We start from the raw sequence: 57671 nt of genomic DNA, 5'->3' as shown, positions 1-57671 counted from the left end.
GCGATCCGCAGACCAACCTGAAGTCGCCCACCATGATGTTCGATTTCTGGAGCCAGACCCCGGAAAGCCTGCACCAGGTCACCACGCTGTTCTCCAGCCGCGGCACGCCGGACGGCTACCGCCACATGCACGGCTTCGGCAGCCACACCTACAGCATGATCAACGACGCCGGCCGGCGCGTGTACGTGAAATGGCATTTCCTGACCCAGCAGGGCATCAAGAACCTGTCAGCGGCCGACGCGGTGCGCATCGCCGGCGAAGATCCGGACTACTCGCAGCGCGACCTGTTCAACGCCATCGCCCGGGGCGAGTTCCCGCGCTGGACCGTGTCGGTTCAAGTGGCGACCGAGGCCGAACTGGCGGCCTGGGAGCAGCGCACCGGCTGGAATCCGTTCGACCTGACCAAGGTCTGGCCGCATGCCGACTTCCCGCTGCAGCAGGTAGGCGTGCTGGAGCTGAACCGCAACCCGGTCAACTACCATGCCGAGGTGGAGCAGGCTGCACTCTCGCCGTCCAACATCGTGCCGGGCCTGGGCTATTCGCCGGACAAGATGCTGCAGGCGCGCCTGTTCGCCTACCACGACGCGCAGCTGTACCGCGTTGGCACCAACCACCAGCACTTGCCCGTGAACGCGCCGCGCTGCCCCTTCCACAACCAGCAGCGCGACGGTTATATGGCCATCGCCAACGGCGGCTCCGGGCAGAACTACCAGCCGGTGCAGGCCGAGGGCAGCAGCCCGCAGGGCCTGGGCCACGGCGAACCGGCCCTGTCGCTGGACGGCCCGGCCGGCCGCTACGACGGCCGTGGCAAGGAAGATGACTACACCCAGGCCGGCAACCTGTTCCGCCTGTTCAGCGCCGAGGAAAAGCAGAACCTGTGCGCCAACCTGGCCGGTCCCCTGAGCCAGGTCAGCGACCAGATCATCCAGCGCCAGCTGGGGCACTTCGACCAGGCTGATCCGGAATACGGCGCCGGCGTGCGCGCCGCGCTCAAGGCCAGGGGACGCAACGTCGATTGATGGCGGCGCGGGCAGGGGCCCCATGGCCTGCGCCCGCTCGCGAGCGGCGGCGCCGCGAACTGCACTACAATCGTAGAGTTACAGTTCCTGGAGAGCGCCGTTGAACCGAGCCACAAATCTACCGTCCCTGCCTGGCCAGTGCGTGCTGGTGCTGCAGGGAGGCGGCGCGCTGGGCGCCTACCAGGTCGGGGTCTACCAGGCCATGCACGAGGCCGGCCTGGAGCCGGACTGGGTGATCGGCACCTCGATAGGCGCCATCAACGGCGCCATCATCGCCGGCAATGCGCCCGAGGCGCGGCTGGACCGGCTGCGCCAGTTCTGGCGCCGCATGGAGCGCAATGCGCTGGGCTTCGACGCCCTGCCGCGGCCCCTGGCCAACCTGGTCACCATGGGGCAGGGCATACCGGCCTTCTTCGAGCCCAACCTGCCGGCCTGGTGGCATCCCGAGGCGCGGGTCGGCGCCGAACATGCATCCTTTTATAAAACCGCTCCGCTGCGCGCCACGCTGGACGCGCTGGTCGACTTCGATGTGCTGAACCAGGGCGCGCTGCGCTTCACGGTGGGCGCGGTCAACGCCCGCAGCGGCGCCATGCGCTATTTCGACAGCGCCCGGGAGCCGCTGTGCGCCACCCACGTGATGGCGTCCGGTGCATTGCCGCCGGCCTTTCCCGCCGTGCGCATCGATGGCGAGCCTTACTGGGATGGCGGCATTTACTCGAACACGCCGATCGAAGCGGTGTTCGACGACGAGCCACGCCGCGATTCCGTGATCTTCTCGGTGCAGGTGTGGAATCCGGACGGCGGCGAGCCGCAAAGCGTGCTCGATGTGCTGGACCGGCACAAGGAAATCCAGTACGCCAGCCGCGCCAGCCATGTCGAACAGCAGCGCAAGCTGCACCGGCTGCGCCATGTGATACGCCAGCTGGCGCTGCAGCTGCCGCGATCCGCCGCCGCCACGCCCGAGCTGCGCGAACTGGCGTCATGGGGCTGCGGCACCAGCATGCACGTGGTGTCGCTGCAGGCGCCGCGCCTGGGCGGCGAGGACCACACCAAGGATATCGATTTCAGCGCGGCCGGCATCCGCCAGCGCTGGCAGGCCGGCTACGAGCACACCCGCCGCATGATCGTGCTGCGGCCCTGGGACCAGCCGGTCGATCCCATCGAGGGCGTGGCCATCCACGCCTTGCCGGCGGACTAGCCCAGCACCTCGCGGCACACGTCCAGCCAGGCGCGCGCCGCGTGCGACAGGTAGCGTCCATTCCAGATGTGGGCCGGCTGCCAGTCCAGCGCCGGCTCCACCAGCCGCAGCACGTCCACCGGGCCGGTTTCCAGCCTGCGCACAAAGGGTTCGGGCAGCAGCGCCACCCCCATTCCGGCCGAGGCCATGGCCGCAACCCAGTCCCATTGGCCGCTGTGCGCCGCCACCAGCGGCTCGATGCCGGCCGCATCAAAGGCCGCACGCAGCTTGCGGGTAAGGGCGAAATCCTCCTTCAGCATCACCAGCGGCAGTTCGCGCAGTTCCTTGAGCCTGAGCGTGGCGCGGCCGGCGCGGAAGGTGCCGAGCGCCGCCATAGCCAGCAGCGGATGGCTGGCCAGGGGGATGGTGTGCAGCTCCAGTTCCGGATCGGCCGGCAGCACGGTGGCGCCTATGTCCACCTCGCCCGCCGCCACCAGCTTTTCGATGGCCTGGCCCGTGCCTTCCTGCAGCGTCAGCGCGATGCCGGGATGGCGGGCGCGGAAGGCTTGCAGCACGGGCGTGAACAGCAGGTTGATCATGGGCGGGATGCCCACTGTCAGGCTGCCGCGCCGCACTGATTGGGTGTCTTGCACCTCCAGCGCCAGCTGGCGCATGGAGGCCAGCATTTCCTCGCCGCGCGCGAAAACGATGCGCCCGGTGTCGGTCAACGCCAGCTTGCGGCCGCCGCGCACCAGCAGCGGCGCGCCCACTTCATCCTCCAGCTGCCTGACCATCTTGCTGATGGTGGACTGGGTCACGTGCAGGGCCTCGGCGGCCTGGGTGAAGCTGCTCAGGCGGACGGTTTCGACAAAATAGCGCAGCGATCGCAGGTCCATGAATTTAATGAATGGGCAAAAGGAATTTTAGTCATGCCAGGAATGTTTCTTGAATTCTATACTGATTCAAAAAAGCGAGGAGATTCCATGCATGACCTGACTGACCGTATCCGCAACCCGTCCCTGATGGACAAAGTCATGAGCGCCCGGCAGGCCGCCGCAATGTTTGAAGATGGCATGACCGTCGGCATGAGCGGCTTTACCCGCGCCGGCGACGCCAAGGCGCTGCCGCTGGCGCTGGCCGAACGCGCGCGGCAGGCGCCGCTGCACCTGACTTTGCTGACCGGCGCCTCGCTGGGCAACGACAGCGACGGCCTGATGGCCGCCAGCGGCGTGGTGGCGCGCCGGCTGCCATTCCAGAGCGACGCCACGCTGCGCCGCAAGATCAACGCCGGCGAGGTGATGTTCATCGACCAGCACTTGTCCGAGACGGCCGAACAGCTGCGTTCCGGCGACCTGAAGGCGGTCGATATCGCCGTGATCGAAGCGGTGGCGATCCGCGCGGATGGCTCCATCGTGCCCACCATGTCGGTTGGGAACTCGGCCAGCTTCGCGCAGCAGGCGCGCCGGGTCATCGTCGAGATCAACCTGAGCGCGCCGCTGGCGCTGGAAGGCTTGCACGACATTTACCTGCCCGAGGCGCGCGCCCATCGCGGCGCCATCCCGCTGACCGAGCCCTGGGGCCGCATCGGCGCCACCGCCATCGCGCTCGATCCGGCCCGGATCGCCGCCATCGTGCTGACCGACAGTCCGGACAGCCCTTCCAACGCGCTGCCGCCCGACCGGGAAACGGAAGCCATCGCGCGCCACGTGGTGGCCTTCCTGGAGGGCGAGGTCGAGGCCGGGCGCATGGGCGAGGAACTGCTGCCGCTGCAGGCCGGCATAGGCACCATCGCCAACGCCGTGCTGCACGGGCTGACCGGCTCACGTTTTCGCAACATGACCATGTATTCCGAGGTGCTGCAGGACAGTGCCATCGAGCTGCTCGATTCCGGCCAGCTGGCCATGGCCTCGGCGTCCTCGATCACGCTGTCGGCCGCCATGCACCGGCGCTTCATCGAGCATCTTGCCGATTACCGCGAGCGCGTGGTGCTGCGTCCGCAGGAGATCAGCAACCATCCGGAGATCGTGCGCCGGCTGGGCATCATCGCGCTCAACACGGCGCTGGAGTTCGACATCTACGGCAACGTCAACTCCACCCACGTGGGCGGCACCCACATGATGAACGGCATAGGCGGCTCGGGCGACTTCGCGCGCAATGGCCGGCTATCCATCTTCGTCAGCAAGTCGGTGGCCAAGGATGGCGCCATTTCCAGCATCGTGCCCATGGTGGCGCACGTGGACCATACCGAGCACGATGTGGACGTGGTGGCCACCGAATGGGGCCTGGCCGACTTGCGCGGCCTGGCGCCGCGCGAACGCGCCCCGCGCATCATCGAGCAGTGCGCCCATCCCGCTTACCGCCCGCAGCTACGCGCCTACTACCAGCAGGCGCTCGAGGGCGGCGGCCAGACCCCGCACGTGCTGGAGCAGGCGCTGGCCTGGCACACCCGCTACCGCGAGGCCGGCACCATGCTGGCCGCCTGACACCATCCCTGGCGCGCGGCCCAGTCCTGCAGCAGGGCCGGCCAGGCGGCCGGCGGCGTGCCGGGCTTGCCCATGCCCCAGCCATGGCCGCCGCTGCCGAACTGGTGCAGCTCGGCCGGCACCCCGGCCGCGCGCAGCGCCTGCATCAGCCGGCTGGCGTGCTGCGGCGCCGCGATGGGATCATCCAGCGCGTGCGCCAGGAAGGTGGGCGGCATGGCGTGATCGACCTGCAGCTCCACCGACCAGCGCCGGGCGCCGCCCGGATCGGCCGCCAGCAGTATCCTGCTGGCGTGGGTGGTGTCCAGCGGCGGCAGCATGGAAATCACGGGATAGAGCAGGGCGAGGGCGTCGGGGCGGGCCGACAGGCTGTCTGCCCCATCCTGCGGCGCGTACCAGCCGGCCTGCGGCTGCGCCGCCAGCATGCCGGCCAGGTGGCCTCCCGCCGAGAAGCCCAGCACGCCGATATGCGTAAAACTGCCCGCCAGGCCGGAACGCAGCAGCCGCAGGCCGCGCTGGGCATCCTGGAACGGCGCCAGCGGCGCGTTGCTCCAGCCCTCGGCCGGCAGGCGGTAAATCAATTCACAGGCGGTCACGCCCAGCGACTGCAGCCATGCAGCCGCCGCCGCGCTTTCCTTGCGCCGCTCCAGGTGGGCGTAGCCGCCGCCGCTGGCCAGCAGCACGGCAGCGCCGTTGGGACGGGCGGGGCGCCAGACCAGCAGGCGTGGCCGGGAGATCGCCGTCAGCGATCCGCGCAGCTCGCGTTCGGGCCCGCGCGGCCCCGGGCCGCCCGGGGCGCCGGATGGCCACAGCGGGATGGCGTCCGGGCCGTCCGCTACCAGGCTGGCCGAGGCCGCCTCCACGGCGGAGCCGCCCCCCGAGGTGCCGTCCGGCGGCGCGGCATCCGCTGCGGATGCACGCTGCGGCGCCAGCACCGACAGCGCCGCGGCGCCCGTGGCGGCAAGGAAGCCGCGCCGGTTCCAGTTCCGATTCCAGTCCCGCTTCCAGTCCATTCCCGCTCCCGCAAGGCCGATGTCCCATTGTAACGGCGCTGGTAAAATACGGGGATAGCAACCACCAGCAACGGAATCGCCACATGACCATCAAAATCAGCCAACATTTCGACTCCGGTGCGATCGAAGTGCTGCGCGCCGACAGCGCCGCCACCATAGAACTGAACCTGCGCAAGGACTCGCACGCCGATATCCACCAATGGTTCCACTTCCGCGTGCAGGGCGCGCGCGGCCAGCAGCTCACCATGCGTTTCCTGAACGCCGGCCAGGCCACTTACGCCAAGGGCTACGAGGATTACCAGGCCGTGGCCAGCTACGACAGCGAAAACTGGTTCCGGGTGCCGACCAGCTTTGACGGCCAGGTCATGACCATACGCCACACGCCCGACCTGGACAGTTGCTACTACGCCTATTTCGAGCCGTATTCCTACGAGCGCCATCTGCGCCTGCTGGGCGAGGTGGCGGAACATCCGCTGGCGCGCGTGCTGGACCTGGGCAGCACGGTCGATGGCCGCGACCTCAACCTGGTGGTGGTCGGCAAGCCGGAAGCGGAAAAGAAAATCTGGTTCATCGCGCGCCAGCATCCCGGTGAATCGATGGCCGAATGGTTCATCGAAGGCTTGCTCGACAGCCTGCTGGACGACGCCAACCCGGTGGCCCGCAAGCTGCTGCAGCGCTGCGTGTTCTACATCGTGCCCAACATGAATCCGGACGGTTCGGTGCGCGGCAACCTGCGCACCAACGCGGCCGGCGCCAACCTGAACCGCGAATGGATGACGCCCAGCGCCGAGCGCAGCCCGGAAGTGCTGTACGTGAAGCAGAAGATGCACGAGACCGGCATCGACATGTTCTTCGACATCCATGGCGACGAAGCGCTGCCCTACAACTTCGTGGCCGGCAATGAGATGCTGGAGAACTTCACCGAGCAGAAACGCGTGCGCCAGCAGAACTTCATCGAACGCTACAAGAACGCCAGCCCGGACTTCCAGGACAAGGTCGGCTACGCGGCCAGCAAGTACAAGGAAGACATGCTGACCCTGGCGTCCAAGTACGTGGGCCACCATTTCGGCTGCCTGTCGCTGACCCTGGAAATGCCTTTCAAGGACAACGCCGACCTGCCCGATCCGCAGGTGGGCTGGAACGGCGCCCGCAGCGCCAGGCTGGGCGCCGCCATCCTGCAGCCCATCCTGCTGTCGCTGGACGAGTGATGGGCGTCGAGATCGAGCGCAAGTTCCTGCTGCGCGGCGAGGCCTGGCGCACGCTGGGCGAACCGGTGCTGCTGCGCCAGGGCTATCTGTCCTCGCAGCGCGAACGGGTGGTGCGGGTACGCATCGAGGGCGGGCGCGGGGTGCTGACCATCAAGGGAGCCAACCAGGGCGCCAGCCGCGGCGAATGGGAATACGAGATTCCCGTGGCCGAGGCGGCCGAGCTGCTGGACCGGCTGTGCGAGCGGCCCCTGATCGAGAAGTACCGGCGCCGCATAGCGCACGGCGGCCATGTGTGGGAAGTCGACGAGTTCCTGGGCGAGAACGCCGGCCTGGCGGTGGCCGAGATCGAACTGTCGGCCGAGGACGAAGCCTTTGATAAGCCGGACTGGGCGGGAGAGGAAGTGACGGCAGATGTGCGCTACCTCAATTCCAACCTGATCAAGCACCCTTACACCGCCTGGTAGGCGGCATATGAAGAAACGCCTCGTCAGTGACGAGGCGTTTTGCTTGGGGATGCTTAGTGGAAGTGCTCGGTGCCGGTGGGCGCGTCCTCCGGCATTTCCGCATGCGCCAGCTCGCCGACCGGATCGGCAAACAGCGGCGCGCCGCAGTCGTCGCAGAATTCGACCACGTAACGCTCGCCGTGCTTCTTGATCTGGGTGATGCCGGCCTCGTTCAGGCAGGCGACGATCTCGTCCACCGGCGTGACCGGCTTCTGCAGCCCGCCACCGGGGACCGGGCCTTCCGGCGGCGTGCCTTCCTCGTCTTCCTGGCCGTACAGCGGCCATACCACGCCGTAGATCACGTCCTGCGCCTGGCGCTGGGTGAAGGAGATGCGGTATTCATCGATCTGGCCATCCGCGTTTTCCTCGCCGAAGCCGGCGATCACGGCGCGCAGGTCGGACGCTTCCACGCCCAGGGTATGGGTCAGGTAGTGCACGGCGGCGCGGATGGATACCGGACGTATCAGCTTGTCGGCCTCGCGGCAAGCCATGTAATAGGCTTCCGGCATCAGCAGCTCGATGCCGCAGCCCGGCATCAGCCGGGACAGGGTGGGCGTGACCTGGTTGCGCCATTGCTGCAGGGCGGTGGTGCGTTCCTCGACGTAGCTGGCCTGGTGGGCCGGCATCTGCCAGCGGAACAGCGGGCCGCCGGCCGGGGCCACCACGGCCGCCAGCAGGTAGCGGGTGTCGGCCAGGAAGGGCGCGGTGTCCGGAATCTTGGTGTCCGGCTTGATGGGCGCGCCCTTGAGCGCGGCCTGGGCCAGCTTGTGCACCTTGGAATAGGTTTCCACGTGGGTGCGCGGCAGCTGGTCTATCGAGTACAGCGTGGGCGACAGCGCCACCCTGGTGCCGTCGGCCAGCAGGTGGGCCGCGAAGTGGGCGGTCAGCGTGTTCAGCACGTCGGCCTGGATGGGGCCGGAGGCGATGGAAAACCGGGTCCAGGCCAGGATGGGCGCGGCCACCAGCAGCACGTCGTACTGCCGGCTTTCGCCATCCACTTCCTGCGTGATGGAACTCGATTCACTGACGGCTTCCACGCTGTCCATCAGCACGTCGTAGGCATTCAGGTCGAGCTTGAACAGGTTGTTGAGGGTGCTGTCTATGGTTTCCTGGTGGCCGGTCTTGAGGAGTTTCTGGAGGTGCGCATCGAGCGTGTGTTCCCAGGCCCGTTCCTCGATACGGCTGGCCGCCTGCCCGGCAGCCTGGGCGTAGGTGACGAGGCGCTGGCTCTCGGCAGACAATTTATGGGATGAATCTTTGGATGGACGACGCATGGCGCGGTGTAGCCTCTGTAAAGTGGTTCAAAACGGATCAGGCTAACAGATGATAACCCTGATGAACCGTATTGTAGTGGATTCGGCAAACGCGCGAAAAAAACGCCCTGTGGCGTCGCGGCGGCCTGGACCGTCGCATGCACACAGGGCGTGGTAGCCGGAAGCCGGATCAGGCGGCCAGCAGCTGGCGCAGCACGAACGGCAGGATGCCGCCATGCTTGTAGTAGTCCACTTCGATCGGGGTGTCGATGCGCAGCAGGACCGTGACGTCCTGGCTGCTGCCATCCTCGCGGTGTATCACCAGGGTGGCCAGCTGCTGGGGCTTGATCTCGCCGTCCAGGCCCTTCAGGTCGAAGGTTTCCTTGCCGGTGATGCCCAGCGACTCGACGCTGTCGTTGCCGATGAATTGCAGCGGCAGCACGCCCATGCCGACCAGGTTGGAGCGGTGGATGCGCTCGAAGGAGCGCACGATGACCGCCTTCACGCCCAGCAGCTGGGTGCCCTTGGCGGCCCAGTCGCGCGAGGAGCCGGTGCCGTATTCCTCGCCGCCGAACACCATGGTTGGGGTGCCTGCCGCCACGTACTTCATGGCGGCGTCGTAGATGGACAGCTGCTCGCCGGACGGCTGGTGGATGGTGATGCCGCCCTCGACGGCGGAACCGTCGGCCTTCGGCGGTATCATCTTGTTCTTGATGCGCACATTGGCGAAGGTGCCGCGCATCATGATCTCGTGGTTGCCGCGGCGCGAGCCGTAGGAGTTGAAATCGGCTTTCAGCACGCCGTGCTCCTTGAGCCATTTGCCGGCCGGGCCGTCTTCCTTGATCGAACCGGCAGGCGAGATGTGGTCGGTGGTGATGGAGTCGCCAAACACGCCCAGCGCGCGCGCGCCAGTGATGTTGGGATCGGTTTCCTTGGGCGTCATCTCGAAGCCGTCGAAGAAGGGAGGTTCGGCGATGTAGGTCGACTCAGGCCAGTTGTAGACCTGGCCTTCTGTGCTGGACACTTTTTCCCACAGCTTGCCCGGATTGCCCTTGACGTCGGCGTAGTTGGACTTGAACACCTTGGAATTCATGGCGAACTTCATCAGCTTGGCGATTTCCGCCGAGGTCGGCCAGATGTCGCCCAGGTAGACATCCTTGCCATCCTTGCCCTTGCCGACCGGCTCGGTCATCAGGTCGCGCGTGACGTTGCCGGCAATGGCGTAGGCCACCACCAGCGGCGGCGAGGCCAGGAAGTTGGCGCGGATATTCGGGTGGATGCGGGCTTCGAAGTTGCGGTTGCCGGACAGCACTGCGGCAGCCACGATGTCGTTGCTGGTGATGGCCGCGTTCAGCTCGGGTGTCAGGTCGCCGGCGTTGCCGATGCAGGTGGTGCAGCCGTAGGCGGTCACGCCAAAGCCCAGCTGTTCCAGGTAGGGCAGCAGGCCGGCGGCGGTCAGGTACTCGGTCACCACGCGCGATCCGGGCGCCAGCGAGGTCTTGATGTGCGGCGCCACGGTCAGGCCGGCTTCCACGGCCTTCTTGGCCAGCAGGCCGGCCGCCAGCAGCACGCTGGGGTTGCTGGTGTTGGTGCAGGAAGTGATGGCGGCGATCAGGATGTCGCCGTTCTTCACGTGCACGCCATTGGTGGTGGTGTAGCTGGCGGTCAGGTCTTCCGCCTTCTTGTTGAAGCCGTTGACGCTGGTGGGCTTGGAGAACAGCTCGGTGAAGGTGGACTTGACGTTGCCGATTTCGATGCGGTCCTGCGGACGTTTGGGGCCGGCCAGGGAAGGCGTGACCGTGCCCAGGTCCAGGTGCACTTCGCGGGTATAGTCGATCTGGCCGGCTCTCGGCACGCCGTACATGCCCTGGGCCTTGAAGTAGGCCGCGAAGGCGTCGATCTCGGCCTTGGTGCGGCCGGTGCCCTCGAAGTACTCGATGGTGGCGTCGTCTACCGGGAAGAAGCCCATGGTGGCGCCGTATTCGGGCGCCATGTTGCCTATGGTGGCGCGGTCGGTCACGGACAGCGATTCGGTGCCCTCGCCGAAGAATTCGACGAACTTGCCCACCACTTTTTCCTTGCGCAGCAGTTCGGTCACGGTCAGCACCAGGTCGGTCGCGGTGCAGCCTTCGCGCAGGGCGCCGGTCAGGTTGACGCCGATCACGTCCGGGGTCAGGAAGTACACGGGCTGGCCCAGCATGCCGGCTTCGGCCTCGATGCCGCCCACGCCCCAGCCCACCACGCCGATGCCGTTGATCATGGTGGTGTGCGAGTCGGTGCCCACCAGCGAATCCGGGTAGTACACGCCGCTATTGTCCTTGTGGACACCGCGCGCCAGGTATTCCAGGTTGACCTGGTGCACGATGCCGAAGCCGGGCGGCACCACGCCGAAGGTGTCGAAGGCTTGCATGCCCCACTTCATGAACTGGTAGCGCTCATTGTTGCGCTCGAATTCCAGCTTCATGTTCAGGTCCAGCGCCTGCGGCTCGCGGAAGTGGTCGATGGTGACCGAGTGGTCCACCACCAGGTCGACCGGCACCAGCGGCTCGATCTTCTTGGCGTTCACGCCCTGCTTGTAGGCCACGTTGCGCATGGCGGCCAGGTCGGCCAGCAGCGGCACGCCGGTGAAGTCCTGCAGCACCACGCGCGCCACCACGAAGGGGATTTCCTCGGTGCGCTCGGCGGTCGGGCCCCAGGCGGCCAGCTGCTTGATGTGTTCCTCGGTCACTTTCTTGCCGTCGCAGTTGCGCAGCACGGATTCGAGCACCACGCGGATGGACACCGGCAGGCGCGAGATGTTGAGGCCCAGGGCTTGTTCCAGGGCGGGCAGGGAGTAGAACTTACCTTTCTTGCTGCCCGAAATGGGGAATTCCTTGAGCGTGTTGAAAGTGTTGCTGGACATGACCTCTCCTTCGTTGGGTGTCGTGTAGTTTGAGGGTGGAACGTGGGTGGCGGACGCGGTAAGGTCGCCCGCCCGGGTGGGCGTTACAGCTTGCCGGCGCCGGCCTCGGCCTCGGCCGCACCCAGGTGCTGCTTCTGCTGCTCGGCGTCGCGGCATTCATTGGCCAGCTGGCGGTTCAGCTTGGAGTCCAGCAGCATGCCCTTGGCCGGGATGCCGATCCAGATCAGGCCATACAGCTTGTTCTCGAAGCGCAGCGCGCCGGTGGTGGTGCCGACCGCGGTCAGGCGGTGCAGCCGCTTTTTCCAGCGCAGGGCGATGTGCTCCAGGTCGTTGGCGTTGCGGTAGATGGTGATCTTGTTGCCCAGTTCGCAGTCGAACTCGGTGACGGTGGAATCGGTGACGACAGGCTCGTCCTCTTCCTCGTTCGGGGCCTTGGGCTCGGCGGGAGCAGCCTTCTTGGCGGCGGCCTTGGCCTTGGCGGTTTTGGTGGTCTTGGTCTTGGACTTGGTCTCGACTTCGGCGTGGGCGCCGGCGGCCAGGGTCAGGGAGGCCAGCGCGAGGCTGCAGGCCGCAATCAGTTTGGTCAGGGACGTCATAGGGCTTCCAATGGTTGGACGGTGGGGCTGGGGTGCAGCAGCGGCGCCACCGATTCCGGCAGTGGCAGGCCGGCCAGTTTGGCGCGCTGCAGAACGGTCCAATAATATCGGTAGCTGGCGCGGTCGTGCAAGCGGCCGCCGTGGGAAATCGGACCCCATTGCACGGCGGCGGCGTCGGCCAGGATGTGGGCCGCCTCGTTCACTTCCGACAGGCGCGGCGTGAAGGCCTTGATGATGGGCTTGATCTGGCTGGGGTGGATGCTCCACATGCGGGTGTAGCCGAATTCGGCGGCGGCGCGCTGGGCGTCGTTGGCGGCCACGGCCGGGTCCTTGATCTCGGTGGTCACGTTATGCGAGGGCACCTTGCCGTGCGCGTGGCAGGCGGCGGCGATCTCCAGCTTGGCGCGCACCACCAGCGGATGGCTGAACTGGCCCGGCGTGCGCATGGCGTTGCCGGGCACGGCGCCGTAGTGGGCCGAGACGAAGTCCATGATGCCGAACGACAGGCACTGCACCTGGGGCAGGGCGGCGATGGCGTAGGCGTCGCGCAGGGCGCCGTGGCTTTCGATCAGCACGTGCACCGGCAGGTCCTGGCGTCCGGCCTGTTGCGCATGCAGGTTGATGGTTTCGATGGCGCGCCGCACTTCCTCGACGGAGTCGGCCTTGGGCACCACCAGGTAGGCCAGGCGGGCGGCGGCGCCGGCGCAGATGATTTCCACATCGCGCTCGAAATGCGGGCTGTGCAGGTCGTGCACGCGGGCGCCGATGCGGTGATGGCGGTTGTCGTCGGAAGCGATCAGCCGGGCTACCAGCTGGGCGTGGGCTTGCTCATTGCCGGCGCTGGCGCCGTCCTCGCAATCGAGGGTGATGTCAAACAGGGGGCCAAGCTCTTGTTGCAAGGCGATCGATTTGCGCATCAGCTTTTCGGAGCCGGCGTAGTGGTCGCAGGCGGGCAGGAGCAGGGGCTGGCGATTGCCTTGGAATAAAACCTCGGAAGGATGCATGCTGGCGGTGGGGGCTGTTTCCGGCGTAGGAAGGTGAGAAGCCGCCGCGCTGCTCTCGGCTGCGCGGCGGCTGCGGCGGATCGGTGGCTGTACCGGTTCCACGGGGGGGGAGGAAGATTACGGCAGCAGGTGCTTGACGCCTTCGCGCTCTTCGGTCAGTTCCTTCAGGGTCAGGTTGATGCGCTCTTGCGAGAAGGCGTCGATTTCCAGGCCCTGGACGATCTTGTATTCGCCGTTTTCGGTGGTGACCGGGAAGCCGAACACGATGCCTTCAGGGATGCCGTAGGAACCGTCCGAAGGCACGCCCATGGTGGTCCACTTGCCGTTGGTGCCCAGTACCCAGTCGCGCACGTGGTCGATGGCGGCGTTGGCGGCCGAGGCTGCCGACGACAGGCCGCGCGCTTCGATGATGGCGGCGCCGCGCTTGCCCACGGTGGGCAGGAAGGTGTTGGCGTTCCATTCCTGGTCGTTGATCAGGTCCTTGACCGATTTGCCGTCCACGGTGGCGAAGCGGTAGTCGGCGTACATGGTGGGGGAGTGGTTGCCCCACACGGTCAGCTTCTCGATGTCCTTGACCTGGGTGCCGGTCTTGGCGGCCACTTGCGACAGGGCGCGGTTGTGGTCCAGGCGCAGCATGGCGGTGAAGTTCTTGGCCGGCAGTGACGGCGCCGACTTCATGGCGATGTAGGCGTTGGTGTTGGCAGGGTTGCCCACCACCAGCACTTTCACGTTGCGCGAGGCGACGGCGTCCAGCGCCTTGCCCTGCACGGTGAAGATCTGGGCGTTGGCTTCCAGCAGGTCCTTGCGCTCCATGCCGGGGCCGCGCGGACGGGCGCCGACCAACACGGCCACGTCGGCGTCCTTGAAGGCGGTCATCGGGTCGGAGTGGGCGGTCATCTCGGCCAGCAGCGGGAAGGCGCAGTCGTCGATTTCCATCATCACGCCCTTGAGCGCTTTCTGGGCCTTTTCGTCGGCGATTTCCAGCAGTTGCAGGATGACGGGCTGGTCTTTGCCGAGCATATCGCCGTTGGCGATACGGAACAGCAGAGCGTAACCGATCTGACCGGCGGCGCCGGTGACAGCAACGCGCATTGGGGTTTTAGCCATGATGAATCTCCAAATGTGGGAATAAAAACGTTCTGAAGCTGATCCTACGCTTGCTTGGTGAAACAGTAATCATACCAAACCGGCGCCGCTTGTTCACGGCCAGATGGGAGAATTGCCATCGTAGTTGACTTTGGCGCCGCGGGCACTATGCTTTTCCTCAGCATGGCGGCCATGCCGGCACCCGGGAAATCGCATGGCTGGGCAGTGTAGGTCGCCGGGTTCCGTCTGTCAATCCTATCTTATGTCTTATATAAGACAGATAAGTCATTGCATGTTTTTACTGGACGGAAAGGGTCTTTTGTGTTGAAATCGCGGTCTATGAATCCCGTCCCGCCCAACCAGACCCACCCTGTCGCAGCCCATGCGGGCGCTGCGACCGGCACTGCGGCAGGCGCGGCCAACCCGTCCCCAACCTTCTCCCCGCTGTACCAGCAGATCAAGGCCCTGATCACGCAAAGCCTGCAGTCCGGCGAGTGGAAACCGGGCGAGCTCATCCCCAGCGAGGTGGAACTGGCCAACCGCTTCAAGGTCAGCCAGGGCACGGTGCGCAAGGCCATCGATGAGCTGGCCGCCGAGAACCTGGTGCTGCGCAAGCAGGGCAAGGGAACGTTTGTCTCCACCCACCAGGAAGCGCGCGCCCAGTTCCGCTTCCTGCGCCTGATGCCGGACGAGGGCGTGCCCCACTATCCGGAAAGCCGCTTCCTGGAAGTCAAGCGCCTGCGCGCGCCGGCCGACGTGGCGCGCCTGCTGGAGCTCAAGTCCGGCGACGCCGTGGTGTTCGTCAAGCGGGTCCAGCATTTCGACGGCCGCCCCACCATCGTCGAGGAGCTATGGCTGCCCGGCGCCCTGTTCAAAGGGCTGACGGCGGAACGCCTGGTGGAATACAAGGGTCCCATGTATGCGCTGTTTGAATCCGAATTCGGCACCCGCATGATACGTGCCACGGAAAAGATACGCGCCGCCGGCGCCGACGAGGGTGCGGCCGCGCTGCTGCAGCTGGCCCCCGGCACCCCGCTGCTGGCGGCCGAACGCCTTTCGTACACCTACGGCGACAAGCCGGTCGAGCTGCGCCGCGCGCTGTACTCGACCGCGCAGCACCACTACCACAATGAGCTCAGTTGAGGAGACGGCGGCGCTGCGCCGCACAAAAGAAACCGTCATCGGGCGGTGATAATGTTGTGCCAATAATACGTTAACGATTGGCAATCAATGCCAAAAATGGTGTCGCAGAACACTATTTTGGTTATATGTAAGAATACATATTGGTTATACCTGCGGAAATCGGCGAAAATCGCAGTCTCATTTTTGTTTAGCTTAGGGAGGTCTTGTTATGTCTGAAGCCGTGCGAGGAGCACCAAAAAAAGAACGGCCTGAGTTCCGTAACATACACGTTACTGAATTGTCAAATTACCGTATGCCGCTGGCTGCCATCGTGTCCATCTTGCACCGCATCAGCGGCTTCCTGATGTTCGCCCTGCTGCCGTTCGCGCTGTACCTGCTGGAACAGAGCCTGCGCTCGGAAATCTCGTTTGAATACTATCGCGGCTTCATCACCTACCCGCTGGTCAAGCTGTTCATCCTGGCCCTTGTGTGGGGCTACTTCCAGCACTTCTGCTCCGGCGTGCGGCACCTGGTCATGGATGCCCACATCGGCCTGGACAAGGATTCCGCCCGCAAGACCTCGGCCACCGTGCTGGTCATCAGCGTTGTGCTGACCCTGCTGGTCGCCCTCAAACTGTTTGGAGTGTTCTAATGGCTAAAAATAACAACATCGGCCCCAAGCGTCTGGTGGTCGGCGCCCATTACGGTGTCAAGGACTGGCTGGCGCAGCGCGTCACCGCCGTCCTGATGGTGGCCTACACCGCCGTGCTGCTGATCGCTTTCCTCAGCGGCCAGAACTTCACCTATGAAGGCTGGGCTGGCCTGTTTGCCCAGCAATGGTTCAAGCTGTTCAGCGCCGTCACCCTGGCCGGCCTGTTCTACCACGCCTGGGTCGGCGTGCGCGACATCTGGATGGACTACGTGAAATCGGTCGGCCTGCGCCTGGCCCTGCAATTCATCACCATTCTGTGGCTGATCGGCTGCGCCGTGTGGTCGGTGCAAATACTCTGGAGTGTGTAATCGTGGCAGCTATCAAATCTGCAATCCCTACCCGCCGCTTTGACGCGGTAATCGTCGGCGCCGGCGGCTCCGGCATGCGCGCATCGCTGCAACTGGCCGAAGCCGGCCTGAACGTGGCCGTGCTGTCGAAAGTTTTCCCCACCCGCTCGCACACCGTGGCGGCGCAGGGCGGTATCGGCGCCTCGCTGGGCAACATGGCCGAGGACAACTGGTTCTGGCACATGTTCGACACCGTCAAGGGCGGCGACTACCTGGGCGACCAGGACGCCATCGAATTCATGTGCCGCGAAGCGCCGAAAGTCGTGTACGAGCTGGAGCACTTCGGCATGCCGTTCGACCGCAATCCCGACGGCACCATCTACCAGCGTCCGTTCGGCGGCCACACCGCCAACTTCGGTGAAAAAGCCGTGCAGCGCGCCTGCGCCGCGGCCGACCGCACCGGTCACGCGCTGCTGCACACCCTGTACCAGCGCAATGTACGCGCCCGCACCCACTTCTTCGTCGAGTGGATGGCCCTGGACCTGATCCGCGACGCCGAAGGCGACGTGGTCGGCGTGGTGGCCCTGGAAATGGAAACCGGCGAAACCATGATCCTGGAAGCCAAGACCACCGTGTTCGCCACCGGCGGCGCGGGACGCATCTTCGCGGCCTCGACCAACGCCTTCATCAACACCGGCGACGGCATGGGCATGGCGGCGCGCGCCGGCCTGCCGCTGCAGGACATGGAATTCTGGCAGTTCCACCCGACCGGCGTGGCCGGCGCCGGCGTGCTGATCACCGAAGGCGTGCGCGGCGAAGGCGGCATCCTGATCAACTCGGAAGGCGAGCGCTTCATGGAACGCTACGCTCCGACCCTGAAAGACCTGGCGCCGCGCGACTTCGTGTCGCGCTCGATGGACCAGGAAATCAAGGAAGGCCGCGGCTGCGGTCCGAACAAGGACCACGTGATGCTGGACCTGCGCCACATCGGCAAGGAAACCATCGAGAAGCGTTTGCCGTCGATCCTGGAAATCGGCCACAAGTTCGCCAACGTGGACGCCACCAAGGAACCCATCCCCGTGGTGCCGACCATCCACTACCAGATGGGCGGCATCCCGACCAACATCCACGGCCAGGTGGTGACCCCGAACGGCGACGGCACCCAGAAAGTGGTCAACGGCCTGTACGCGATCGGCGAATGCGCCTGCGTGTCGGTGCACGGCGCCAACCGCCTGGGCACCAACTCGCTGCTGGACCTGGTGGTGTTCGGCCGCGCGGCCGGCAACCACATCGTCGCGTCCAACCTCAAGCAGAAGGAAAACAAGGCGCTGCCGAAAGACGCCGCCGACTTCGCCCTGGACCGCCTGAACAAGCTGGAAACCTCGACCGGCAGCGAGAAAGTGCAGGGCGTGGCCAACGACATCCGCGCCACCATGCAGAAATACTGCGGCGTGTTCCGTACCGACGAGATGCTGAACCAGGGTGTCAAGGCCATCCTGGAGCTGGACGAGCGCCGCAAGCACGTCTCGTTCAAGGACAAGTCCAAGGTGTTCAACACCGCCCGCGTCGAGGCCCTGGAGCTGGACAACCTGATCGAAACCGCGAAGGCGACCATGATCTCGGCGGCGGCCCGCAAGGAATCGCGCGGCGCCCACGCCCATGACGACTACCCGCACCGCGATGACGACAACTGGATGAAGCATACCCTGTGGTATTCGGAAGGCAACCGCCTGGACTACAAGGCGGTCGTGACCAAGCCGCTGACGGTGGACACCTTCAAACCGAAACCACGTACTTTCTAAGGGCCCGAACATGGCACGCACTCTCAAATTCAAGATCTACCGCTACGATCCGGACAAGGACGCCAAGCCCTACATGCAAGACCTGACCGTCGAGCTGAAGGACACCGACAAGATGCTCCTCGATGCACTGCAGCGCATCAAGTCCGACTTCGACGACTCGCTGGCCCTGCGCCGCTCCTGCCGCGAAGGCGTGTGCGGTTCGGACGCCATGAACGTCAACGGCAAGAACCGCCTGGCCTGCACCACCAACCTGAACGAGCTGACCGAACCCATCGTGCTGCGTCCGCTACCCGGCCTGCCGGTGATACGCGACCTGATCGTCGACATGACCCAGTTCTTCAAGCAGTACGACTCGGTCAAACCGTTCCTGATCAACGAATCCATCCCGCCCGAGAAGGAGCGCCTGCAGTCGCCCGCCGAGCGCGAGGAGCTGGACGGCCTGTACGAGTGCATCCTGTGCGCCTGCTGCTCGACTTCCTGCCCCTCGTTCTGGTGGAATCCGGACAAGTTCGTCGGTCCGGCCGGCCTGCTGCAAGCCTACCGCTTCATCGCCGACTCGCGCGACGAAGCCACCGGCGCCCGCCTGGACAACCTGGAAGACCCGTACCGTCTGTTCCGCTGCCACTCCATCATGAACTGCGTGGACGTGTGCCCGAAAGGCCTGAACCCCAACAAGGCCATCGGCAAGATCAAGGAACTGATGGTGCGCCGCGCGATCTGACGCGGCTGTAACAACGCCGCTCCCGCCCGGGAGCGGCGGCTTGCTGGTAGAAGGTAGTGAGTCATGACTGAACCTAACCCTGCTGCGCATCAGGCCGACCCGGCCAACCGCGCCCGCCTGCGCTGGCGTGCGCGCCGGGGTCTCCTGGAAAACGATATCATCCTGACGCGTTTTCTCGATGCGCACGAAACCGAATTGACCGACGAGGAAGTGGACGCGTTCACGCGGCTCCTCGACTTGTCGGACAATGCCCTGATGGATCTGGTACTGGCCCGCAAGGAGCCAGAGGGCGAAACCGACCTGCCGCACGTGCATGCGTTGCTGCGCCGGTTGCGCCAGGCTTAAACGTCGCCGCGCCCCGGCCGGTTGACGGGGCCCGACGTGCAGTGCACCACGCTGTTTGCAGTCCAGAATTTTTAGCAGCTTTTTTAATCTCTCCAAAGAAGGAAGAGTCCATGAACACCTCTGATAACAAAGCCACCCTGTCGTTCTCCGATGGCAGCGCCGCGGTTGAATTCCCGATCTACAAAGGCACCGTGGGTCCTGACGTCATCGACATCCGCAAGCTGTACGGCGCCACCGGCAAGTTCACCTACGACCCCGGCTTCATGTCCACCGCCTCGTGCAACTCGTCGATCACCTACATCGACGGCGACAAGGGTGAACTGCAGTACCGCGGCTACCCGATCGAACAGCTGGCCGTGAACGCCGACTTCATGGAAACCTGCTATCTGCTGCTGAACGGCGAACTGCCCAACGCGGCCCAGAAGGCCGAGTTCGTCGACACCGTGACCAAGCACACCATGGTCCACGAGCAGATGCAATTCTTCTTCCGCGGCTTCCGCCGCGACGCCCACCCGATGTCGGTGCTGGTCGGCACGGTCGGCGCCCTGGCCTCGTTCTATCACGACTCGCTGGACATCAACGACGCCAAGCAGCGTGAAATCTCGGCCATCCGCCTGATCGCCAAGATGCCGACCCTGGTTGCCATGGCCTACAAGTACTCGATCGGCCAGCCCTTCATGTACCCGCGCAACGACCTGTCGTACAGCGCCAACTTCATGCGCATGATGTTCGGCAACCCGTGCGAGGAATACAAGGTCAACGACGTGCTGGTGCGCGCCCTGGACCGCATCCTGATCCTGCACGCCGACCACGAGCAGAACGCTTCGACCTCGACCGTCCGCCTGGCCGGCTCCTCGGGCGCCAACCCGTTTGCCTGCATCGCCGCCGGCATCGCCTGCCTGTGGGGCCCCGCCCACGGCGGCGCCAACGAAGCCGCCCTGACCATGCTGAAGGAAATCGGTTCGGTGGAAAACATCCCGGCCTTCATCGAGAAGGTCAAGGACAAGAATTCCGGCGTCAAGCTGATGGGCTTTGGCCACCGCGTGTACAAGAACTTCGACCCGCGCGCCAAGCTGATGCGCGAAACCTGCCACGAAGTGCTGAACGAGCTGGGCCTGCACGACGACCCGCTGTTCAAGCTGGCCATGGAACTGGAAAAGATCGCCCTGAACGACGAATACTTCGTGTCGCGCAAGCTGTACCCGAACGTCGACTTCTACTCGGGCATCGTGCAATCGGCGCTGGGCATCCCGGTGTCGCTGTTCACCGGTATCTTCGCCATGGCCCGCACCATAGGCTGGATCGCCCAGTGGAACGAAATGATTGCCGATCCGGAACAGAAAATCGGCCGTCCGCGCCAGCTGTTCGTCGGCGCCACCCAGCGCGACGTGCCGCCCCTGGACAAACGTTGATGCGCGTCTGACGCACATGAAAAAACGGGCTGCGGCCCGTTTTTTTTCGCCACTTGGCCTGAGCCCGGCCGCAACATGCATGGCCGGGCCGGTGTCAGGAGCCCATCTTGCGCAAGCGGCGCCGCTGTCAGTGGCGGTCGCCCTCCTGGTCCAGCAGGGCCTGGATTTCCTCCCTTTCCTTCTTGCTCACGTGGCCACCTCGCAGGGCGGCCAGTACCAGCGCCTTGCCGGAACCGGCGAACGCCTTGTGTATCAACTCCTTGAGCAGGTTGGTCTGCAGCGCATCCTGGGCCTGGGCCGGGGCGTACACATGGGCGCGCTGGCTTTCGTCGCGTGTCAGCAAGCCCTTGGCGTGCATCACCTGCAGCAGGCGCAGCACGGTGGCGTAATTCATGTCCGGCCGGGCGGCGAGGGCGGCCTGGTGCACCTGCCTGGCCGTGGCCGGGCCGCTGTCCCATAGCAGCCGCAGCATTTCCAGTTCGGACGGGGTGGGTTTGGGGGCTGAGTTGCTCATGGTGCTGGTGGCGCAGGGTAGGGTGGTGATGCATCCAGCGTAAAACATCTAGAACGATTTGTCTAGATCTGCGCTGTGTTGTGTATTTGTCAGCGATCTGGTACGGCTTGATGCAGATTAAACGCGGGGCGCCGGCCTGCCCGCATATTCAAGCGATCATCCGGACAGGAGTGCATCGTGAACAGCCTTCAACAGCAGGCCTTGCGCCTGGATCCCGGCCTGCCCTACCTGGGACGCATCGCCAGCTACCAGCCGGGCCGAGGCGTGCGCTTCGAGCGTGAACTGGACCTGGAAAACGACCTCTACCTGGCCGACCACCATGTCGTGCCGGCCCTCCCGTACAAGCCGCTGGCGGCCTGCTATCCGCTGCTGCCGATGGGCTTCAGCCTGGAAATCATGGCCGAGGCGGCGGCCTGCCTGGCGCCCGGCATGGAACTGGCCGGCCTGGCGGACGTCAGCGCCACGCGCTGGATCGCGCTGGCCGATAGCGCACGGCTGGCGCTGCGGGTCGAGGCCAGCGTGCTCGACGGCGAGCGGGTCGCGGTAGCGATCCGGGCCGGCAATGACAGCCGGCCTTCGGTGTCGGGCACGGTGTGCCTGGCGCGCCGGGCGGACCAGGGCGCGTCCGGCCTCTCCAGGCCCGGCCGCTCGCGGCCCGGCCCCTCGCGGCCCGGCCCCTCGCGGCCCGGCCCCTCGTGGCCCGCCCACTCCGCGCGTACGGTGCGCCTGGACGGCGCGGCCCTCTACGATAGCGGCGAGCTGTTCCAGGGGTCGCGCCTGCGCTGCCTGGATGGCGACATCCTGTGCGGCGCCAACGGCGCCAGCGCCAGCCTGCTGCCGGGCGGGCCGGATGGCCTGTTCCGCGACTGTCCCCGGCCCGGGCTGCTGGCGGCGCCGCTGGTGCTGGACGGCGTGGCCCAGCTGGTCGCCGTGTGGGCCCTGCGCCAGCGCCGCCGCACCACCTTTCCCATCGGCCTGGGACGGCTGGAATACCACGCTGCCGCACCGCCGCCCGGGGTCAGGCTGCCGCTGCGTATCCGCTGCAGGTCCCAGGGCCGGGTGCTGAGCACCGATGCCGAGATCGGTGACGGCGCCGGCGGACTGTGGCTGCGCATCCAGGGCTGGCGTTCCTGGCAATTCAACTGGGATGCGCGGCTGCTGGCCTTCCGCCGCCAGCCGCGGCGCCAACTGCTGAGCCGGCCGCTGGCGCCGCCGCCCGGGTTGGACGGTGCGCCGGTCCTGCAGCGACTGGACGCGGCCGACGTGGCCGATATCGACCGCAGCCTGCTGGCCCGCCACTACCTGCGCCAGGACGAGATGGCGGCCTACCAGGCGCGCGGCAGCCACCCGCTGCGCCAGCTGGACTGGCTGCTGGGGCGCATCGCCGCCAAGGACGCGGCGCGCGCACTGGCCGCGCAGGCCGACGGCCTGATGCCGCACCCGGCCGCCTTCGCGGTCGGCAACGACGAGCAGGGCCGGCCCTACCTGGCGCACTGGCCGGCCGATGGCGGCGCGCCGCCCCGGCTTAGCATTGCCCACAGCGAGGGCAGGGCGCTGGCGGCGGCCTACCAGCGCGCGGTCGGGGTCGACATCGAGCGCATAGGCGCGCGCGCCGCCCAGCCACCCGATGGCTACAGCAGCCGCGCCGAGCGCGCCCTGCTGCCGCCCGGCGCGGACGGCGGCCCTGATACTGAATGGCTGACCCGGCTGTGGGGCGCCAAGGAGGCGCTGGGCAAGCTGGCCGGCATCGCCGTGCGTCCCGACCCGCATGCCTTTACCGCCGTGCAGCGCGATGGCGGCCGCCTGCGCATGCGGCACGCGGCAAGCGGGCGGACGGCCTGGGTGGACTTCGTGCACGACGGCGACTACATCTGCGCGATCGGCCTGGCGGCGCCGCCATTGGCGTCCGAACAAGCTTGAAAGACAGGCACGGCCGGCGTGCCTTAAGCCTGCATTAACGTGATACGCAAACAAACATTTATCGTGGTTTTATGCCCATTGCGGGGTTGTTGCGCTACAATGCCGGTGCTATTCTGAATGGCCGTTTTTTGAATCCCTAAAGAAATATAGCCCTTCCCCCACAACTTGATGTGCAATCCGCTAACCGGTCAGGCCGTGTCGCGGAAGGTTAGATTAACCCGCTAATCTCGCGAAGCGCGAAGAAAGGTGAGCAATAATGATGCAGCAGCAGTCGTCCAACTCCTACCTGTTCGGTGGGAATGCTCCATACGTCGAAGAACTGTATGAAGCCTACCTGAACAACCCAGGTTCCGTACCGGAAAACTGGCGCGCCTATTTTGACCAGATGCAGCACGTGCCCGCCGTCGACGGCTCCAACCGTCCCGACGTCGCCCACGCCTCCGTGATCGCCTCGTTTGCCGAGCGCGCCAAGGCCGGCCCGATCCGCACCGTGGTCGCCTCGGCCGACGCCGAAATGGGCCGCAAGCGCGTGGCCGCCACCCAGCTGATCGCCGCCTACCGCTACCTGGGATCGCGCTGGGCCAACCTGGACCCGCTGCAGCGCCAGGAGCGTCCCGCCATTCCGGAACTGGAACCCAGCTTCTACGGCTTCACCGATGCGGACATGGACACCGTGTTCAACATCAGCAACACCTACTTTGGTCCTGAAACCGCGACCCTGCGCGACCTGACCAACTTCCTGCGCGACACCTACACCCGCTCCATCGGCGCGGAATACATGTACATCTCCGACCCGGCCGAGAAGCGCTGGCTGCAGGAGCGCCTGGAATCCATCCGCTCGACCCCGAATTTCACTGCTGAAAAGAAAAAGCACATCCTGGAGCGCCTGACCGCGGCCGAAGGCCTGGAGCGCTACCTGCACACCAAGTATGTGGGTCAAAAACGTTTTTCGCTGGAAGGCGGCGAAACCTTCATCGCTTCCATCGATGAAATCATCCAGCGCGCCGGCGAAAAAGGCGTGCAGGAAATCGTGATCGGCATGGCCCACCGCGGCCGCCTGAACGTGCTGGTCAACACCCTGGGCAAGGCCCCGCGCGACCTGTTCGAGGAATTCGAAGGCAAGCACGGCGACGACCTGCCTGCCGGCGACGTCAAATACCACCAGGGCTTCTCGTCCGACATCTCCACCGCGGGCGGCCCGGTCCACCTGTCGCTGGCGTTCAACCCCTCGCACCTGGAAATCGTCAACCCGGTGGTCGAAGGTTCGGTCAAGGCCCGCATGGACCGCCGTGGCGACCACGCCGGCCAGCAAGTGCTGCCCATCCTGGTGCACGGCGACGCCGCCTTCGCCGGCCAGGGCGTGGTGATGGAAACCCTGAACCTGGCCCAGACCCGCGGCTACGGCACCGGCGGCACGGTGCACATCGTGATCAACAACCAGATCGGCTTCACCACCTCCGACCCGCGCGACGCCCGTTCCACCATCTACTGCTCGGACGTGGTCAAGATGATCGAAGCGCCGGTGCTGCACGTGAACGCCGACGACCCGGAAGCCGTGGTGCTGGCCTCGCAGATCGCGATGGACTACCGCCAGGAGTTCAAGAAGGACATCGTGGTCGACATCATCTGCTACCGCAAGCTGGGCCACAATGAGCAGGACACCCCGGCCCTGACCCAGCCGCTGATGTACAAGAAGATCGCCCAGCACCCCGGCACCCGCCGCCTGTACGCCGACAAGCTGGCGGCCCAGGGCGTGATCCCGGCCGACGGCGGCGACACCCTGGTGGCCGAGTACCGCGCCGCCATGGACGCCGGCAAGCACACCGTGGATCCGGTGATCTCCAACTTCAAGAACAAGTTTGCGGTCGACTGGCTGCCGTTCCTGAACCGCAAATGGACCGACTCGGCCGATACCGCCGTGCCGATGACCGAACTGAAACGCCTGGCCGGCCGCATCACCACCGTGCCGGAAGGCTTCAAGGTGCACTCGCTGGTGGAAAAAGTGCTGGCCGACCGCGCCGCCATGGGCCGCGGCGAGATGAACCTGGACTGGGGCATGGGCGAGCACCTGGGCTTCGCCTCGCTGGTGGCGTCCGGCTACGCCGTGCGCCTGACCGGCCAGGACGCCGGCCGCGGCACCTTCGTGCACCGCCACGCCGTGCTGCACGACCAGAACCGCGAGCGCTGGGATGCCGGCACCTATGTGCCGCTGCAAAACATCGCCGAAGGCCAGGCCCCGTTTACCGTGATCGACTCGGTGCTGTCGGAAGAAGCGGTGCTGGGCTTTGAATACGGCTACTCGACCGCCGAACCGAACACCCTGACCATCTGGGAAGCCCAGTTCGGCGACTTCGTCAACGGCGCCCAGGTCGTGATCGACCAGTTCATCAGCTCCGGCGAAGTGAAGTGGGGCCGCGCGTCCGGCCTGGTCATGATGCTGCCGCACGGCTACGAAGGCCAGGGTCCGGAGCACTCCTCGGCCCGCCCCGAGCGCTTCCTGCAGCTGTGCGCCGACAACAACATGCAAGTGGTGCAGCCCACCACCGCGTCGCAGATCTTCCACGTGCTGCGCCGCCAGATGGTGCGCCAGTTCCGCAAGCCGCTGGTGATCCTGACGCCGAAATCGCTGCTGCGCAACAAGGACGCCGGTTCGCCGCTGTCCGAGCTGGCCAAGGGCGCGTTCCAGACCGTGATCGGCGAAGTCGACGAGAACATCGACGCCAAGAAGGTCAAGCGCGTGATCGCCTGCTCCGGCAAGGTTTACTACGACCTGGTCAACGCCCGCAAGACCCGTGGCCAGACCGATACCGCCATTGTCCGTATCGAACAGCTGTATCCGTTCCCGCACAAGGCTTTCGCTGCCGAACTGAAGAAGTTCCCCAACCTGGCGGAAGTGGTGTGGGCCCAGGATGAACCGCAGAACCAGGGCCCCTGGTTCCAGATCCAGCACAACATCTTCGAGGGCCTGGAATCCGGCCAGCGCCTGGCTTACGCCGGCCGCCCGGCTTCCGCGTCGCCTGCCGTCGGTTACTACGACAAGCACTACGCCCAGCAGAAAGAGCTGCTGGAGACGGCGTTCTCGAAGCTGAAGGGCTTCATCCTGACGAAGTAAACAACCACTGCACGGAGCGCCGCGCCGGGACCGGGAGTCACCGGCCGGCGCGGTACATACAAAAGATAACGGAGTTTTAGAATGGCACAAATCGAAGTCAAGGTCCCCCAACTGTCCGAATCGGTTGCTGAAGCAACCATGCTGACCTGGCATAAAAAAGTCGGCGAGGCAGTGGCCCGCGACGAAAACCTGATCGACATCGAAACCGACAAAGTGGTCCTGGAACTGCCGGCGCCGGCCGCCGGCACCCTGGTGCAGATCATCAAGGGCGACGGCAGCACCGTGGTCGCCGATGAAGTCATCGCCATCATCGATACCGAAGCCGGCGCCACCGCCGCCCCGGCCGCAGCCGCCCCGGCCGCGGCCCCGGCAGCAGCACCGGCCGCCGCCACCGGCGGAAGCAAAGGCGACGTGGCCATGCCGGCCGCCGCCAAGATCCTGTCGGAAAAAGGCCTGAGCGCCTCCGACGTGGCCGGTTCCGGCAAGGATGGCCGCGTGACCAAGGGCGACGCCCTGGCCGCTCCGGTGAAACCGGCAGCCCCGGCGCCGCTGGCGCCTGCCGCCGCCAAGCCGGCCCTGGCACAGGTGGCCGCACCGGCCGTCAACCTGGGCGACCGTCCGGAAGAGCGCGTGCCGATGAGCCGCCTGCGCGCCCGTATCGCCGAGCGCCTGATCCAGTCGCAATCGACCAACGCCATCCTGACCACCTTCAACGAAGTCAACATGGCTCCGGTGATGGACCTGCGCGCCAAGTACAAGGACAAGTTCGAGAAAGAGCACGGCGTCAAGCTGGGCTTCATGTCCTTCTTCGTCAAGGCCGCCGTGGCCGCCCTGAAGAAATACCCGATCCTGAACGCCTCGGTCGATGGCAACGACATCGTCTACCACGGCTACTTCGACATCGGCATCGCGGTCGGTTCGCCGCGCGGCCTGGTGGTGCCCATCCTGCGTGACGCCGACCAGATGTCGATTGCCGACATCGAGAAGAAAATCGGCGAATTCGGCGCCAAGGCCAAGGACGGCAAGCTGACCCTGGAAGACCTGACCGGCGGCACCTTCTCGATCTCCAACGGCGGCACCTTCGGCTCCATGCTGTCGACCCCCATCATCAACCCGCCGCAGTCGGCCATCCTGGGCGTGCACGCCACCAAGGACCGCGCCGTGGTGGAAAACGGCCAGATCGTGATCCGTCCGATGAACTACCTGGCCATGTCCTACGACCACCGCATCATCGACGGCCGCGAAGCCGTGCTGGGCCTGGTGGCCATGAAGGAAGCGCTGGAAGATCCCGCACGCCTGCTGCTGGACCTGTAATTCCCGCGCCGTGATCGCCACCCCGTCCCGCCCGGGACGGGGCTTACCTGAAGGGCATCCATGAGCGTAGCTGAAGAAATCAAGCGCCTGCACGAGCTGCACCAGGCCGGCGCCCTGTCCGACGAGGAATACGCGCGCGCCAAGGCGCGCCTGCTGGACCAGGAGCGCCTGCCGCCGCCTGGCGGCCAGCCGTCCGGCGACATCTCGCGCCTGCGCCGCTCGCTGAACGACCGCTGGCTGGGCGGCGTCTGCGGCGGCCTGGGCGCCGCCACCGGGATGGAATCCTGGATCTGGCGCCTGCTGTTCGTGCTGTTCTCGCTCTCCTTCGGGTTTGCCCTGGTGATCTACATTCTGTTATGGATATTCGTTCCGGACGAAGAACTGATTGGAAAATAAAGACATGAGCAAACAATTTGACGTAGTAGTGATCGGCGCCGGTCCCGGCGGTTACATCGCCGCCATCCGCGCCGCCCAGCTGGGCTTCTCGGTGGCCTGCGTGGACGCCTGGTCCAATGACAAGGGCGGCCCGGCTCCGGGCGGCACCTGCACCAACGTGGGCTGCATCCCCTCCAAGGCCCTGCTGCAATCGTCCGAGCACTACGAACACGCCGGCCATGCCTTCAAGGAGCATGGCATCGACGTGGCCGGCCTGTCGCTGAACCTGGGCCAGATGATCAAGCGCAAGGACGGCGTCGTGAAGCAGAACAACGACGGCATCCTGTACCTGTTCAAGAAAAACAAGGTGACCTTCTTCCACGGCCTGGCCTCGTTTGCCGGCGCCGCCACCGCCGACGGCTACCCGCTGTCGATTTCCGGCCCGACCACCGAGACCATCAGCGCCAAGCAGGTGATCGTGGCCACCGGCTCCAACGCGCGCGCGCTGCCGGGCGCCGAGTTCGATGAAAAGCTGATCCTGTCCAATACCGGCGCGCTGGACATCGAAGCCGTCCCGGCCAAGCTGGGCGTGATCGGCGCCGGCGTGATCGGCCTGGAAATGGGTTCCGTGTGGCGCCGCCTGGGCGCCGAAGTGACCGTGCTGGAAGGCCTGCCGGTGTTCCTGGGCGCGGTCGACGAGCAAGTCGCCAAGGAAGCGCAGAAGATGTTCACCAAGCAGGGCCTGAACATCCACCTGGGCGTGAAGATCGCCAGCGTCACCAAGGGCGACAACACCGTCACCGTGGCCTATGAAAACGCCAAGGGCGAAGCCCAGAGCGCCACCTTCGACAAGCTGATCGTGTCGATCGGCCGCACCCCCAACACCAACGGCCTGGGCGCCGACACCGTCGGCCTGCAGCTGGACGAGCGCGGCTTCATCGCCGTGGACGGCGACTGCAAGACCAACCTGCCCGGCGTATGGGCCATCGGCGACGTGGTGCGCGGCCCGATGCTGGCGCACAAGGCCGAGGAAGAGGGCGTGGCGGTGGCCGAGCGTATCGCCGGCCAGCACGGCCACACCAACTTCAACACCATTCCGTGGGTGATCTACACCTCGCCGGAAATCGCCTGGGTCGGCAAGACCGAGCAGCAGCTGAAAGCCGACGGCGTGGCCTACAAGGCCGGCAGCTTCCCGTTCCTGGCCAACGGCCGCGCCCGCGCGCTGGGCGACACCTCGGGCTTCGTCAAGTTCCTGGCCGACGCCGCCACCGACGAAATCCTGGGCGTGCACATCATCGGCCCGATGGCTTCCGAGCTGATTTCGGAAGCCGTGGTGGCGCTGGAGTTCAAGGCCTCGGCCGAAGACATCGCGCGCATCTGCCACGCCCACCCGTCGCTCTCGGAAGCGACCAAGGAAGCCGCGCTGGCCATCGACAAGCGCACCCTGAACTTCTAAGGAGGTCGCCTAAAAACGAGCGCGGCTTCGTTGCGGTGCCTCGCCGTGCAAACGCACTGTCTTCGGCGCCGGCGCCTCGCCGCGCTCGTTTTGATGCAACCTCTTGGCGGGCCGCAAGGTCCGCCCTTTTCATTTGCGCGTCCGCCGCGCAGAAACGAATCACATGAACGTCGAAGAGTTTTATCAGCAAGCCTTGCAGCAACGCGATTTCAAGCCGGACCCGGCCCAGCGCCGCGCGGTCGACCGCCTGCAGCAGTGCTATGACGAGTGGGTGGCCTACAAGGCGCAGCGCTCGAACAGCTTCAAGCGCCTGATCAACCGGCCCGAGGTGCCCAAGGGCGTCTACATGTGGGGCGGGGTGGGGCGCGGCAAGTCCTTCCTGATGGACAGCTTCTATTCCGTGGTGCCGCTGGTGCGCAAGACCCGGCTGCACTTCCACGAATTCATGCGCGGCGTGCACCGCCAGCTCGACGAGCTGACCGGCGTGGCCGATCCGCTGGACGAGGTAGCCAGGCGCATCGCCAAGAAATACCGGCTGATCTGCTTCGACGAGTTCCACATCTCGGACGTGGCCGACGCCATGATCATGTACAACCTGCTGAAGGCGCTGTTCGACAACGGTGTGTCCTTCATCATGACCTCCAACTACGATCCGCAGCTGCTGTACCCGGACGGCCTGCACCGCGACCGCATCCTGCCCACCATCGCTCTGCTGTACGAGAAGCTGGACGTGATGAACATCGACGCCGGCATCGACTACCGCGGCCGCGCCCTGGAGCAGGTCGACACCTATTACACCCCGCTGGGCGCCGAGACCGACAAGAAGCTGCGCGACGCCTACGCCGCCATCGCCGAAACGGCCGACGAAGACCCGGTGGTACGCATCGAGGCGCGCGAGATCCGCGCCCTGCGACGCGCCGGCACCATCATCTGGTTCGATTTCAACACCCTGTGCGGCGGCCCCCGCTCGCAGAACGATTACCTGGAAATCGCCAGCCGCTTCCATACCGTGATATTGTCCGGCATACCCATGATGTCGGCCGCCATGTCGTCCGAGGCGCGCCGCTTCACCTGGCTGATCGATGTATTCTATGACCAGAAGGTCAAGCTGATCATGTCGGCCGAGGTCGAACCCGAAGAACTGTACACCACCGGCATGCTGGCCAACGAATTCCACCGCACCGTGTCGCGCATCGTGGAAATGCAGTCGCGCGACTACATGGAAAAAGAACAGCGCGGCGCGGCCGACGCGCTGGCCTGAACGGGACCAACATGATACGACTGTCCAATACCCTGACTTTGACCCTGGCGCTGGCCACCGCGCCGGCCCTGGCCCAGGCCCAGGCCACGCCGACGCGCTCGGTGCAGGAAGCCGACGCCAGGCTGGCCCGGGTGGCCGAGCAGCGCGCCGCCATCAATGCCGAATATGCCGCCAGCGAGCAGGTTTGCTATGGCAAGTTCTTCACCAACCGCTGCCTGGACCAGGCCAGGGAAAAGCGCCGCGCCGCGCTGGCCGTGGAGCGCGCCATCGAGGTGGAGGCCAACCATTTCAAGCGCCAGGACGCGGTCGACAAGCGCGACGCCGAACTGGCCGAGCGCCTGCGCAAGGACGAGCAGGAGCAGCAGTTGCGCGCCGCCCAGCCGCCCAAGCCGGCCAAGGTGGTGGACGATACGCCCAAGGCGCCGCCGGCCGGTCCCACGCCGGCCGAGCGCCAGGCCCAGCATGCGGCGCGCGCCCAGCGCCAGGCCGCCGAGGACGCCGCCCAGGCCGGCCAGCGCGCCGCCAACGTGGCCGCCTTCCAGCGCAAGCAGGAAGAGACCGCCAAGCGCCAGGCCGAGGTCAAGCGCAAGATGGAAGAGAATGCGAAGAAGAAGGCCGAGCGCGAGGAAGCCGAACGCAAGCGCGCCGCCCAGGAAGCGGCTGCCGCGGCTGCGGCGGCCAAGCGCTGAGCCGGCGCGGGGCGTCATCGAGCGGTTGGCGGCGCGGCCGCCCTGCATTAAACTATGCACCATGCATGCCAGTGCACGCATGGTTGTTGTTCCAGTGAAATAATCGCAGCCGCCATCCCGCCACGTAACGATGTACGAGAAGACTGAGACCCATGACTGATGTACAAGATATACAGCGCCGTTTGATCGAGCTCGATGTGGAGCACCGCGACCTGGACGCGGTGATCGCCATGTTGACCCTGGACGGCCATCACGACCAGCTGCAATTGCGCCGCCTGAAGAAGCGCAAGCTGCAGCTGAAGGACCATATCACCCTGCTGAGAATGCAGCTGGTGCCGGACGTTCCGGCCTGAGCCGCCATCCCGCCGCCCGCGCGGCCACCAACCCTAGCCTACCTTGACCCAGCACGATTCCACTTCCGGCGCCGCCGGCGCATCCCCCATGGCCGGCTCCGAAGCGGGAGCGGGAGCGGCTGCGCCCGCCATCGTGGGCGAAGTGGCGGCGGCCGCGCCTGGCGTCCATGACGAGGAGGTGGAACGGCTGTTCGGACCGGGCGGCCCGCTGGGGCCGGCCGTGGGCAGCTACCGTCCGCGCCGCTCGCAGATGGAAATGGCCAAGGCCGTGGCCCACGCCATCGCCACCCAGTCCACCCTGATCGCCGAGGCCGGCACCGGCACGGGCAAGACCTTCGCCTACCTGGTGCCGGCCCTGCTGTGGGGCGGCAAGACCATCGTCTCCACCGGCACCAAGAACCTGCAGGACCAGCTGTTCCTGCGGGATATCCCCACCGTGCGCAACGCGCTGCAGGCGCCGGTCTCGGTGGCCCTGCTCAAGGGACGCGGCAACTATGTCTGCCACTACCACCTGGAGCGCACCCTGCAGAACGGCCGCATGACGGCGCGCGAGGACGTGGGCTATCTGCGTGACATCCAGCGCTTCCTGAAGATGAGCAATTCCGGCGACAAGGCCGAGCTGGCCCGTGTGCCGGAAACGGCCAGCATCTGGAACCTGGTCACGTCCACCCGCGACAATTGCATGGGCGCGGAATGCCAGTATTACCAGGATTGCTTCGTGATGAAGGCGCGCAAGGAAGCCCAGCAGGCCGACGTGGTGGTGGTCAACCATCACCTGTTCTTTGCCGACGTGGCGCTCAAGGATTCCGGCATCGCCGAGCTACTGCCCTCGGCCAACACCATCATCTTCGACGAGGCCCACCAGCTGCCGGACACGGCCACCCTGTTCTTCGGCGACACCTTCTCCACCTCGCAGGTGCTGGAGCTGTGCCGCGACGTGCTGGCCGAGGGCCTGGCCCACGCGCGCGACGGCGCCGACTGGGGCAAGACGGTGTCGGTGGTGGAAAAGGCCGCGCGCGACCTGCGCCTGACCTTCCCGCAGGACGTGGTGCGCCTGTCGCTGCCGCAAATCGCCCCCTCCAGCGATTTCTTCCCGGCCCTGCAAACCCTCAAGGATGAGCTGGACGGCCTGCTGGCCGTGCTCGACACCCAGTCGGTGCGGGCCGAGACCCTGGAGCAGTGCCGGGTGCGTGGCGTCGAGCTGGCGAAAAAACTGGCGGACTGGAAGTACGATCCCAAGGCCAGGGTGGAGCCGGGCGCGGAAGCCGTGTACTGGGTCGAGGCCTACACCATGTCGCTGCAGCTGCACAAGACGCCGCTGTCGATCGCCCCCATTTTCAGCGGCCAGCGCGAAGGCGTGCCGCGCAGCTGGATCTTCACCTCGGCCACGCTGGCCGTGAAGCATGACTTCAGCCATTTTTCCGAGCAGATGGGGCTGGAAGGGGAGCCGTCCAAGTCCTGGCCCAGCCCCTTCGATTACGAGCAGCAGGGCATCTTGTACGTGCCCAAGGACTTGCCCGATCCGAATTCGCTGGGCTATACCGACGCCGTGCTGGATATCGCGCTGCCGGTGATCGAGGCGGCTGGCGGCAAGACCTTTTTGCTGTGCACCACCCTGCGCGCCGTCAAGCGCGCCGCCGAGCGCCTGCGCAAGGAGTTCGAGGCGCGCGGCCTGCCTTTCCCCCTGTTCGTGCAGGGAGACCGTGGCCGCACCGAATTGCTGGACCAGTTCCGCAAGGCCGGCAATGGCGTGCTGATCGGCAGCCAGAGCTTCTGGGAAGGCGTGGACGTGCGCGGCGACGCGCTGTCGCTGGTGATCATCGACAAGCTGCCGTTCGCCCCGCCGGACGACCCGGTGCTGGCGGCCCGCATCGAGGTCATGGAACGCCAGGGCAAGAACGGCTTCATGCACCATACCCTGCCGGAAGCCATCATCAACCTCAAGCAGGGCGCCGGCCGCCTGATCCGCGACGAGGGCGACCGCGGCGTGCTGATGCTGTGCGATCCGCGCGTGATTTCCAAGCCCTATGGCCGCCGGATCTGGCAGAGCTTGCCGCCGTTCAAGCGCACCCGCGAACAGGCAGAAGTCATCGCTTTCTTCGAGGAACGCGCCGCAAAGGCTAAGTCCGCTTTGTAACTCTTGGTTACATTTCGCGCCGGCGTACCGTCCGGGCGGAACACTATTTCCCATTCTCATCTATATCGCCAACGGCATGCCCGCACCTTTGTGTTTTCGCAAAGAGGGTAGAGTCCGGCTTGTTAGAGTTGGTAGTCACTGCGCCAACCGGCAGGCAGGTCAGGAGGGCTGTCATGACGATACGCCACGGCTGTTTTTTCAGTTACGCGCATGGCCACCATGCGTACATGAGCAAGTTCAAGAACGATCTGGCGGAAGCGCTGCAGTGCTACCTGGAACCTCATTTCGACCATGAGGATGAGTTGTTCATCGACAGCGAACAGCTGGGCGGCGGCGACGACCTGGACGGCCGCATTGCCCGCGCCCTGTGCGAAAGCGTGTGCATGATCGTGATCTACACCCCCAAGTACGAAGCCCATGGCTACACCCGGCGCGAGTTCGCCGCCATGCAGCTGATCGAGCAGGAGCGGCAGCAATGGTACCGGCTGCCCAGCCACCTGATCATCCCCGTCATCATGACCAGCCATCCGCTCGACTTGCCGCGCCAGATCAAGGACTACGGCATGTATGTGGACTTTTCGCGCTACACCCTGGCCTGCGGCGACCTCAAGGCCAATCCCGAGTTCCTGCCCGACATCAAGAAGATCGTGCAGCGGGTTGCCGCCCACTACCACCAGCTGAAACGCTGCATTCCGCCCGACCATGATTGCAGCCAGTTCGTCCTGCCTCCCATTCCGCCGGAATGGCGCGCCCTTCCGCCTCTCCACTTTCCCCGTTAAAGGCTATCCATGGAACCTATCGCACTGTCCCTGCCGCCGTTGACCGCGCACGGCGAAGTCGTCACTTTCTATTCCTACCAGGGGGGCGCCGGACGCAGCACGGCCCTGTCCGACATCGCCGTGCTGCTGGCGCGGCAGTGCAATGCCAGCACGCCGGTGCTGATGGTGGACTGGGACCTGGAAGCGCCTGGCTTGCACCACCATGCCGGCCAGCCGGATGGCCCCGGGGTGCTGGAGCTGTTCCACGCATGCAGCGAGCAGCTCGCGCTGCAGCGCGGCGCCGGCATGGACGGCACGGCGCTGGCCGAGGCCGTGCTGGACGCGGTGGGATGGGAGCAGTACGTGTGCCGGGCCGACCTGGCCAGCCCGGTGTACCTGATGCGGGCCGGCCGCCTGGACCATGGCTATGGCGAGCGGCTGGCGCAGCTGCGCTGGGACCAGCTGTTCAACCAGTGTCCGGCCCTGTTCCGCTGCCTGGCCGAGCGCCTGGCGCGCCGCTTCCGCTACGTGCTGGTGGATGCGCGCAGCGGCCGCGGCGACAGCGCCGGCATCTGCACCACGCTGCTGCCGGGCAAGCTGGTGCTGGTGTTCGCTCCCGGCCGCCACGGCCTGGAGGGCGCCGAGCAGCTGGTCAGGCGCGCCACCGCCTACCGCGCCAGCCACGAGGACGAGCAGCGCCCCCTGCTCGTCTATCCCTTGCCCTCGCACGTCGAGATGGATGACGGCGAGCGGCGCGCGCGGTGGCGGCGCGGCGACAGCCGGCTCGGCATCGAAGGCTACCAGCCAGCCTTCGAGCGCCTGCTGGGCGACTGTTATGGGCTGGACCGCATATCGCTGGAAAGCTACTTCGACGAGGTGCAACTGCAGCTGGCGCGCATCCCGGCCGGCGGCGAACCGGCGCTGCGCCTGGAGCGGGGCGGCGACCGCTTTTCCCTGTCCCGCAGCTACCAGGCGCTGCTGGACTGGCTGGCCGGCGGCTACTTTCCCTGGCAGTCGCAGCGGGAAATCCGCCTGCTGGCCGCCATGGCCGAGGCGCGCCGCGCTGCGGCCCCATTCCTCGTCCCCGCCGTGCAGGCAGGCGGCGCCACGCTCCTGCCGCAGGATGGCGCACTGGCCCTGGCGCTGGCGCGCGACCTGGCCGCGCTGGGGGAACTGTACAGCGGCGAGGACCGCCTGCTGCCCTCGCTGCAATGCCTGGAGGAAAGCGTGGCGCTGCGCCGCCGGGTGCTGGGCGAGGAGCATGCCGACACCTTGTCCGGCAAAGCCATGCTGGCCTTGGTGCTGGCCCGGCTGGGCCAGGTGGAGCAGGCCCAGCTGCAGCAGGAAGCCGTGCTGGACGTGCGCCGCCGCACCCTGGGCGGCGAGCATCCGGACACCCTGGCGGCCACGGCCAGCCTGGCCGCCACCCTGGGCCAGCGCGGCCAGTGCGAGCAGGGCCTGGCGCTGCAGGATGGCGTGCTGCAAGCCTGCCGCCGCCTGCTGGGGCCGGACCACCCGCAGACCCTGGCAGCCATGGAAACCCTGGCCGAGCTGCTGTTCCTGCAGGGCGGCCATGGGCAGGCGCGCGCGCTGCAGGCGGCGCTGGCGGCCGCGCGCGAGCGCCTGCTGGGCGCCGAACATGCCGACACCCTCCGGGCCAAGGCCTTGCTGGCGCGCACCCTGGCACAGCAGGCCGAGCTGGAGGGCGCGCGCACCCTGTACGACACGGTGCTGCAAGCCCAGTGCCGGCGCCTGGGCCGCGACCATCCGGACCTGGGCCCGGTGCGTGAGCGCCTGGCCGAGCTGCGCCTGCAACTGGGCGAGGCGGCCGCCGTGCAGGAAGTGCGCCAGGACGGCGCCATGGACGACTACTTGCGTGGCGGCGCCGGGCTGCAGCTGCTGTCCGATGCGCCTGACGACGACCTGTTCCTGCTGGATGACGGCCTGCCGGGCGAGGAGCCGGCGCCGCATCCCGGCAGCGCACCCCGGCGGCGGGCGGGGGCGGCCCCTGGCGAACTGGGCGATTAGCAAATTAATCCGCCTTTCGGCGCCGCGCGACGATCTGCGCGTCATTGCTTCAGGTAAAATCGGCGGCATGAAAATCCTGATCAGCAATGACGACGGCTATTTGGCACCCGGCATCAACGCGCTGGCCGAGGCGCTTGCACCCCTGGCCGAGATCGTGGTGGTGGCGCCGGACAGCAACCGTTCCGGCGCCTCCAATTCCTTGTCGCTGGACCGGCCGCTGTCGGTACAGCGCGCCGCCAATGGTTTCTATTTTGTCAACGGAACCCCATCGGACTGCGTGCACATCGCCCTGACCGGCATGCTGGATTACCGCCCCGACCTGGTGGTGTCCGGCATCAACAACGGCCCCAACATGGGCGACGACACCCTGTATTCCGGCACTGTGGCGGCTGCCACCGAGGCCTATTTGTTCGGCATCCCGGCCATTGCCTTTTCCCAGGGCGCCTATGGCTGGGAGCACATCGACGACGCGGCCCGCCACGCGCGCGACATCGTGCAGCGCTACGCCCATGCGCTACCGGGACCTTATTTGCTGAATGTAAATATTCCGAACCGGCCCTACGTGGAGCTCACCACCATCCAGGCCACCCGGCTCGGACGGCGCCACCATTCCGAGCCGGTGATACGCGCGCAAGACCCGCGCGGCCGTGAAATCTTCTGGATAGGCCCGCCCGGCGCCACCAAGGATGCCGGCGCAGGCACCGACTTTTACGCCTGCGCCCAGGGCTGGACCTCGGTCACGCCGCTGCAGGTCGACCTCACCCACACGGCCCAGCTGGACCGGCTGGCCCAGGTCCTGGCATGAGCGACAAGCCGCGCTCCTTCCCGCTGCCCTTGTCGTCCCTGGCCGGCAAGGCCCAGAAGAAGGCCGGCTACGCTCCGGTGGCGACCCCGCAGACCGCCACCCAGAACGCGGCCCAGCATGCGGCGCAGTATCCGGCCCAATATCCGGCGCGCGCCGTGCCGCCGCACTATGGCGCCCGCCCCGGGGAGGCCGCCGTGCCCCATCCGGCGCCGGCCGCGCCGCGCCAGGCGCCGCTGGTGTCGGACGCGGTGCGTCGCGCCATGGTGCAGCGGGTGGCCAAACAGGGCGTGCGCGACGGCGTGGTGCTGGCCGCGCTGGAGGCGGTGCCGCGCCACCTGTTCATGGACGAGGGCCTGGTGGCCCAGGCCTATATCGACGCCTCGCTGCCGATCGGCCATCACCAGACCATTTCCCAGCCCTACATCGTGGCCCGCATGATAGAGCTGCTCCGCAACGGCGGCGAACTGCGGCGCGTGCTGGAGATCGGCACCGGCTGCGGCTACCAGGCGGCCGTGCTGTCCTGCGTGGCGCAGGAAGTGTATTCGGTGGAGCGCATCAAGCCCCTGCACGAGCTGGCCAAGGCCAACCTGAGGCCGCTGCGCGTGCCGAACCTGCGCCTGCATTACGGAGATGGTATGCTAGGCCTGCCGCAGGCGGCGCCGTTCGACGGCATCATCCTGGCGGCGGCTGGGCTGGAAGTGCCGCAGGCCCTGCTGGAACAGCTGGCCGTGGGCGGCCGGCTGGTGGCCCCGGTGGGCGGCCGCACCCAGCACCTGGAAATGATTACGCGCAGCGGCAAGCAGGAATGGACCCGCCAGACCCTGGAGGATTGCCATTTCGTGCCGCTGCGGCCGGGCACGGTATAAGAGGGCATTTCAAAATGAGCGGGGCGAGGCGCGGCGACGAAGACAGTGCAGCTGCACGACGAGGAGCCGCAACGACGCCACGGTCTTTTTGAAATGTCCTCCAAGCCTGCGCGACTATTAACCACCGAAGAGTATGACGAATAAAAGTTCTTTGCTCGCACTGAGCCTTACGCTCGCTTTGTTGAGCGCCTGCACCACCACTCCCAACCAGGCGCCCGTCGTGGACCGCAATCCGGTTCCCGTCAAACCCGCCACGCCGTCCGAGACGGCCCAGGTCGCGCGCGACGAACGCGGCCTGTACACCGTCAAGAAGGGCGATACCCTGATCCGCATCGCGCTGGAACACGGCCAGAACTACCGTGACCTGGTGGCCTGGAACAACCTGGCCAACCCCAACGACATCAAGGTCGACCAGGTGCTGCGGGTACTGCCGCCGGACGCCGGCGCCGCCGCCAGCGGGGTGCAGGTGGGCGTCGTCACCATGCCCACCCTGGAGAGCAAGCCGGTGGCGCCGCCACCTGCCGCCCCGGTGGTGAAGAAGGCCGGGCCCAAGGGCGAGAAGCGCCCCTACAGCGAAGCCGCGCTGGCCGAGCTGCAGCGGCCGGACGAGGCCACGGCCGGCGCCAGCCGCGCCGAGCCGGCCAAGCCCGCTCCCGCTCCCGCCCCAACCCCGGCCCCGGCGCCGCTGCAGCCCGATGACGAGAAGGTCAGCTGGATGTGGCCGGCCGAGGGCAAAGTGGTGGCCACCTTCGACGAGGGTAAAAACAAGGGCGTGGATATCGCCGGCAAGGCCGGGCAGCCGGTGCTGGCGGCCGGGGCCGGAAAAGTCATGTACGCCGGCAGCGGCATCCGCGGATATGGTAATCTCGTCATTGTGAAGCACAGTAATACCTTGTTGTCGGCCTACGCGCACAACCGCACCATCCTGGTCAAGGAAGGCGCCGAGGTGCGCAAGGGGCAAACCATCGCGGAGATGGGCGATTCCGACACCGATTCCGTCAAGCTGCACTTCGAGATCAGGCAGCAGGGCAAGCCGGTGGATCCGTCCAGATTCCTGCCTAACCGTTAGCGACTACCCGGGACAGCCATGCCGCACGATACGATGGACGACGAGACCCCGCCGGACGATTTCCAGGACGAGGCGCCGGACGACGGCGCCGAGGAAGCCGGACCGGACGGCGCGGCCCTGGCCGACTCCGGCAGCGTGCTGGAAAGCGTGGACGAGCTGAAGAAAGTGCTGGCCGCCGAGCTGTCCACCGACACCACCCAGCACTACCTGAACCAGATCGGCACCCGTCCGCTGCTGACGGCACAGCAGGAAGTCCATTACGCCACCCTGGCCAAGGCCGGCGACTTCAGCGCCCGCCAGACCATGATAGAGCACAACCTGCGGCTGGTGGTGTCAATCGCCAAGCACTACATCAACCGCGGCGTGGTCCTGCTCGACATGATAGAGGAGGGCAACATCGGCCTGATGCGCGCCATCGACAAGTTCGAGCCGGAGCGCGGCTTCCGCTTCTCCACCTACGCCACCTGGTGGATACGCCAAAGCATAGAGCGCGCCATCATGAACCAGGCCCGCACGGTGCGCCTGCCGGTGCACATGGTGCGCGAGCTGAACCAGATCCTGCGCGGCAAATACCACCTGGAAGCCCAGCACCACAACGGCAAGGACGCCACCGCCGAGGACATCGCCGAGCTGGTCGGCCGGCCGGTGGAGGAGGTGCAGGACATCCTGGCGCTGTCCGAGCACGCCACCTCGCTCGATGCGCCGCTGGACAACGATCCGCAATCGTCGCTGATGGACATGCTGCCCGGCGACGCCGAGGACAGTCCCGACGCCCGCGCCGAGCACCACGAAATGACGCTGCTGGTGCGCGACTGGCTGACCAAGCTGCCGGACAAGCAGCGCATCGTCATCATGCGCCGCTTCGGCCTGGACAACGACGATCCCGCCACCCTGGAAACCCTGGCCGAGGAAATGGGCGTCACGCGCGAACGGGTGCGCCAGATCCAGCAGGAGGCCCTGGTCAAGCTCAAGCGCGCCATGGCGGCGCGCGGCGTGGTGCGGGACTCCCTGCTATAAGCGCTGTACGCAATCTGCTATCATAGCGGGCTTCCCTGCGCCCGCACCGGGCCACGCACCCAACACATAGATAGCCATGCAAGATAACACCATCGACATCAAGTCGCTCGACACCGACGCCCGTGGCGTGGGCCACACCGAAAATGAGGACGGCAGCCAGGGCAAGGTGATCTTTGTCGAAGGCGCGCTGCCGGGCGAGACGGTCAGCTACAGCACCTTCAAGAAGAAAAAGAATTGGGAAGCGGCCCAGATGACGGCGCTGCACCGCGAATCGTCCATGCGCGTCACGCCCAAGTGCAAGCACTTCAACTATTGCGGCGGCTGCTCCATGCAGCACCTGGAGCCGTCGGCCCAGGTGGCGATCAAGCAGCGCACCCTGGAAGACAACCTGTGGCACCTGTCCAAGGTCAAGGCCGAGACCATCATGCGCCCGACTTACGGCCCGACCTGGGGCTACCGCTACCGCGCGCGCCTGTCCTCGCGCTGGGTGGAGAAAAAGAACACGGTGCTGGTCGGCTTCCACGAGAAAAAATCGTCCTACGTGGCCGACATCGACAGCTGCCAGATCTTGCCCAAGCATGTGTCGGACATGATGCTGCCGCTGCGTGCCCTGATCCGCTCGCTCAGCCTGTACAACCAGATCCCGCAGGTGGAAGTGGCCATAGGCGAGGGCGTCACCGCCCTGGTGCTGCGCATCATGGACGCCCTGACCCCGGACGACGAGGCCAAGCTGAAAGCCTTCGCCGACCAGTACCGCATCCAATGGTGGCTGCAGACCAAGGGCCCGGACACGGCCGCGCCCTACTATCCGCTGGACGTACAGCTGCACTACCGCCTGCCGGAATTCGGCATCACCATGCCCTTCAAGCCGGTCGACTTCACCCAGGTCAACCACCACATCAACCGGGTGCTGGTGCACAAGGCCCTGCGCCTGCTGGAGGTGCAGCCGACCGACCGCGTGGCCGACCTGTTCTGCGGCCTGGGCAACTTCACCCTGCCGCTGGCCACCCAGGCGCGCGAAGTGGTGGGCATCGAAGGCAGCACCGCGCTGACCGAGCGCGCGCTGGACAATGCGCGCGCCAACGGCCTGTCGGAAAAAACCTCGTTCTCGACCCGCAACCTGTTCGAAGTCACCAAGGACGACCTGATCGCCCTGGGCAAATTCGACCGCATGCTGATCGACCCGCCGCGCGACGGCGCCATGGCCCTGAGCCTGGCCCTGGCCGAGCTGCGCGAGTCGCATCCCGAGCTGCTGCCCAAGCGCATCGTGTATGTGTCGTGCAGCCCGTCCACCCTGGCGCGCGACGCCGGCGTGCTGACCTACCGGGCCGGCTACAAGCTGAGCCAGGCCGGCGTGGTCAACATGTTCCCGCACACCTCGCACGTGGAATCGATGGCGGTGTTCGACCTGGTGTGACCCGACAGCACACAGCCGCGGGGCAGGGCGGCTGAATTGATTGACAGCCAATGCCGTATTTGCAACACTGGCTCGTTTGTTGCAAAGCTTGGAGTTGGCAATGGCTGTCCTGTTCCCCGTCGTGTTCCGCGTCCCGTCCCCGTTCGGCGCCTGGGGCCGCGCTGTGCTGTTGCTGGCCTTGTGCGCGGCCTGTGCGGGCGCCCTGGCGCAGACCGCCATCACCTCGTTCAGTCCCACCGGCAGCGTGAAGGGCGTGCGCCAGGTCCAGGCCCGCTTCAGCGCGCAGATGGTGCCGTTCGGCGAATTGCGGCTGGAAGACCCGTTCAGCGTCGATTGTCCCGAGGAGGGCAAGGGCCGCTGGGTTGATGGCGCCAACTGGGCCTACGACTTCGTGCGCGATTTGCCGGCCGGCGTGGCCTGCCGCTTCACCCTCAAGCCGGACTGGAAGGACCTGGCCGGCAATGCGCTGGCGGGCCAGCGCGAATTCCGCTTCGATACCGGCGGGCCCTCGGTGCAGCAGATCGAGCCGCGCGAGGGCGCCTCCTACATCGACGAGCAGCAAGTCTTCCTCCTGGGCCTGGACGCCGTGGCCGACGAAGCCAGCGTTGCCACCAACGCCTGGTGCCGGGCCGACGGCGTCAATGAGAAAATCGGCGTGCGCATCCTGCGCGGCGCCGAGCGCGAACAGATACTGGCGCAGCGCCAGAATTTCATTAATCGCCATTTGTCGGTCTACTTCAAGGCGCGCGGCGTGGTGTGGCGCGCCACCGCCGGCGTGCGCGACCAGCGACTGGAGCAGCTGCCGCTGGTGCTGCTGCAGTGCCAGCGCCGCCTGCCGGCCAACGCCGACGTCACCCTGGTGTGGGGCGCCGGCATCACCGCGCCCAGCGGCCTGGCCACGGCGCAGGACCAGAAACTGGCCTTCCACACCCGTCCCGATTTCACCGCCCGCTTCAGCTGCGACAAGCTGTCGGCCAAGGGCGGCTGCATCCCCTTCCTGCCGGCCCGGGTGGAGTTCTCGGCCCCGGTGCGGGTGGCCGATGCGCTGCAGGCCAGGCTGACCGCGTCCAACGGCACCGTATTCAAGGCGCAACTGGACAAGAATGAGGCCAAGGCCGACTACGTCAACTGGATCGCCATACCCGGTCCCTTCCCGCCGCAGGCCGCGCTCAAGCTGTCGCTGCCGCCGGGCCTCAAGGATGACGCCGGACGCACCCTGCTGAACGCGGCCCGCTTCCCGCTGGCGGTGCAGACCGGCGCCCAGCCGCCGCTGGTCAAGTTCCCGGCCCGTTTCGGCATCATCGAGGCGCGCGGCGACCGCCTGCTGCCGGTCACGGTGCGCAACGTGGAGGCGGCGATCGCCACCCGCATCGCCAGGGCCGATGCGGTGCAGGGCCAGATGCTGCGCGTGGAGGGCGGCGAGCGGGGCAGCGGGCAGGATGGCCAGATCATCGCCTGGATGAAGCGCCTGTCCGGTGGCGGCGGCTGGGAACCCAACGAGCTGTGGGGCGATGCGCTGTACCAGCCGCTGCTCAAGGACAGCAAGGCGCAGGCCTTCAGCATGCCCAAGCCGGGCGGCAGGCAGGCCATGGAAGTGATCGGCGTCCCGCTGCGCAAGCCCGGCTTCTACGTGGTGGAGCTGGCCAGTCCGATACTCGGCGCGGCCCTGTCCGACCGGCGCAGGACGGCCTATGTGAGCGCCGGCGCGCTGGTCACCAACATGGTGGCCCACTTCAAGCATGGGGCCGAGTCCTCGCTGGTGTGGGTGACCTCGCTGGACAAGGGCAAGCCGGTGCCCCGGGCCCTGGTGGCGGTGCGCGACTGCGACGGCAAGCTGCTGTGGCAGGGCGCGGCCAACGAGCAGGGCGTGGCCGCCATCGCGCAGGAATTGCCCGAGTCGCGCTGCCGCGGCGGCGACGGCTATTTCATCAGCGCCCGCAGCGGCGACGACCTCACCTTTACCTTGTCGGGCTGGGACCGCGGCATCGAGGACTGGCGCTTCAACCTGCCCTACGGCGTGGACACGCCCGGCAACGTCATCGCCAGCACGGTGTTCGACCGCACCCTGCTGCGCGCCGGCGAGACCGTCCACATGAAGCATTTCCTGCGCCGCCACGGCGTGGCCGGCATCCTCAAGGCCGGCGGCCGCGCCTATCCCTCCAGGGTAATCCTGCTGCACGAGGGCAGCGATCAGAAATACGAGCTGCCGCTGGCCTGGCGCGCCAACGGCAGCGCGGCCAACGAATGGACCATCCCGGCCGACGCCCGGCAGGGATGGTATGCGGTGATGCTGGATGGCCGCGAGGCCGGCCGCTTCCGCGTCGAACAATTCCGCGTGCCGACCATGAAGGCGCTGCTGCAGGGGCCGAAGACGCCGGCCATCCAGCCCGCCAGCGTGGACCTGGACGTGCAGCTCAGCTACCTGTCCGGCGGCGGCGCGGGCCAGGCCCAGGTCAAGCTGCGCACCCTGGTCGAGGACAAGCACATCGCCTTCGAGGATTATGCCGACTACAGCTTCAGCGCCGGCGACGTGAAAGAGGGCGTGGTCAAGGACAGCCCCGTGTTCGACGAGGACGAGGGCGAATTCGAGGAGGCCCCAGGGCAGCAAGGACCACAGGGTGCGGTGCGCACCCGCGACCTGGTGCTGGACCGGGCCGGCGGCCTGCGGGTGACGGTGGACCAGCTGCCGGCGCTGTCCGTGCCGCGCGAGCTGGTGGCCGAACTGTCCTGGCAGGATGCCAACGGTGAAACCCTGACCTCCTCGGCGCGCGTGCCGCTGTGGCCCTCGGCCCATGTGATCGGCATACAGCCGGACGGCTGGGTGATGAGCAAGGACAAGCTGAAATTCACGGTCGCCGTGCTGGACACGGCCGGCAAGCCGGTGGCCAGCGCCCCGGTGGCGGTGGACTTCCTGCAGCGCATCAGCTATTCGCACCGGCGGCGCCTGGTCGGCGGCTTCTACGCTTATGAGAACAGCAGCGAGATCAAGGCGCTGGGCGGCGCCTGCCAGGGCGCCACCGATGCGCGCGGCCTGCTGGTGTGCGAAGTCAAGGCGCCCGCGTCCGGCAACCTGATCCTGCGTGCGAAAACCCAGGATGCCGACGGCCGGATGGCCGTGACCCACCGCGAGACCTGGGTGGCGGACGGCGCCGACTGGTGGTTCCAGGCCACCGACAACGACCGCATTGACCTGCTGCCGGAGAAGAAGCGCTACCAGCCGGGCGAGGATGCCAGCTTCCAGGTGCGCATGCCGTTCCGCGAGGCGACCGCGCTGGTGACCGTGGAGCGCGAGGGCATCATCGATACCTATGTGCGCCAGCTGTCCGGCAGCGCGCCGGTGTTCAGCATTCCGGTCAAGAAGGCGTATGCGCCCAATGTGTTCGTGTCGGCCCTGGTGGTGCGCGGCCGGGTGGGCGGTGTGCAGCCGACCGCGCTGGTCGACCTGGGCAAACCGGCCTACAAGCTGGGCATCGCGCCGCTGCGGGTGGGCTGGTCGGACTACGAATTGAAGGTGCAGGTGCAGGCCGACAAGGCCGTCTACCGGGTGCGCGAGCAGGCCGCCGTCAAGGTCAAGGTCACCCGTCCGGACGGCTCGGCCCCGCCCGCCGGCGCCGAAGTGGCGCTGGCGGCGGTCGATGTCGGGCTGCTGGAGCTGATGCCCAACGCCAGCTGGGAGCTGCTGGAAGCCATGATGCGCCAGCGCAGCCTGCAGGTGCAGACCGCCACCGCGCAGATGCAGGTGGTGGGCAAGCGCCACTACGGCCGCAAGGCGGTGCCGCATGGGGGCGGCGGCGGCAAGAGCGGCGGGCGCGAGCTGTTCGACACCCTGCTGTTCTGGAAGGCCGACGTGCAGCTGGACGCCAACGGCGAGGCCAGCGTGCAGGTGCCCATCAACGACTCGCTGACGGCGTTCCGCATCGTCGCCATCGCCAGCGCGGACGCCGATTTGTTCGGCACCGGCCGCACCGAGGTGCGCAGCGCGCAGGACCTGATGCTGCTGTCGGGGTTGCCGGCGCTGGTGCGCGAGGGAGACCGCCTGCGCGCCGGCTTCACGCTGCGTAATACCAGCGCAGCCGATGTGAACGTGGCGCTGGGCGCCAGCATGGGCGGCAAGGCGCTGGCGCCGCAGCAGCTGGCGCTGGCGGCCGGCCAGGCGCGCGAGATTGGCTGGGACGTGCAGGTCCCGGTTGGCGTGGAAGAGCTGCAGTGGGATGTGAAGGCCGCCATCAGCGGCGGCGACGGCGCGGCCGCCGACCGCTTGCGCGTCAAGCAAAAGGTGGTGCCTGCCGTGCCGGTGCGCACCGTGCAGGCCACCTTGCTGCAGCTGGACAAGCGCCAGGACATCAAGGTGGCGGCGCCGGCCGATGCGCTGCCGGGCCGGGGCGGCATCCAGGCCCTGTTCAGCGCGCGCCTGGGCGGCGGCCTGCCCGGGGTGCGCGAGTACATGGCGGACTATCCCTGGCATTGCTTCGAGCAGGAGACTTCGCGCGCGATTGCCCTGCGCAGCCCGGCGCTGTGGAAGTCGCAGGCAGCCAGGCTGCCCGCGCACCTGGACGCCGACGGCCTGCTCAAGTATTTCCCCACCATGGACGAAGGCAGCGAAGTGCTGACGGCCTATGTGCTGTCCGCCGTTGGCGAAGCCGGTCTCGAGATCCCGCCGGAGCTCAAGGGCCGTATGGAAAAAGGCTTGCTCGATTTCGTGCAGGGCAGGATCACGCGCCACTCGGCGCTGCGCACGGCTGACCTGGCGGTGCGCAAGCTGGCCGCGCTGGAGGCGTTGTCGCGCTCCGGCCTGGCGCGCGCCGACGAGCTGGAGTCGTTCAGCGTGGAGCCCAATCTGTGGCCGACGTCGGCCGTGATCGACTGGTACCTGGTGCTGCAGCGCTCGCCCAAGCTGCCGCAGCGCGAGGCGCGCCTGGCGGAAGCGGAGCAGATCCTGCGCGCGCGCCTGAACCTGCAGGGCACGACCATGACCTTTTCCACCGAGCGCAAGGACAACTGGTGGTGGCTGATGTCGTCCGCCGACGCCAACGCCAACCGCCTGCTGCTGGCCATGCTGGACAACCCGGCCTGGCGCGCCGACCTCGGGCGGCTGGCGCGCGGCGCGCTGGGACGGCAAAAGAAGGGGCACTGGGATACCACGGTGGCCAATGCCTGGGGCGTGCTGGCGCTGGACAAATTCTCCGAGCGGTTCGAGAAGGATGCGGTGAGCGGCACCAGCAGCGCCACGCTGGGCAACTACAGCAAGGGCATCGCGCTGGACGCCAAGGTCGACCATGGCAGCGCCACGCTGCCCTGGCCGCGCGGCGCGGGCGAGCTGCAGCTGGAGCACCTGGGCAGCGGCAAGCCGTGGGTGGTGGTGCAGAGCCAGGCCGCGATCCCGCTCAAGGCGCCGCTGGGCAGCGGCTACACCATCGCCAAGCGCATCACGCCCGTATCGCAGCAGACGCCGGGCGTGTGGACGCGCGGCGATGTCTATCGCGTGCACCTGGACCTGGAGGCGCAGTCCGACATGAGCTGGGTGGTGGTGGACGATCCGGTGCCGGCCAGCGCCACGGTGCTGGGCAGCGGCCTGGGGCGCGATTCGCAGTTGCTGGTCAAGGACGAGAAAAGCAGCACCGGCTGGGTCTGGCCGGCCTACGAGGAGCGCGGCTTCGAGGGCTACCGCGCCTATTTCCAGTTCGTCCCCAAGGGCAAATGGAGCGTGGAGTACACGGTGCGGCTGAATAACGCCGGCCAGTTCAACCTGCCGCCCACCCGGGTGGAAGCCATGTACAGCCCGGAGATGTTCGGCTTGCGGCCCAATCCGGTGCTGGGAGTGCGCTGATGCGGCGCTACCGGCCGCCGGTCAGGCGCCTGGCCGCAGCGCTGCTGCTGGCCGGGACCTGGCTATGTGCGGCCTCCGCGCAAGGCAGCGCCCAGCAAGGCGCCGGCGCCGCCATCGGGACCCTGCCCACACCGCAGCAGGTGCGCGCGGCCTACCGTCCGTCGGAAGCGCAGCTGCTGGACCGCGACGGCCGCCCGGTGCAGTCGCTGCGGCTCGACCTGCAGGCCAGGCGCGGCGCCTGGACCCCGCTCGAAGAGATGTCGCCGGCTTTGCCGGCCGCCGTGCTGCAGGCCGAGGACCAGCGCTTCTACCAGCACGATGGGGTCGACCTGAAAGCCATCGGCCAGGCCGCCTGGGACAACCTGTTCCGCAGCCGCGCGCGCGGCGCTTCAACCATCACCATGCAGCTGGCGGGCCTGCTCGACCCGGCCCTGCAGGGCGGCGCGGCGGGCCGCAGCTGGCGCCAGAAATGGGACCAGGTGCAGGCCGCGCGCCAGCTGGAGCGCGGCTGGTCCAAGCGGCAGGTGCTGGAGGCCTACCTCAACCTGGCCTCCTTCCGTGGCGAACTGCAGGGCGTGGGCGCGGCCGCCCAGGGCCTGTTTGGCAAGGCGCCTTCCGGTTTGAACGTGAGCGAGGCCGTGATCCTGGCCAGCCTGCTGCGCGGCCCCTCGGCGGCGCCGGCGGTGGTGGCGCAGCGCGCCTGCGCGCTGGCGCGCGAGGTGCGGGCCCAGGCCGGCTGTGCGGCCATCACGCAGGCCGCAGCGGTGGCGCTGGCGCGGCCGCTGCAGGGCGGTGCACTGGCCCCGGCGCCCCAGGTGGCGCGCCAGCTGCTGCGCGCGGCGGGGCAGGGCGTGCGCAGCAGCCTGGATGGCGACCTGCAGCGCCGGGTGCAGGCCGTGCTGCGCCAGCAGCTGCTGGCCCTGCGCGAGCGCAACGTCCATGATGGCGCGGTGCTGGTGCTGGACAACGCCAGCGGCGACATCCTGGCCTATGTCGGCAATGCCGGCGGCAGCGAGATCGATGGCGTCACGGCGCCGCGCCAGGCCGGCTCCACCCTCAAGCCCTTTTTGTACGAACTGGCGATCGAGCGCCGCCTGCTGACGGCCGCTTCGCTGCTGGACGATAGCGCGATCGATATCGCCACGCCGTCCGGCCTGTACATTCCGCAGAACTACGACAAGGAATTCAAGGGTTATGTCAGCGCCCGCAACAGCCTGGCCAGTTCGCTCAACGTGCCGGCCGTGCGTACCCTGATGCTGACCGGGCTGGAACGCTTCCATGAGCGCTTGCGCGCCGTGGGACTGGACACGCTGACGGAAGCGGCCGACTACTACGGCTATTCGCTGGCCCTGGGTTCGGCCGAGGTCACGCTGCTGGACCTCGCCAATGCCTACCGCACCCTGGCCAATGGCGGCATGCAGGGCACGCCGTCGCTGCTGCCGCGCGCCGCGCCCGAGCCGCGCCGGCGTGTGCTGGAGGCCGGCGCCGCCTTCATCGTGGGCGACATGCTGGCCGACCGCGCCGCCCGCAGCACCACTTTCGGGCTGAAGAACGAGCTGGCCACCACCTTCTGGAGCGCGGTCAAGACCGGCACCAGCAAGGACATGCGCGACAACTGGTGCCTGGGCTATACGGACCGCTACACGGTGGGCGTCTGGGTCGGCAATTTCAATGGCGAGGCGATGTGGGACGTGTCGGGCGTGAGCGGCGCCGCGCCCGTGTGGCGCGATGTGGTCGATTACCTGCACCGGGACCGGACCAGCCGGGCGCCTGCGCCTCCAGCCGGCGTCAAGCGGATGCAGGTGGCTTACCAGCCGGCCCTGGAACCGGCGCGCGCCGAGTGGTTCCTGGCCGGGACTGAGACCCCGCTGGTGGCGCTGGTGCATGACGGCCAGCGCGTGGCGCGCATCCTGTATCCGGCGCCTGCCACCATCATTGCCATCGATCCGGACATCCCGCCGGCCAGCCAGCGCGTGTTCTTCGTGGCCCAGGCCGGCCAGGGCTTGCGCTGGCAGCTCGATGGCGGCGTGCTGGGCGGGGCGGAGCGGGAGTATGGATGGAAGCCCGCCGCCGGCCCGCACCAGCTGGCGCTGGTGGACGCCGACGGCAAGGTGCTGGCCGAAACCCGTTTCCAGGTGCGCGGCCAGTGAACATCGGATTTATTGCACGTTGTTTTCCTTGACGATTTGCTTGGCGTTTGCCATGTCCTGCTGGTAGGTGCCGCGCGCGTCCTTCAGGCAGCTGGCGCGCTCTTCCGACGGCCCCTGCTTGCAGGCGATGCTGGCTTCCTGGAAGGCGGCCGCGATTTCCTTGCGCAGGGTTTGCAGCCTGGCGTCCGTGGTCTTGTCCTCCTTGTACCAGCGGGCCGGGTCGCCCTTGGCGATTTCCTGTTTCTGCAGCGCGGCATTGGCCGGCGGCGTGGTCTGGGCGCAGGCGCTGCCCAGTGCGGCGGCCATCATCAGGCCGCCCGCGAGTGCGGATAACTTGTTCATGGTAAGCCTCCAAAAAGAAAAGGGCGCCGCTGGCGCCCGTTGGTCACAGTCTGCCGGTGAGCAGCATGATGAGCAGGATCACTACGATCAGGCCGGTGATGCCGCTGGGCGCGTAGCCCCAGTTGCGGCTGTGGGGCCAGGTCGGCAGCGCGCCGATCAAGGCCAGCACCAGAATAATCAAGATGATGGTACCCATGTCGTTCTCCTTATCGTAGTGTCCAAATCTGATGGGAAAATTAATAACGGTACAGGCGGCCGTCCACCAGGCGCACGCGGTTGCCCACGCGCAGGTCATAGGCGCTGTCCTGGGTCACGATGCGGTAGTCGCCGTTGTCCATGCGGACGCTGATCTGGTAGTTCTGCACCGCCTGGTTGCGGTTGTTCTCGACATTGTTGCCGACCACGGCGCCGCCCACCGCGCCGGCCACGGTGGCGGCCGTGCGACCGCTGCCGGAACCGACCTGGTTACCCAGCAGGGCGCCGACCAGGCCGCCGGTCACGGCGCCGACGCCGCTGCTGGCTTTGCCCTGTACGACCTGGATGGATTCGATGGTGCCGTAGGTGGCCGCTTCCGGCTGCTGGGCGTAGGTCACGCGCTCGGGAGCGGGGTTGCTGGCGCAGCCGCTCAGGACGGCCGTGCCGGCGATCATCATTGCGGCAAGGGTGCTAACTGGTTTCATGGTGTCCTCCTTATGAGTGTGAGCACAGATTAAGCAGCGCGCCTGGGCCGGTCTGTGCGGTGCCGCACCCTGTTGCCGCGCTTCACGTTTTGGCGCGTTGTGTTCGATGCCGAACAGATGGTCCGTGCAGGGGGGCGTAAAACGTCATCCAGAGGCGCAGCGCATGCTGACCCTTTATTCCAGTCACCCCCAAGGAGAAGAAAATGAAAGCCATCCAGAAAATCGCTACCGCCCTGTTCACCGTTTCCCTGCTGGCCACCGCCGGCTGCGCATCGACCGCCACCAAGGAAGGCACCGGCGAATACGTGGACGATTCCGTCATCACCACCAAGGTGAAAGCCAGCATCTTCAATGAGCCCAGCCTGAAATCGACCGAGATCAACGTCGAGACCTTCAAGGGCACGGTGCAACTGAGCGGTTTCGTGGCACAGCCTGAGGACATCGCCAAGGCCGGCCAGGTGGCGCGCGGCGTGAAAGGCGTGACCGCCGTGAAGAATGACCTGCACGTGAAGTAATGCCCATGCTGACGGCCGGCGCCGCGTGCTCCTGACCGGGGCAGGCCGCGCCGGCTTTTTCTGTTTGCGAGCCGTCCATGAACAAGCCTGCCGAACCCCTGACCGATGCCGCCGGCGCGCAGGCCGCCGCGGAGGACCCCGCTCCTGGCAGCACCCACCGTTTTCCCCTGCATGTCAACGCGCGCGGCCTGGCGCTGGGCGTGCTGGCCACGGTGGCCTTCGTGTTCGCCATCCAGTGGTCGCGCAATTTCCTCGTACCGCTGCTGCTGGGCATCCTGATTTCCTATACCCTGAGTCCGCTGGTGTGCTGGCTGGAGCGCATGCGCATCCCGCGCCTGGTGGGCGCCACCCTGGTCACGGCCTCGATACTGGCCGGATCGGCCTTCGTGATCGACCGCGTGCACGGCGAGTTCCAGTCCATCGTCGAGGAACTGCCGACGGCCAGCCACAAGCTGGCGCGCCTGGTCAGCGACAGCCTGGGCAAGGGGCCCAGCACCTTGCAGCAGCTGCAGGCCGCCGCCGCTGAACTGTCGCACGCGGCCGCCGGCGCCGAGGAACGGCGCGCCGCGCGCCGCGCCGCCATCGCGCCCGAAGGCGGCTTCAAGATCATGGACTGGATCTGGGCCGGCTCGCTGGGCGTGGCCGGCATGATCAGCCAGGCCGTGATGGTGCTGTTCCTCGTGTATTTCCTGCTGCTGTCGGGCGATACCTTCAAGCGCAAGCTGGTCAAGCTGACCGGGCCTTCGTTGAGCAACAAGAAAGTCACGGTGCACATCCTGGACGACATCAACACCTCGATACAGCGCTACATGCTGATGCTGCTGGTCACCAACCTCCTGCTGGCCCTGCTGATGTGGATCGCTTTCCGCGTGATCGGCCTGGAAAATGCCGGCGCCTGGGCCATCGTGGCCGGACTGCTGCACATCATGCCGTATTTCGGTCCGCTCCTGATCACCATCGCCACCGGCCTGGTGGCCTTCCTGCAGTTCGAATCGCTGCAAATGAGCCTGATCGTGATGGGCGCCTCGCTGGCCATCGCCACCCTGGTCGGCACCGTGGTGGCGACCTGGATGACGGGCCGCTTCGCGCGCATGAACGCCACCGCCGTGTTTGTCAGCCTGCTGTTCTGGGGCTGGCTGTGGGGCGTGTGGGGCCTGCTGCTGGGGGTGCCCCTGATCGTGATCCTGAAGGTGGTGGCCGAACGGGTCGAAGGAATGGAAGTGGTGGCCGAGCTGCTCGGCGAGTAGTCACACTTTCAGGCTGCCATCCGCATGGCGCGGGTGGTGGCGCAGACTCCCTGCCTGCAGCGCATACTGGCGGGCGAACTCGGCGCCGAAGAAAAAGATCTGCGCCGAGTAATATACCCACAGCAGCAGGGCAATCATGGAGCCGGCCGCGCCGAAGCTGCTGGCCACCCCGCTGTTGCCGATATAGGCGCCAATCGCGTATTTGCCGGCCGTGAACAGGGCCGCCGTGCCCAGCGCTCCCACTACCACGTCGCGCCACGCCAGGCGCACCCGCGGCAGCATCTTGAAGATCACCGCGAACAGGCCGGCGATGACAATGAAGCCGATAGCCGCGTTCAGCACTTCCAGGACCAGTCCCGCATCGCGCCAGCGCGCATCCCAGAAGTGTTCCAGCAGCGCCAGCGCGGCGCTGACCACCAGCGACACCATCAGCAGAAACGCCAGCACCAGCACCATGCCGAACGACAGCAGCCGGGTGCGCACCACGTCCCACACGGTGCCGCTGGTCAGCGGCGGCACTTGCCAGATCACATCCAGGCTGGCCTTGAGTTCGGAAAACACGGTGGTGGCGCCAAACAGCAGCAACACCCCGGCCACCACGGTGGCCAGCTTGCCCTGTTCCTTGCTGTGGGCGCCGGCCAGCACCAGCTGGATGGCTTCCGCGCCCTGCGCCCCGACCAGGCCGTGCAGCTGGGAGAACAGCTCGCCCTGGGCCGCCTGCTGGCCGTAGAAGAAGCCGGCCACGGCCAGTACCAGCACCAGGATAGGCGCCAGCGAGAACAGGGTGTAGAAGGCCAGCGCGGCGCCCATGCTGCCGGCGCGGTGTTCCAGCCATTCGCTGACCGAGCACTTGAGGATGGAGAGGATGCTGGCGGCGGGGATACGGGTCATGGCGCTTATCCTGTTCTGAAATGAAAAAAGGGGCTTGCGCCCCTTTCTGCCAGTATGGCGTAAAGCTTATTGCACGCGGCGTTCGATGGTGATCTGCTCCACTTCGACGCGACGGTTAGGCTCCAGGCACTTGATCAGGTCGGCGCGTTTCTTGTTGTCGCAGGTGACCACGGGATTGGCCTTGCCTTTGCCCACGGCGTTCAGGCGGCTGGCTGCCACACCCTTGGCGACCAGGTATTCCTTGACCGAGTTGGCGCGTTTCTCGGACAGGCCCTGGTTGTACTTGTCGCTGCCGATGCGGTCGGTGTAGCCGGTGATGGTCACGTTGTCGATGCTGCTGTTGTTGTTCAGCACGGTGGCGATCTCATCCAGCTTGGGCTGGTTGGGATTGAGCTTGGCGCTGTCAAACGCGAACAGTTCGGTGGCCGACAGGCTGATCTTCTCGAAGCGGGCCGGCGGCGGTGGCGGCGGGGCCGGAGGAGCCGGCGGCGGCGGCGGCGGTTCGGCAACCGGAGGAGCTGGCGGCGGTGGCGGCGGCGCCGGACGCGGTGCATCGCCCAGGGCGATGTTCAGGCCGACGGTGGCGTAGTAGTTGTTGCTCTTGGAGCTGGGGAAGGTGTCGCCGCGCAGGAAGCCGTGCACGTCGCGGATGTCGGCCTGGAAGGCCACGCGCTCGCTCAGGTCGGCCTGGAAGCCGAGGCCGGCGCTCAGGTAGGGCGAAGTCTTGGTGCGTTCGATGTTGTTGAACAGGTTGGCCTTGTCACGCTCGGCGCCCACGCCCACCAGGATGAAGGGGCGGAACGATTTGCGCGAGAACAGGTACAGGGCGTCGATGCCCAGGGTGTTCTGCTGGTAGCGGCGCAGGCCATCCTTGGAGCGGGCATAGGTGGTACCCAGCTGGATATCCCAGTCCGGGGACACGGCCTTGCCGAATTTCAGGCCGGCGCCGTAGCCGCGCTTGTCGGTGGTGCCGAAGTCGCCGTCCGGCTTGACGGTGTTGACGCTGGGTTGGATGTACCAGTTAGGATTGATGACCGGATCCTGCTGGGCGTGCGCGCCGAACGACGCGCACAGGGCGGCGGCGGCTAAAGCGATTTTCTTGGTCTTGTTCAAGGTGTACTCCCGATTGTTGGTAAGTATTACGTAGCCAGCAATGTTGTAAACGTTGCTGTTGGACTGAAGGTTAGGCAACTTGTTGCCGTGGGTCGGTGCGCTAGCGCACAAAAGATTGGGCTGTATCAAATTTTCCACAATTCTCTGTAACCAACACGCCGCTTGCCACCCGTTGCCCCCTCGCCACGCGGAAACAATCATACAACAATAAAAGTTCTGCAATGAAAATGCATATCGGCTGCGATTATGTTCGTTGCCGCACAGACTACAAAGGCGGGGCCACGGCATCCTTGGCGGCAATCCACGCGCATCCGTTAAAGGAGTTTAGATATGCACCCCACCAGCCAACCCCAGCTGCACGTACAGAATGAAATGAAGGCCAGCACCGAGATGCAGGACAGCTCCGCCAAGCTTGGCCTGGTGCGTTCGACCCCGGCGCCGCTGGACCGCAAGCCGGCCCTGTCGATGGCGCCGATCGAGCGGGTGCGTTCCACCTCGGCAACCCTGCGCCGCATCGAAAACATGCAAAAGCTGATCGGCGAACTGTCCATGCACGAGATGCTGGCCGACGAAATCGCCTGGTTCCTGAAGTTTTCGCCGTCCGGCGCCCGCAAATACATCCGCGACCTGCGCGAAGCCGGCGTGATCGAGCTGGCCCGCTATGTGGAAGGCACGGCCACCTACCTGGGCAAGGCAGTGTACCAGCTGACCCCCGATCCCGAGCGCGTGGCTGCCTTCCTGGCCGCCATATCGCAGCCCAAGCGTGAAGGCGCGCCGCCGCGCAAGGAGCGCCCGGGCGCACGCGAGCAAGCCATGGCCGGCAGCGGCCGCCATTTCCACATCCTGGCCGACGATACCCATTACGCCATCCGGGTCAACCGCGGCCCGGTGACCCGTGATCCGCTGGTGGCGGCCCTGTTCGGCTCCGCCCCATCGCAGCAGAAACAGGAATAAATTCCTCTACAGGGACACGCGCGCGGCCGGGCCAGTCCCGGCCGTTTGCATTGGGCATTGAAAATCCGCCCGGCCGCCCCACTTGACAGAGACTCAACTTCAGGATGCGGTCATGGTGGACGTGTTGGCTTGGATAGGTTTGACGGCGCTGGGCATCCTGGCGCCCCTGTATAGTCCGCGATGGCGGGTGTGGTGGGCGCTGCGCCGGCCGCTGCCGCCCGAGGCGCAAGCCATACTGGAACGTAATATTCCTGTCTACCGCCGCATGGCGCCCGAATTGCAGCAGCAGCTGCGGCGCATGGTGGTGCAATTCCTGCAGCAGAAAAAATTCATAGGCTGCGACGGGCTGGAAGTTACCGATGAAATGGCCGTCACCATTGCCGGCCTGGCCTGTTTGCTGCTGCTGAATCGTCCCAGCAAGGTGTATCCGGCCCTGCACACCATCCTGCTGTATCCGGGCGCCTTCGTGGCCCAGCGCCAGGACGTGGGCCCGGGCGGCGTGGTGACGCCGTACCGCCACACCATGCTGGGCGAATCCTGGGACGATGGCCGCGTGGTGCTGTCCTGGGACGATGTGCAGCGCGGCGCCGCCAACTGGAGCGACGGCCAGAACGTCGTGCTGCACGAATTTGCCCACCAGCTCGATAGCGAATCGGGCCGCGCCAACGGCGCGCCCTACCTGGGCAGCCCGGCCAGCTACCGCGAGTGGTCCGAGGTGCTGGAGCGCGACTACCAGCAACTGCGGGCGCGCGCCATGTACCGCCAGGAAAGCGTGCTCGATCATTATGGCGCCACCAATCCGGCCGAATTCTTTGCCGTCGCCACCGAGACTTTCTTCGAGAAACCCTATCAGCTGGCGCAATTCCACCCTGAATTGTTCGCGGAATTCAGCAAGTATTACCGGGTCGACCCGCGCCTGTGGATGGATGCGCCGCCGCCACCGCCCCAGACGCCGCCGGCGCCGCCATCGTACGCCTACGTGGGCTGGTAGCGTGCGCCAGCGCACGGAGCCGGGGCGGCGCCGGGCGCAAGCTGTCTCCTGTCCACTCACCAGGAGACCATCATGTCGCAAATCATCGCAGGCCACCTGCAGTTGCAGGATGAGATAGAGGAAGTACGCAGCGATCTGCTGGCGGCCGGCTTTCCGGCCGACCGCATCAGCAGCTTTTATGTCAATCCGCCTGGTCAGCACGATATGTACGAACTGGGCGGCGACCATGACAAATCCCCCGGCGCCAAGGAAAGTGGCGAGGGCCTGGCCCAGGGGGCGGGCACCGGCGCCGCCGTCGGCGCCGTGGTGGGGGCCGCCTCCACGCCGGTGACGGGGCCGCTGGGACCGGTGCTGGGCGGGCTGGTGGGCGCCCACGTAGGCTCGCTGTTCAGCTTTTCCAAATTGAAGGAGGCTGGCGAGCCGGAGGACGGCGGCCATAACCGCCAGCGTCCGCGCAAGGCCGGCATGATGATCGCAGTCTCGGTCGAGAACGCGGCCGAGGAGGAGCGCGTGCTGGGCTTGCTGGAACGGCATGGCGCTTATGACATCGAGCGCGCCCAGGGCGAGATCCGCAACGGCGACTGGCGCGATTTCAATCCCAATTCGCTGCCTCACCCGGCCTGAGGGACTGCCTCCGCCTTCCGTATGAGCTTGTTGCATCCGCGCTGAATTTCCCTTGCAGCGCCGTCACGCGCGAAAGTTAGTTGCTACAATAAAAAATCGCATCAACGAGTATTGATGGGAGGATACGTCAATGACGCACGCATGGCTCACCCTGACCCGTCCCGACGGGCGCGAGGTCACGGCTCCGTCCGAGGACCAGCTGGCGGACACCCTGGCGGAGGTCTACAGCGGCAAGGTGCTTAGCCCGGATGGCGGCCCCGGCAGCGCCGTGCTGCGCTTCGGCTATGACGACGGCTTGATGTACGAAATGGAGGTGTCGAGCGGCGGCGACATCCGCTTTGCCGAATGGTCGGACCGCGACTGCGAGATCGCCCTGGCCAGTCCGCGCCTGATGGAGCGCCAGGGCCAGGATCGGGCGCTGCAGCTGTGGCGCCTGCTGGCGCACCGGCAGGTGGCCAAGATACGCGACCAGGCCTGGATAGACTAGCCTCAATACGACCTTGCCGCTGCCACGCACCGGCGAGCCGCCTTGCTTGCCCCGCTTGTTGCCCCGCTTGGCGCCCGGGCCTAGCGATACTCTTGTTGAAACGACCTCCCTTGGGCG

Annotated in this window: 50 protein-coding genes (2 of these 50 cut by a window edge); 36 read left to right on the top strand and 14 right to left on the bottom strand. The window is 66.5% G+C overall.

The annotated features are described in order from the left end of the window. Together ACLB1G_RS19475 and ACLB1G_RS19470 are read left to right on the top strand one after the other, a co-directional pair. Nucleotides 1-1019, top strand: the 3' portion of a protein-coding gene (locus tag ACLB1G_RS19475; protein WP_491628891.1) for a catalase. Its footprint begins 448 nt before the window's first position; 1019 of the gene's 1467 nt are visible here — the last part of the coding sequence; its start codon lies off the left edge, out of view; its stop codon occupies nucleotides 1017-1019. Between the two features lie 100 nt (nucleotides 1020-1119). Continuing rightward, entirely contained in the window at nucleotides 1120-2217 is a 1098-nt protein-coding gene (locus ACLB1G_RS19470; RefSeq protein ID WP_491628890.1) for a patatin-like phospholipase family protein, read from the top strand. Here ACLB1G_RS19470 and ACLB1G_RS19465 read toward each other — a convergent pair. Continuing rightward, the gene (locus ACLB1G_RS19465; protein ID WP_491628889.1) at nucleotides 2214-3092 is read right to left on the bottom strand and encodes a LysR substrate-binding domain-containing protein; all 879 of its coding nucleotides are present in this window, start codon (nucleotides 3090-3092) and stop codon (nucleotides 2214-2216) included. The two genes, ACLB1G_RS19470 and ACLB1G_RS19465, sit on opposite strands and share 4 nt — an antisense overlap. Nucleotides 3093-3179: 87 nt before the next feature. On the opposite strand from ACLB1G_RS19465, the gene scpC reads away from it, so the two are divergent. Next, on the top strand, nucleotides 3180-4679 hold the full coding sequence (gene scpC / locus ACLB1G_RS19460) for a succinyl-CoA:acetate CoA-transferase ScpC (protein WP_491628888.1): 1500 nt from the start codon (nucleotides 3180-3182) through the stop codon (nucleotides 4677-4679). Here scpC and ACLB1G_RS19455 read toward each other — a convergent pair. Continuing rightward, nucleotides 4646-5689, bottom strand: coding sequence for an alpha/beta hydrolase (locus ACLB1G_RS19455; protein ID WP_491628887.1), 1044 nt, complete (start codon nucleotides 5687-5689; stop codon nucleotides 4646-4648). The genes scpC and ACLB1G_RS19455 overlap by 34 nt on opposite strands. A gap of 83 nt (nucleotides 5690-5772) precedes the next feature. Between ACLB1G_RS19455 and ACLB1G_RS19450 the strand changes: the two genes are divergently transcribed. Continuing rightward, on the top strand, nucleotides 5773-6897 hold the full coding sequence (locus ACLB1G_RS19450; RefSeq protein ID WP_491628886.1) for a M14 family metallopeptidase: 1125 nt from the start codon (nucleotides 5773-5775) through the stop codon (nucleotides 6895-6897). Next, entirely contained in the window at nucleotides 6897-7361 is a 465-nt protein-coding gene (locus tag ACLB1G_RS19445; RefSeq protein WP_491628885.1) for a CYTH domain-containing protein, read from the top strand. Before ACLB1G_RS19450 ends, ACLB1G_RS19445 begins: the two co-directional genes overlap by 1 nt. A gap of 53 nt (nucleotides 7362-7414) precedes the next feature. Here ACLB1G_RS19445 and ACLB1G_RS19440 read toward each other — a convergent pair whose 3' ends face one another. The 5 genes from ACLB1G_RS19440 to ACLB1G_RS19420 form a co-directional block, all read right to left on the bottom strand. Next, nucleotides 7415-8674: a DUF2863 family protein gene (locus tag ACLB1G_RS19440; protein ID WP_491628884.1), complete on the bottom strand. Its 1260-nt coding sequence runs from the start codon at nucleotides 8672-8674 to the stop codon at nucleotides 7415-7417. Nucleotides 8675-8843: 169 nt separating this feature from the next. Next, a complete protein-coding gene (gene acnA, locus ACLB1G_RS19435; protein WP_491628883.1) occupies nucleotides 8844-11555 on the bottom strand; it encodes an aconitate hydratase AcnA in 2712 nt (903 codons plus the stop codon). Nucleotides 11556-11638: 83 nt separating this feature from the next. Then, a complete protein-coding gene (locus tag ACLB1G_RS19430) occupies nucleotides 11639-12151 on the bottom strand; it encodes a hypothetical protein (protein WP_491628882.1) in 513 nt (170 codons plus the stop codon). Next, a complete protein-coding gene (locus tag ACLB1G_RS19425) occupies nucleotides 12148-13155 on the bottom strand; it encodes an HpcH/HpaI aldolase/citrate lyase family protein (protein WP_491628881.1) in 1008 nt (335 codons plus the stop codon). The genes ACLB1G_RS19430 and ACLB1G_RS19425 overlap by 4 nt, the downstream gene beginning before the upstream one ends. A 117-nt stretch (nucleotides 13156-13272) precedes the next feature. Next, nucleotides 13273-14262 carry a malate dehydrogenase gene (locus tag ACLB1G_RS19420; RefSeq protein WP_491628880.1) on the bottom strand — a complete coding sequence of 330 codons (990 nt, stop codon included), beginning with the start codon at nucleotides 14260-14262 and terminating at the stop codon, nucleotides 13273-13275. A gap of 318 nt (nucleotides 14263-14580) precedes the next feature. Here ACLB1G_RS19420 and ACLB1G_RS19415 point away from each other — a divergent pair, with 318 nt between their 5' ends. The 7 genes from ACLB1G_RS19415 (at nucleotide 14581) to gltA (ending at nucleotide 20642) form a co-directional block, all read left to right on the top strand. After that, complete coding sequence (locus ACLB1G_RS19415) at nucleotides 14581-15384, top strand: GntR family transcriptional regulator (RefSeq protein WP_491628879.1); 804 nt, start codon at nucleotides 14581-14583, stop codon at nucleotides 15382-15384. Between the two features lie 208 nt (nucleotides 15385-15592). Beyond that, entirely contained in the window at nucleotides 15593-16015 is a 423-nt protein-coding gene (sdhC, locus tag ACLB1G_RS19410; protein WP_491628878.1) for a succinate dehydrogenase, cytochrome b556 subunit, read from the top strand. Further along, nucleotides 16015-16383, top strand: a complete 369-nt coding sequence (gene sdhD, locus ACLB1G_RS19405; RefSeq protein WP_491628877.1) for a succinate dehydrogenase, hydrophobic membrane anchor protein — start codon at nucleotides 16015-16017, stop codon at nucleotides 16381-16383. The genes sdhC and sdhD overlap by 1 nt, the downstream gene beginning before the upstream one ends. A 2-nt stretch (nucleotides 16384-16385) precedes the next feature. Continuing rightward, on the top strand, nucleotides 16386-18164 hold the full coding sequence (sdhA, locus tag ACLB1G_RS19400; protein ID WP_491628876.1) for a succinate dehydrogenase flavoprotein subunit: 1779 nt from the start codon (nucleotides 16386-16388) through the stop codon (nucleotides 18162-18164). A 10-nt stretch (nucleotides 18165-18174) separates the two neighbouring features. Further along, nucleotides 18175-18885, top strand: coding sequence for a succinate dehydrogenase iron-sulfur subunit (locus ACLB1G_RS19395; RefSeq protein WP_491628875.1), 711 nt, complete (start codon nucleotides 18175-18177; stop codon nucleotides 18883-18885). A 63-nt stretch (nucleotides 18886-18948) separates the two neighbouring features. Further along, nucleotides 18949-19230, top strand: coding sequence for an FAD assembly factor SdhE (locus ACLB1G_RS19390; protein WP_491628874.1), 282 nt, complete (start codon nucleotides 18949-18951; stop codon nucleotides 19228-19230). 110 nt (nucleotides 19231-19340) lie between these two features. After that, nucleotides 19341-20642: a citrate synthase gene (gltA, locus tag ACLB1G_RS19385; RefSeq protein WP_491628873.1), complete on the top strand. Its 1302-nt coding sequence runs from the start codon at nucleotides 19341-19343 to the stop codon at nucleotides 20640-20642. A gap of 127 nt (nucleotides 20643-20769) precedes the next feature. Here gltA and ACLB1G_RS19380 read toward each other — a convergent pair whose 3' ends face one another. Further along, nucleotides 20770-21156: a BlaI/MecI/CopY family transcriptional regulator gene (locus tag ACLB1G_RS19380; protein WP_491628872.1), complete on the bottom strand. Its 387-nt coding sequence runs from the start codon at nucleotides 21154-21156 to the stop codon at nucleotides 20770-20772. 177 nt (nucleotides 21157-21333) lie between these two features. Between ACLB1G_RS19380 and ACLB1G_RS19375 the strand changes: the two genes are divergently transcribed. The 18 genes from ACLB1G_RS19375 to pbpC all read left to right on the top strand — a co-directional run bounded on the left by ACLB1G_RS19375 (nucleotide 21334) and on the right by pbpC (nucleotide 49710). Next, a complete protein-coding gene (locus ACLB1G_RS19375) occupies nucleotides 21334-23076 on the top strand; it encodes a 4'-phosphopantetheinyl transferase superfamily protein (protein WP_491628871.1) in 1743 nt (580 codons plus the stop codon). Nucleotides 23077-23332: 256 nt separating this feature from the next. Then, nucleotides 23333-26188, top strand: coding sequence for a 2-oxoglutarate dehydrogenase E1 component (locus tag ACLB1G_RS19370; RefSeq protein ID WP_491628870.1), 2856 nt, complete (start codon nucleotides 23333-23335; stop codon nucleotides 26186-26188). 81 nt (nucleotides 26189-26269) lie between these two features. Next, a complete protein-coding gene (odhB, locus tag ACLB1G_RS19365; RefSeq protein ID WP_491628869.1) occupies nucleotides 26270-27502 on the top strand; it encodes a 2-oxoglutarate dehydrogenase complex dihydrolipoyllysine-residue succinyltransferase in 1233 nt (410 codons plus the stop codon). Between the two features lie 60 nt (nucleotides 27503-27562). Beyond that, entirely contained in the window at nucleotides 27563-27898 is a 336-nt protein-coding gene (locus ACLB1G_RS19360) for a PspC domain-containing protein (protein WP_491628868.1), read from the top strand. Between the two features lie 4 nt (nucleotides 27899-27902). Beyond that, on the top strand, nucleotides 27903-29333 hold the full coding sequence (gene lpdA / locus ACLB1G_RS19355) for a dihydrolipoyl dehydrogenase (RefSeq protein ID WP_491628867.1): 1431 nt from the start codon (nucleotides 27903-27905) through the stop codon (nucleotides 29331-29333). 163 nt (nucleotides 29334-29496) lie between these two features. Then, nucleotides 29497-30594 (top strand): cell division protein ZapE, encoded by a 1098-nt coding sequence (gene zapE, locus ACLB1G_RS19350; RefSeq protein ID WP_491628866.1) that lies wholly within the window; start codon nucleotides 29497-29499, stop codon nucleotides 30592-30594. A gap of 11 nt (nucleotides 30595-30605) precedes the next feature. Next, on the top strand, nucleotides 30606-31283 hold the full coding sequence (locus tag ACLB1G_RS19345) for a hypothetical protein (protein WP_491628865.1): 678 nt from the start codon (nucleotides 30606-30608) through the stop codon (nucleotides 31281-31283). Nucleotides 31284-31435: 152 nt separating this feature from the next. Further along, nucleotides 31436-31636, top strand: coding sequence for a YdcH family protein (locus ACLB1G_RS19340; protein ID WP_491628864.1), 201 nt, complete (start codon nucleotides 31436-31438; stop codon nucleotides 31634-31636). Nucleotides 31637-31724: 88 nt separating this feature from the next. Beyond that, nucleotides 31725-33773, top strand: a complete 2049-nt coding sequence (gene yoaA, locus ACLB1G_RS19335; protein WP_491628924.1) for a DNA repair helicase YoaA — start codon at nucleotides 31725-31727, stop codon at nucleotides 33771-33773. A gap of 173 nt (nucleotides 33774-33946) precedes the next feature. Continuing rightward, entirely contained in the window at nucleotides 33947-34552 is a 606-nt protein-coding gene (locus tag ACLB1G_RS19330; RefSeq protein ID WP_491628863.1) for a toll/interleukin-1 receptor domain-containing protein, read from the top strand. A gap of 9 nt (nucleotides 34553-34561) precedes the next feature. Next, nucleotides 34562-36559, top strand: a complete 1998-nt coding sequence (locus ACLB1G_RS19325) for a tetratricopeptide repeat protein (RefSeq protein WP_491628862.1) — start codon at nucleotides 34562-34564, stop codon at nucleotides 36557-36559. A gap of 67 nt (nucleotides 36560-36626) precedes the next feature. Next, the gene (surE, locus tag ACLB1G_RS19320) at nucleotides 36627-37364 is read left to right on the top strand and encodes a 5'/3'-nucleotidase SurE (protein WP_491628861.1); all 738 of its coding nucleotides are present in this window, start codon (nucleotides 36627-36629) and stop codon (nucleotides 37362-37364) included. Further along, nucleotides 37361-38230, top strand: a complete 870-nt coding sequence (locus tag ACLB1G_RS19315) for a protein-L-isoaspartate(D-aspartate) O-methyltransferase (RefSeq protein ID WP_491628860.1) — start codon at nucleotides 37361-37363, stop codon at nucleotides 38228-38230. Before surE ends, ACLB1G_RS19315 begins: the two co-directional genes overlap by 4 nt. Nucleotides 38231-38363: 133 nt before the next feature. Further along, nucleotides 38364-39299, top strand: coding sequence for a peptidoglycan DD-metalloendopeptidase family protein (locus ACLB1G_RS19310; RefSeq protein WP_491628859.1), 936 nt, complete (start codon nucleotides 38364-38366; stop codon nucleotides 39297-39299). A gap of 18 nt (nucleotides 39300-39317) precedes the next feature. After that, entirely contained in the window at nucleotides 39318-40316 is a 999-nt protein-coding gene (gene rpoS, locus ACLB1G_RS19305; RefSeq protein WP_491628858.1) for an RNA polymerase sigma factor RpoS, read from the top strand. A gap of 76 nt (nucleotides 40317-40392) precedes the next feature. Then, on the top strand, nucleotides 40393-41733 hold the full coding sequence (rlmD, locus tag ACLB1G_RS19300; RefSeq protein ID WP_491628857.1) for a 23S rRNA (uracil(1939)-C(5))-methyltransferase RlmD: 1341 nt from the start codon (nucleotides 40393-40395) through the stop codon (nucleotides 41731-41733). A 100-nt stretch (nucleotides 41734-41833) separates the two neighbouring features. Further along, on the top strand, nucleotides 41834-47560 hold the full coding sequence (locus tag ACLB1G_RS19295; RefSeq protein WP_491628856.1) for an alpha-2-macroglobulin family protein: 5727 nt from the start codon (nucleotides 41834-41836) through the stop codon (nucleotides 47558-47560). Further along, nucleotides 47560-49710 (top strand): penicillin-binding protein 1C, encoded by a 2151-nt coding sequence (gene pbpC / locus ACLB1G_RS19290; protein ID WP_491628855.1) that lies wholly within the window; start codon nucleotides 47560-47562, stop codon nucleotides 49708-49710. Before ACLB1G_RS19295 ends, pbpC begins: the two co-directional genes overlap by 1 nt. Before the next feature lie 9 nt (nucleotides 49711-49719). Here pbpC and ACLB1G_RS19285 read toward each other — a convergent pair whose 3' ends face one another. Genes ACLB1G_RS19285 through ACLB1G_RS19275 form a run of 3 tightly spaced genes read right to left on the bottom strand, consistent with a single transcriptional unit; the run spans nucleotide 49720 to nucleotide 50732 of the window. After that, complete coding sequence (locus ACLB1G_RS19285) at nucleotides 49720-50052, bottom strand: hypothetical protein (protein ID WP_491628854.1); 333 nt, start codon at nucleotides 50050-50052, stop codon at nucleotides 49720-49722. 43 nt (nucleotides 50053-50095) lie between these two features. Continuing rightward, nucleotides 50096-50248, bottom strand: a complete 153-nt coding sequence (locus ACLB1G_RS19280) for a DUF3309 domain-containing protein (RefSeq protein ID WP_090192273.1) — start codon at nucleotides 50246-50248, stop codon at nucleotides 50096-50098. A 40-nt stretch (nucleotides 50249-50288) separates the two neighbouring features. Then, on the bottom strand, nucleotides 50289-50732 hold the full coding sequence (locus ACLB1G_RS19275) for an outer membrane lipoprotein (protein WP_491628853.1): 444 nt from the start codon (nucleotides 50730-50732) through the stop codon (nucleotides 50289-50291). Between the two features lie 203 nt (nucleotides 50733-50935). On the opposite strand from ACLB1G_RS19275, the gene ACLB1G_RS19270 reads away from it, so the two are divergent. Together ACLB1G_RS19270 and ACLB1G_RS19265 are read left to right on the top strand one after the other, a co-directional pair. Continuing rightward, complete coding sequence (locus ACLB1G_RS19270) at nucleotides 50936-51247, top strand: BON domain-containing protein (protein WP_491628852.1); 312 nt, start codon at nucleotides 50936-50938, stop codon at nucleotides 51245-51247. Nucleotides 51248-51324: 77 nt separating this feature from the next. Continuing rightward, nucleotides 51325-52494 (top strand): AI-2E family transporter, encoded by a 1170-nt coding sequence (locus ACLB1G_RS19265; RefSeq protein ID WP_491628851.1) that lies wholly within the window; start codon nucleotides 51325-51327, stop codon nucleotides 52492-52494. On the opposite strand, the gene ACLB1G_RS19260 is transcribed toward ACLB1G_RS19265, so the two are convergent. Beyond that, entirely contained in the window at nucleotides 52495-53385 is an 891-nt protein-coding gene (locus ACLB1G_RS19260; RefSeq protein ID WP_491628850.1) for a YihY/virulence factor BrkB family protein, read from the bottom strand. Between the two features lie 66 nt (nucleotides 53386-53451). Further along, entirely contained in the window at nucleotides 53452-54498 is a 1047-nt protein-coding gene (locus ACLB1G_RS19255; protein WP_491628849.1) for an OmpA family protein, read from the bottom strand. A 330-nt stretch (nucleotides 54499-54828) separates the two neighbouring features. Between ACLB1G_RS19255 and ACLB1G_RS19250 the strand changes: the two genes are divergently transcribed. The 4 genes from ACLB1G_RS19250 (at nucleotide 54829) to ACLB1G_RS19235 (ending at nucleotide 57554) form a co-directional block, all read left to right on the top strand. Further along, nucleotides 54829-55452: a winged helix-turn-helix domain-containing protein gene (locus ACLB1G_RS19250; protein ID WP_491628848.1), complete on the top strand. Its 624-nt coding sequence runs from the start codon at nucleotides 54829-54831 to the stop codon at nucleotides 55450-55452. A gap of 115 nt (nucleotides 55453-55567) precedes the next feature. Continuing rightward, nucleotides 55568-56443: a M90 family metallopeptidase gene (locus tag ACLB1G_RS19245; RefSeq protein WP_491628923.1), complete on the top strand. Its 876-nt coding sequence runs from the start codon at nucleotides 55568-55570 to the stop codon at nucleotides 56441-56443. A gap of 72 nt (nucleotides 56444-56515) precedes the next feature. After that, nucleotides 56516-57067, top strand: coding sequence for a hypothetical protein (locus tag ACLB1G_RS19240; protein WP_491628847.1), 552 nt, complete (start codon nucleotides 56516-56518; stop codon nucleotides 57065-57067). Between the two features lie 130 nt (nucleotides 57068-57197). Beyond that, a complete protein-coding gene (locus ACLB1G_RS19235) occupies nucleotides 57198-57554 on the top strand; it encodes a hypothetical protein (RefSeq protein WP_491628846.1) in 357 nt (118 codons plus the stop codon). Between the two features lie 80 nt (nucleotides 57555-57634). Here ACLB1G_RS19235 and ACLB1G_RS19230 read toward each other — a convergent pair whose 3' ends face one another. After that, nucleotides 57635-57671, bottom strand: the 3' end of a protein-coding gene (locus ACLB1G_RS19230; protein WP_491628845.1) for a TraR/DksA family transcriptional regulator. It continues 362 nt past the right edge of the window; the window shows 37 of its 399 coding nt (coding positions 363-399); its start codon lies beyond the right edge, outside the window; the stop codon is at nucleotides 57635-57637.

This window comes from Duganella kummerowiae, assembly GCF_053572355.1.
The sequence above is the reverse complement of the archived record's forward strand: the minus strand, read 5'-3'. Positions and strand labels throughout refer to the sequence as shown.

Coding starts and splice junctions, on each gene's coding strand:
- surE (WP_491628861.1), top strand. CDS start 36,627: ATGAAAATCCTGATCAGCAATGACGACGGCTATTTGGCACCCGGCATC.
- lpdA (WP_491628867.1), top strand. CDS start 27,903: ATGAGCAAACAATTTGACGTAGTAGTGATCGGCGCCGGTCCCGGCGGT.
- ACLB1G_RS19425 (WP_491628881.1), bottom strand. CDS start 13,155: ATGCATCCTTCCGAGGTTTTATTCCAAGGCAATCGCCAGCCCCTGCTC.
- pbpC (WP_491628855.1), top strand. CDS start 47,560: ATGCGGCGCTACCGGCCGCCGGTCAGGCGCCTGGCCGCAGCGCTGCTG.
- ACLB1G_RS19465 (WP_491628889.1), bottom strand. CDS start 3,092: ATGGACCTGCGATCGCTGCGCTATTTTGTCGAAACCGTCCGCCTGAGC.
- odhB (WP_491628869.1), top strand. CDS start 26,270: ATGGCACAAATCGAAGTCAAGGTCCCCCAACTGTCCGAATCGGTTGCT.
- ACLB1G_RS19345 (WP_491628865.1), top strand. CDS start 30,606: ATGATACGACTGTCCAATACCCTGACTTTGACCCTGGCGCTGGCCACC.
- ACLB1G_RS19390 (WP_491628874.1), top strand. CDS start 18,949: ATGACTGAACCTAACCCTGCTGCGCATCAGGCCGACCCGGCCAACCGC.
- ACLB1G_RS19240 (WP_491628847.1), top strand. CDS start 56,516: ATGTCGCAAATCATCGCAGGCCACCTGCAGTTGCAGGATGAGATAGAG.
- ACLB1G_RS19275 (WP_491628853.1), bottom strand. CDS start 50,732: ATGAAACCAGTTAGCACCCTTGCCGCAATGATGATCGCCGGCACGGCC.
- ACLB1G_RS19440 (WP_491628884.1), bottom strand. CDS start 8,674: ATGCGTCGTCCATCCAAAGATTCATCCCATAAATTGTCTGCCGAGAGC.
- ACLB1G_RS19285 (WP_491628854.1), bottom strand. CDS start 50,052: ATGAACAAGTTATCCGCACTCGCGGGCGGCCTGATGATGGCCGCCGCA.
- ACLB1G_RS19235 (WP_491628846.1), top strand. CDS start 57,198: ATGACGCACGCATGGCTCACCCTGACCCGTCCCGACGGGCGCGAGGTC.
- gltA (WP_491628873.1), top strand. CDS start 19,341: ATGAACACCTCTGATAACAAAGCCACCCTGTCGTTCTCCGATGGCAGC.
- ACLB1G_RS19280 (WP_090192273.1), bottom strand. CDS start 50,248: ATGGGTACCATCATCTTGATTATTCTGGTGCTGGCCTTGATCGGCGCG.
- ACLB1G_RS19325 (WP_491628862.1), top strand. CDS start 34,562: ATGGAACCTATCGCACTGTCCCTGCCGCCGTTGACCGCGCACGGCGAA.
- ACLB1G_RS19340 (WP_491628864.1), top strand. CDS start 31,436: ATGACTGATGTACAAGATATACAGCGCCGTTTGATCGAGCTCGATGTG.
- ACLB1G_RS19450 (WP_491628886.1), top strand. CDS start 5,773: ATGACCATCAAAATCAGCCAACATTTCGACTCCGGTGCGATCGAAGTG.
- sdhC (WP_491628878.1), top strand. CDS start 15,593: ATGTCTGAAGCCGTGCGAGGAGCACCAAAAAAAGAACGGCCTGAGTTC.
- ACLB1G_RS19270 (WP_491628852.1), top strand. CDS start 50,936: ATGAAAGCCATCCAGAAAATCGCTACCGCCCTGTTCACCGTTTCCCTG.
- ACLB1G_RS19330 (WP_491628863.1), top strand. CDS start 33,947: ATGACGATACGCCACGGCTGTTTTTTCAGTTACGCGCATGGCCACCAT.
- ACLB1G_RS19445 (WP_491628885.1), top strand. CDS start 6,897: ATGGGCGTCGAGATCGAGCGCAAGTTCCTGCTGCGCGGCGAGGCCTGG.
- ACLB1G_RS19395 (WP_491628875.1), top strand. CDS start 18,175: ATGGCACGCACTCTCAAATTCAAGATCTACCGCTACGATCCGGACAAG.
- scpC (WP_491628888.1), top strand. CDS start 3,180: ATGCATGACCTGACTGACCGTATCCGCAACCCGTCCCTGATGGACAAA.
- ACLB1G_RS19315 (WP_491628860.1), top strand. CDS start 37,361: ATGAGCGACAAGCCGCGCTCCTTCCCGCTGCCCTTGTCGTCCCTGGCC.
- yoaA (WP_491628924.1), top strand. CDS start 31,725: ATGGCCGGCTCCGAAGCGGGAGCGGGAGCGGCTGCGCCCGCCATCGTG.
- ACLB1G_RS19310 (WP_491628859.1), top strand. CDS start 38,364: ATGACGAATAAAAGTTCTTTGCTCGCACTGAGCCTTACGCTCGCTTTG.
- ACLB1G_RS19260 (WP_491628850.1), bottom strand. CDS start 53,385: ATGACCCGTATCCCCGCCGCCAGCATCCTCTCCATCCTCAAGTGCTCG.
- sdhD (WP_491628877.1), top strand. CDS start 16,015: ATGGCTAAAAATAACAACATCGGCCCCAAGCGTCTGGTGGTCGGCGCC.
- rpoS (WP_491628858.1), top strand. CDS start 39,318: ATGCCGCACGATACGATGGACGACGAGACCCCGCCGGACGATTTCCAG.
- zapE (WP_491628866.1), top strand. CDS start 29,497: ATGAACGTCGAAGAGTTTTATCAGCAAGCCTTGCAGCAACGCGATTTC.
- ACLB1G_RS19250 (WP_491628848.1), top strand. CDS start 54,829: ATGCACCCCACCAGCCAACCCCAGCTGCACGTACAGAATGAAATGAAG.
- acnA (WP_491628883.1), bottom strand. CDS start 11,555: ATGTCCAGCAACACTTTCAACACGCTCAAGGAATTCCCCATTTCGGGC.
- ACLB1G_RS19415 (WP_491628879.1), top strand. CDS start 14,581: ATGAATCCCGTCCCGCCCAACCAGACCCACCCTGTCGCAGCCCATGCG.
- ACLB1G_RS19420 (WP_491628880.1), bottom strand. CDS start 14,262: ATGGCTAAAACCCCAATGCGCGTTGCTGTCACCGGCGCCGCCGGTCAG.
- ACLB1G_RS19265 (WP_491628851.1), top strand. CDS start 51,325: ATGAACAAGCCTGCCGAACCCCTGACCGATGCCGCCGGCGCGCAGGCC.
- rlmD (WP_491628857.1), top strand. CDS start 40,393: ATGCAAGATAACACCATCGACATCAAGTCGCTCGACACCGACGCCCGT.
- ACLB1G_RS19455 (WP_491628887.1), bottom strand. CDS start 5,689: ATGGACTGGAAGCGGGACTGGAATCGGAACTGGAACCGGCGCGGCTTC.
- ACLB1G_RS19360 (WP_491628868.1), top strand. CDS start 27,563: ATGAGCGTAGCTGAAGAAATCAAGCGCCTGCACGAGCTGCACCAGGCC.
- ACLB1G_RS19380 (WP_491628872.1), bottom strand. CDS start 21,156: ATGAGCAACTCAGCCCCCAAACCCACCCCGTCCGAACTGGAAATGCTG.
- ACLB1G_RS19295 (WP_491628856.1), top strand. CDS start 41,834: ATGGCTGTCCTGTTCCCCGTCGTGTTCCGCGTCCCGTCCCCGTTCGGC.
- ACLB1G_RS19370 (WP_491628870.1), top strand. CDS start 23,333: ATGATGCAGCAGCAGTCGTCCAACTCCTACCTGTTCGGTGGGAATGCT.
- ACLB1G_RS19430 (WP_491628882.1), bottom strand. CDS start 12,151: ATGACGTCCCTGACCAAACTGATTGCGGCCTGCAGCCTCGCGCTGGCC.